Here is a 57671-nt window from a genome sequence, read left to right as displayed (position 1 = left end):
ATTTACACAACTTACAAATTGCTTTGCCGACATGCCCGATAAAATAGCTAAGCCAAGTTTTGGCCCTACGCCATTTGCTTTTAATAGCTCTCTAAACAAGGCACGTTCAACTTTATTATTAAAACCAAATAACAGTTGAGCATCTTCACGCACTACAAAGTGAGTGTAAACAATCGCGTTTTCACCAATCTTTGGTAAATCGTAAAAACAGGTCATTGGCATTTGTACTTCGTAACCGACACCACTTACTTCGAGTAATATCTCTGGTGGCTGTTTTTCGACTAAAATACCATTTAAGCGGCCTATCATAGTTATTTCCTTAGACGTCCTCTAACGGTTTTGCTTGCGCTACCCGCTAGTTTAATTAAATTTTGTTCTGAGTGAGCGTGGCAAATCGCAATAGCGAGTGCATCAGCTGCATCGGCTTGTGGCGTGCCAGGCAACTTTAAAATATTTTTTACCATGTGTTGCACTTGTGTTTTATCAGCGCCGCCGTTACCTACTACTGCTTGCTTAATTTGTCTAGCTGAGTATTCAAATACGGGTAAGTCGGCCATTGCTGCACCTACAATCGCAGCGCCTCTAGCTTGGCCTAGTTTTAGAGCTGAATCGGGGTTATGCGCCATAAATACTTTTTCAATGGCAAAGGTTTCTGGCGAAAATTGCTCAATAAGTTGTGTAATGCCTTGGTAGATCATTTTAAGTCTAACCGGAAAAGGATGATCGGCTAACTTAATACAGCCACTGCCTAAGTATGTAAATTTAGAACCTTGGTGGGCAACAACGCCATACCCGGTCAAACGTGAACCAGGATCAATCCCTAAAATAATGGCCAAACTGCATTCTCATTATTGTTATTTTTAAATTACGCTAATAATGCCAGAGCACTGTATAAATTACCAGTACAAAGAAAACAAAAATGCCCACGTGTTAGGTGGGCATTTAATACTTAATCCAATACGTGTTAAGTTAGTTTAAGCTTACCCTAGGGCGCGCACTAACCCTTGGGTGTTTTGTTTTAGTGTTCGGGCAATCATTAAATAACCTAAACCCGCTACAAATACACCGCCAGCTACCGGCCCAATAATCCATATGTGCGGGTGTAGCTTACCGGCTAAATCAAACATTTGTTGTTGCACAATTAAAAGCGCTATATCACTAAAAAATGCAGCAACTAAACCAGCTAAACCGCCTAGTAATAAAAACTCATAAAGGGTCGCGTTTTTGATTAATCGGCTTTTAGCCCCTAGCGTTCTGAGTATTACAATTTCTTGCATACGCTCACCTAAACTAGCTTGCACTTGCGATATAAGTACAAGTGCGCCACACAACACAACAATTGCAAGTACAAAGCCGATGGCGAGTGATACTTGCGAAATAGTTGTTTGTATTTGCTTAACAAAGTTATCAATGTCAATTGCTGTAATAGTAGGGTAAGTACGCAATAACTGGCTAAAATCACGCTTTTGCTCTGGGTTTATACGAACCGACGAAATATACGTTGCAGGAAAATCTGCAAGTACATCTGGGCTTAAAATAATAAAAAAGTTAGGTTTAAGCGTGGCCCAATTAACTTTGCGCACACTGGTGATTTTAGCGTCAAACGACTGCGAACCAATTAAGAATGTAAGCGTATCGCCTATCTCAACATCTAAACGCTCAAGCATCGACTCCTCTACTGAGGCTTCAGCCATCGCATTTTCACCAAACCACGTGCCTTGTGTTACTTCATTTTGGTCAGGCACATCTTTAAGCCATGTAAGGTTTAGCTCACGGCCAATACCTGCACGGGCTTCTTCGTCTTTTTTCTCATTGTCTTGCAGCGATACAGAACGTGCTACCAACTCGCCGTTTACCGCATTTACGCGCCCACGAATAGTTGGATAAAACTCTGATACCTGAATATCTTTTTGAGCTAAATATTCATTAATTGGCTCAAGTTCATTTTGCGTAATATTCACTAAAAACGCATTAGGTGCGTCGCTTGGTAACTGCGATTGCCAATCAGATATCATGTCGTTTTTAAGTACCACTAAAAACAGCAGTAATTTAATCGCTAACGAAAAACTAATTAACTGTACCGCGTTCACATTTGCACGCTTTTGAATAGACGCAATTGCAAGCGACCAACTGTTACCTGGCTTTAACCCTAGTTTTCGACCACCACCAAATATTAATTTAGATACTAAAAACAGCACACCAATTAGCGCGAGTGTTGAGATAAACAAAATAAGCGTTATTTTTATGTTGTTACTAAATAACCACATTAATAAAAACACGGTTAGCGCACTCATACCTAAATGCACACGGCTCACTGCCAATTTGTCACCTAAGTTACGGCGCAGTACTCTAAGTGGTGGAATATCAAATAAATCAAACAACGGCTTAATAGAAAACATAACGGCACAAATTACGCCAGTGCTAATAGCCACCAGCCAAGGTTTAAAACCACCTAAAGGTAGCTCTGTGCCCATACTTTTTGATAAGTAACTTGTTGCTATTTCTTGCAAGCCGTAACCAATTAACAATCCAATACTTACCGCCATTGCACACACAAGCAATAAATGAAGCATGTATATTTTTCGGATCATCGAACGACTACCGCCTAACGTTTTCATCATCGCTACTGGGTCGTATTGGCGTTCACAATAACGTTTTGCTGAAACAGCTATAGCCACTGCGGCTAAAATAATACCTAATAGACCGGCTAGTAATAAAAAGCTCTCTGCGCGGTTTAAACTATTTGAAATAGGTGATTGGCGGTCTTTAACGCCGTACCATTGTTGGTTTTCTTTCATTTGTGGTTTAAGCCACTCATAAAAGCTATTTATATCGGCCTCACTACCGGCATAAAGTTGGCGGTAATAAACACGACTACCCGGCTGCACAACTTCGGTTTTTGCTACATCGTCAATATTAATAAGCACACGACGGCTGCTTGAAAACACATTAAATGGCGCATCGGGCTCTTCTACAATAACTTTTGAAACATTAAATAATGCAGCGCCAAGCTCTACTTGCGCGCCTATATCAATATTTAAACTGTAAAATACAGATTCACTTAGCCACACATTACCAGGCGTTGGTCCGCTATTAGCAACCTTAGTTTCACCTGTAAGGGTATCTTTAACTTTTAACTGCCCTTTTAGCGGGTACGCATTAGATGCCGCTTTTACTGAGCTAAACTGCATTTCATCATTAGCAAACAACATAGTGTCGAAGTACACCATCTGCGCCGTTTTTAAATTTTGGCTCTGTGCTTGAGTAATAAAAGCGGTGTCGAGAACATGATCGCTTGCAAGTACACGGTCTGCTGCAATAAAAGCACTGCTTTTTTGCGCAATACTTTGCCCTATTCGCTCAGTAACCATAGACAGTGTAAGCACGGTTAAAACTGCAAGCGCGATAGCCGCACTTATAACAGTTAGCTCACCACGACGAAATTCTCGCGAAAATAACTTAAGCGCTAACTTAACCCACATCAGCAACGTCCTCTACTTGGCTTTTTACCAGTAAACCCGCTTCTATTTGAATAATGTGCTCACATTTTTGTGCAAGCCCTTCATCGTGAGTAACCAAAATAAGCGTAGTACCGTGCTGAGTATTTAAATCAAATAATAACGACTCAATCATTTTACCATTTTTACTATCTAAGTTAGCCGAAGGCTCATCAGCAAACAGTATTTTAGGTGTACCAATAAATGCTCGCGCAATAGCAACACGCTGTTGCTCACCGCCAGAAAGTTGCGACGGGTAATGATCAATTCGATGGCTCAAACCTACTTTTTCAAGCAAAGCAATTGCTTGCTCTTTCGCATCACTCTCGCCAGCAAGCTCTGCTGGTAGCATAACGTTTTCAAGTGCCGTTAAGCTTTGTACTAACATGAACGATTGAAACACAAACCCAATTTTAGCGGCGCGCAGTGCAGCGCGCTCTTCTTCGTCTAAATTGTGTAATGGTTCACCATCTAAAAATATTTCACCGCTGCTGGCGGTGTCCAGCCCTGCCAATAAACTGAGTAACGTAGATTTACCAGATCCCGATGTGCCAACAATAGCAACAGACTCGCCATGCTTGACATTAAAGCTGATGTCGCTGAGGATGGGCAGCTCACCTTCAAAGGTAGAGACTACTTTAGACAAACCATTAACCTGAATTATATTTAATTGAGAAAGCGCTGACATATGACTCATTCAATCCTTCGTTTAGTATTCATTTTATTTTTAGTTATCAAACCGCTGAGCGCAGCAGCCGACAACACGATTTTAATACTCGGTGACAGTTTAAGCGCAGCCTACGGACTTCAACAAGAAGAAGGCTGGGTAAAATTGTTACAAGATAAATACGATGACGAACAAGCCGACATTGAACTTATCAACGCCAGTATTAGTGGCGAAACATCTGGTGGAGCCCTACGCCGTTTAGATGCATTGCTTGAGCAATACGAACCCACTCATGTACTTATTGAGCTAGGTGCTAATGACGGTTTACGTGGTTTTCCAGTCAAAAAAATGCAAACTAACTTAACGTCTCTTATTCAAAAAAGCCAAGCAGCTAATGCGATGACCGCCTTAATGGAGATTTACATTCCCCCTAATTACGGTCCGCGTTACAGTAAAATGTTTACAGACACTTTTACACATGTTAGCGAAGAAACAAACGCGCATTTAATGAACTTTTTTATGCTAGATATTGCCAGCCAACCTGAGCTGATGCAAAACGATAGTTTACACCCTAACAAAAAAGCTCAGCCATTAATACGAGATGAGATGTATGACTCGATCAAAAAGTGGTTAAATAAAGACTAGCCAATTAATACACCGCAAGAGTGCCTTTTTAGGTCTCTTGCGTAATAAACACCCAAACAAACAATCGCTTATTGATTTTTAAAAAAATACACGTACTATTGCATACAAAGTCGGTATGTGGCGCAGCTTGGTAGCGCACTGTCATGGGGTGGCAGGGGTCGAGAGTTCGAATCTCTCCATACCGACCATTTAAATTCTATTTGTTTCAACTTGTTATAAATTAAACTCTCTTCTTTATCGCACTATTAACTTAGCATTTTTAAATATATGTCGCACATTTATCGCACGATACTTCCCTTAAATTATTTTATACTTTTAAGGTATAAAAGGGGGGGATATATAGGAAGACAGCTAATGGCACTCTACTGAACAAGTTTTTATTCTTCTTTTGAATTGTATTTTAAAGCTCAAAGTACAATAGAAAACAATTATGCAAACCAACGAAAAACAAAACCGCTTCACACTTACTCTTTGACGAAATTATTTGTGCAATTGTATTTGGCTCAATTCCCTGCCTTTTAGTCTTACTCTTTTCAGGCGTAGAAGGCCCGGTTAGCTTTTTCTAAGGGATTACGCCACCAGACCATCTGATATACTATTTTAATTTACTAACTCTTTTGCATAGTGTTGTTTGGGCTATTTCTAAATACAGTTTGTCTTTACCCGATTCTAGTAGAACATTTAAATACAGATTACATACACCTTCATACCAAATTGGTTTTAACCTAGTAGGTCTGTATCGAGCTGTAGCAGGTTCACTCCCTTTCATTGCAATACCTCTATTAATTTATGATTCGACTAGAGGTAGCATCCTTAAAGCTATATTTATGCTTTTACTTTCAATTGCTAGTTTACTAGCCGCCTACTGGCTAACATATTGGCAGCAAAAGACCGTACCAAGAATTAAAGAGTTTTGATTTATACTTCAGCCAACGAAAAGTTTGAAACTTAAGGCAACAACTAACTTGAAAAACGCCGGACACCTGTGAATTGGAAATTAAAAGAAAATAGGCAGCTTTGAGCGATCAACGGACATTCGACCTACCTCAGTCGAACGACTGCTTAGCCCAAAAATGCGAACATAGCTATTTATTGTGTATTGGTTACTTTATCTAATATCAATTAGCGAACCATGTACAATTATGAAACCTTAGGCAAACGTAAACTACAAGACTTGTAGATATAAGTATCACTCTTCAAGCAACTGCAATACCCCACATTCTTTAACTTTTCTATCATCTGTGCATGCCGAGGCCATCTCAGATAGGGTAGCCTTTAGCTCCTCAAGCTCTGCAATGCGATGCGTGACGTCAACCATATGTTGATGGATCAAATTGTTCACACTAGAACAACTTTTATCGGGATTATTTTTTGTATCCAACAGCTGTTTAATTTCTATTATGGTCAAATCTAATGAGCGACATTGTTTAATGAATCGCAGTGCTCTCAACGATGATGCGTCGTAAATTCTGTAGTTGCCTTCACTGCGATTGCAAGCCTCAAACAAATCCTGTTTTTCATAAAAACGGATCGTCTGAATAGAACACCCACTTTTTTTTGATAGCTCACCTATTTTCATAAACGTGCCTTTGTGTTGTTGACTCTATACTAGGTATAGACTTTACACTGTACCTATAGTTTTGGGAATAAGAGTTGAACAATGAGTGGTTGCGGCTGTGAAGTGGAAATCAAAGATGCCTCACAAAAACGGGTTCTGTATTGGCTGCTCGGCATCAATGCGACGATGTTTTTCGTTGAGATGACCGTGGGTATTTTGGCTGACTCTACTGCTTTAATAGCAGACTCTATGGACATGCTAGCGGATGCAGTTGTATACGGCATAGGTATTTATGCTGTGGGCAAATCTATACTTCACAAAGCCAAAGCTGCGAAAATCAGTGGTTACTTTCAGCTATTGCTGGGCGTAATTATTCTTATTGATATTACCAGAAGGTTATTCTTGGGCAGTGAGCCTATCTCATCACTAATGATAGGAATGGGGTTCATTGCACTAATTGCAAACGTCGTTTGCTTGGTGATCATTCGTAATCATAAAAACGACGAAGTACATATGCGAGCCAGCTGGATTTTTTCGGCCAACGATGTCATCGCCAACATGGGTGTCATTATCGCCGGAGTTTTAGTGGTATGGCTTGATAGCAGAGTACCGGATTTGGTTATCGGCTGTATTGTGTCGATTGTCGTGCTGCGCGGAGCGTGGATGATCCTCAAAGGTGCCAAGCAGGAAGTACTTAATAGCGAAGTACAGAAAGGTAAAGCGGGTGATCCACTATGACATACAACAAAGCGGTTAAGCCACATATCGATTCCAAATTAACAGATTACTCAGATGCAATGTCTAACAATAATGAGAGGCAGGCATTTGCAGCGCTGGAGGATGCGCATGTAATTGGTCAGCACTCTACTTATTATCATTGTTTAATTCATTGTAAAATGCTGCGACACGGTCTTCTAAACAAAGATTGGAGAGCCGTTTTTGGACAAGTAATAAGAATAGTTGGTGCTGCAACCAAAACAGCTATCGGCCTTGTACCTAAAGGGAATACAGGTGGCACTGACATCAGCCCCTTTAAGCGACTGCCAATCAGTGCTGAAAATCAAGCGATATTGGACAAAATCAACCATGCATAATCATAACCACAGTCACAGTGATAACAGCGCATCAAAACGTATTGGCTGGGCATTTTTCTTGAATGTCGTGTTCACTATCATTGAATTTATCGGCGGGTGGCTGACAAACAGCACGGCTATTATGGCCGACGCAGTGCATGATTTGGGCGATAGTTTATCCATTGGCACCGCTTGGGGCTTAAATAAACTCAGTGATAAACAAGCAACCAATACATTTTCCTATGGCTATAAACGCTTTTCACTTCTTGGTGCATTGATTAACGGGTTAGTGTTAACGACTGGCTCAATATGGATCTTATTCGAAGCTATCCCAAGGCTTTCTGCACCCGAAATGCCGCAAGTCGAAGGCATGATACTCCTGTCAATTTTTGGCATCGCCGTTAATGGATTTGCTGCGTATAAACTTAGCGAAGGGAATTCCTTAAACGAACGTATCTTAAACTGGCATTTACTTGAAGATGTATTGGGTTGGGTGGCAGTGCTGATCGTATCGATTGTGCTGATGTTTAAGCCATGGCCAATTTTAGATCCTATCTTATCCATTGGCTTCACGTTATTCATTTTATTCAATGTAGTTAGAAATCTAAAAGAAACCTTATTGTTATTCCTGCAAGCCACGCCCGATGCTAAGCAGATGGAGGAAGTGCGTAAAGTACTCATGTCATTTGATGATGTGGCGGATATACATCATTTTCATATCTGGTCTTTGGACGGTGAACATAGCGTCATGACGGCACATGTGGAGTTGAAACAAGATGTTTCGGTTTCTCAATTGAGAACACTTAAAGACGAACTTCGCCAAGGTCTTGATGAGTTTGATTTTGTGCACACTACCATTGAAATTGAATTTGCCAATGAAGATTGTCGTGATGAGTAATGTAATGATTGAAATACTTTGTTTCGGTTGGTCGATTGGTCTTAGTTCGATTACCTGTTAATATGAAAAAGATGAGAGTAGATAGATATGTTTAGTGTAAGGGTGACAAGTTACCTGCTGATTTCGCTGATTTTGTTTCAGTCGTTTTCTGCTGTCGCCAAGTCCTTGGATTTTCATGCTATCGACTCGCAACATCTAAGCGAAATACATGAACATCAGGCGGGAGATAACACCGCTTCTGTGAAGACGCATGCTCAACTGCAATCTAACGAACAACTTGATACTGATAACGCCCCCGTAGATATTTCTCACAATCCTGCTGATTGCCACCATTGTGGTCACTGTCATGGAACCCATGCCCAATGGCTTGGAAATAACACCGCAATTGAACTGGCTTCGGTTGCCACCCATCACGGTTTCTATTACTTATCAAAAGTAATAGATGCACCTGTCACGCAATTACTACGCCCACCTAAAGCATAACCCTGAACTAATCAAACACCGTTCGCCAACTGCTTGGCGATATATATTTTTGATAATTTAGGAATAAAACAATGATGCATATTTCATTGAGTCGCCCTATGCGTTTGCACGCTTGGGTGGTTTCCACGATGCTTGTTCTTTTGACAACACACACCGTGGTAGTAGCACAAACAAACAGTATCACCAATCGCGAAATGACCTTGCAAAGCGCCATACAGCGAACATTAGCGAATTCGCCCGAATTGCATGAGTTCACATACAAGCAACAAGCAATTGAGGGAGAAATTAAAACTGCTTCTCTCAAACCAGCCCTCAACGTAGGCATTGAAGTGGAAAACTTCTTAGGAACAGGCGAGGTATCGGGCATTAAGGACACCGAGCTGACTCTCACATTGTCGTCGGTCATTGAATTGGGCAATAAACTCAATTCACGTAAGGCGTTTGCTAAGGCGCAATCCACCTTAGTCGAAGCGCAAAAACAAGTGCACACCTTGGATGTACTGGCTGAAGTGACACGTCGTTACATCGATGTATTGGCGCAACAAGCGTTAATTGACGCGCAAAAAGATGCAGAAACACTTGCTCGATATACCTATCAAGCAGTCACAAAACGGGTGGATGCAGGTGCTTCCCCTGCATTTGAACAGAAACGCGCTGAAGCGGCTTTAGCAAGAGCTAGACTGGATGTGGTGACGGCACAGCAAACTAAGCAAGCCATGATAAATAGTCTGGCTATTCTGTGGGGGGAAAAAGATCCCTCTTTTACTGATGTGGAGGGTGACTTATTTGCGCTGCAATCGTCTCCTTCGTTAACCGCGCTTTTCACCACTCTATTGGACAGTCCCAATCTTGAGGTCTATACGCAAGGTTCGAGATTGCAGGCTTCCCAAGTCCGCCTTACTCAAGCAGCTAATCAATCGGATTTAAGCTGGACGGCCGGTATCAGGCGCATGAATGGCATAGATGAAACAGCCTTTGTAGCAGGCGTGAGTATGCCTCTGTTTGCCGGTGACCGAAATCTTGGCGAGTACGAAAAACAGCGAGCAATTCAGGCACAGCTGGAACAACAAAAAGAGTCAGCGACGCAAAGCCTATACCATCAGCTAAATATGGCCTTGATGGTCAGAAACAATGCGCTGCTCAATGTACAGACACTGCAAAACTCTATTATCCCACCCTTAGTTCAAGCGCTGGAATTAGTAGAACAAGCCTATATCAACGGTCGATTCAGCTACCTTGAATGGGTGAGTACACGTCAAGAACTACTCAATGCCAAACAAGCCTTAATTCAATCAGCGAAGCAAGCTCATCAGCGTGGTGCCGATATCGAATCACTGACTGCACAGCCTCTTGTGGATACGATCAACACCTCTTTTTCGAGAAAAACAAAATGAACAAAAATATATTAATTAAGAAGCAAAACACGCTGTTAGTTTTCATTGTTTGCAGTGCGTTGGGATTTTTTTCAAGCACCACAATACAAGCATCAGAAGGCGAGCATGGTAAAGAGGAAGCCCATAAGGATGAACGCGTATTCATGGCAGATAGCATGGCGCAAAAAATGGGCGTAATGACGCAAAGTGTGCAAACGGGTAGTCTCAATATTACCACCACTGTTTACGGAAATATAGTGACCGACCCTGCTTCACTGAGTCATGTGCGTGCACGATTCGACGGTATGGTGACTAAGGTCAATGCAAACTTAGGTAACAAGGTAAAAAAAGGCGAGACACTGGCGGTAGTTGAATCCAACGAAAGCCTGAAAAGTTATCCCGTTGCCGCGCCGTTTTCAGGCACCGTGATTGCCAGACATGCCAATGAAGGCGAGTTATCTAATGGCCAAGTGTTATTTTCAATCGCAAACTATGATGACGTGTGGGCACAGCTTAAAGTCTTCCCACAACAGCTCTCTGATATTGCAGAGCAGCAAAGTGTTCAACTTAGTGTGGCAGGCTCATCGTTAGAAACCACTATCCAGCATATCTTACCCTCGCCAGATGAAAAACCGTATGTATTGGCGTATGCCAAAATAGCTAATACCTCAGGTCAGTGGCCGGTTGGCGCGGCTATCAAAGGGCTTGTCACAATCAACAAACTTGATGTCGCCATGATGGTTCCTAAAGCTTCGATTCAAGAGTTTGAAGGGGCTTCTGTCGTGTTTGTCAAAGAAGGTGATGAATACCGTCCCGTGCCCGTTACCTTAGGTCAACAAGATAACTACAATATTGAAGCGTTATCAGGTCTGCACATTGCAGATGTGATTGTCAGCCAGAACAGCTACCTGTTTAAAGCCGATTTAGAAAAGTCGGAGGCCGGTCATGACCACTAATAACTCAATGCTATTTACTTGGTCATGCGTCTCAGTTATTGGGGGACGAACATATGATTGAATCCATATTACGTTTATCCATAGAGCGACGAGGGATAATGCTGATGTTGATCTTCCTTGTGCTGGGCATGGGGATATTCAGTTATCAAAAATTACCTATCGATGCGGTACCCGATATCACTAACGTGCAAGTGCAAATCAATACACAAGCACCGGGCTATTCGCCTTTGGAAACCGAGCAGCGGATCACATTCGTAGTAGAAACAGCACTGGCGGGATTACCTGACCTGTCCTACACCCGCTCTTTATCACGCTACGGCCTGTCTCAGGTAACAGCGGTATTTGATGAAGGCACTGATCTGTATTTTGCGCGTAATCTCATCAATACGCGATTAGGCGCAATCAAAAGTCAGCTACCAGAAGGGTTAGAGCCTGAAATGGGACCTATCGCTACTGGGTTGGGCGAAATCTACATGTATACCTTGCGAGCCAAGCAAAATGCGATGCAAAAAAATGGTGAGCCTTACAATGCAATGGCGCTTCGCGAGATACACGACTGGATTGTAAAACCGCAGCTCGCACTGGTTAAGGGGATCACTGAAGTCAACGCCATTGGAGGCTATGTTAAGCAATACCATGTGAATCCTGAACCACAGCTTATGCTGAATTTTGACATTAGTCTAAGCGATATCCATCGTGCTCTGGAGCGAAACAACACCAATCAGGGGGCGGGGTTTGTTGAGCGAAATGGGCAACAAATACTGGTGCGCTCACAAGGTCAACTTCAAACACTTAGCGATATCGAAAATGTGGTAATAAAACGCATTAATACTGTCCCCGTTGCGGTGAAAGACATTGGCAGTGTGGCTATTGGTAAGGAGCTGAGAACTGGTGCGGCAACGCAGGAGGGTGAAGAGACCGTTTTAGGTACGGCAATGATGCTAGTCGGCGAAAACTCACGAGCCGTTGCTCAATCCGTTGCCAAAAAGGTGAAGGACATTCAATCCAGCTTACCTGATGGTATTGTCATTGAGCCAGTCTATGACCGTACCCTATTGGTCGATAAAGCTATCGAAACGGTTCAGAAGAATTTAGTAGAAGGTGCGTTATTAGTCATAGTGATCTTGTTCATATTGCTTGGCAATATTCGCGCCGCGCTCATCACTGCGGCAGTTATACCGCTGGCGATGTTGGCGACCATTACAGGGATGGTTAATACAGGTGTGTCTGCCAACCTAATGAGCCTTGGCGCATTGGACTTTGGATTAATTGTCGATGGTGCGGTGATCATCGTAGAGAACTGTATCAGGCGGTTATCCGAGTCTCAGAAACGCACAGGCACAGTCTTGCCACTTAAAGAGCGGCTAGAACTGGTTTTTCAAGCGACCAACGAAGTCATTCGTCCTAGCTTATTCGGTGTATTGATTATTACTGTCGTGTATATCCCGCTGTTCTCATTGACAGGCGTTGAGGGCAAGATGTTCCAACCAATGGCGGCAACGGTCATCATGGCGCTGATAGCAGCGATGCTGTTCTCCATTACCATTGTACCGGCGGCAGTCGCGATGTTTATGGCAGGTAAAGTCAGTGAGAAAGAAAGCTTCATTATTGTTGCAGCTAAATCCGCCTATCGTCCTATCATTAATCTTGCACTGAAATTACGCTGGATAGTGCTTTTCGGCTCAGTCGTGCTGGTAGTGGGCAGCTTATGGTTGGCAACGCGATTAGGCTCTGAGTTTGTTCCCCAGCTTGACGAAGGAGACATCGCACTGCACGCCATGCGAATACCGGGCACAGGTATTGAACAAGCCGTCGCAATGCAAAAAACACTTGAATCTACCTTGATGGAATACGAACAGGTACTCACAGTGTTTGCGAAAACCGGTACCGCAGAAGTAGCTACCGATGCGATGCCGCCCAACGTAACCGATACCTTTGTGATGCTAAAACCACGAGCGCAGTGGCCTGATCCTAACCTATCAAAAGCTGATTTCGTGGAAACCCTTGAGCGAGATTTACAAGCGGTGACAGGCAATAACTATGAGTTTACCCAACCTATCCAAATGCGTTTTAACGAGTTGATAAGTGGGGTAAGGGCTGACCTTGGTATAAAAGTCTTCGGAGATGATTTAACCACGCTGGTTGCTTCTGCAAACGACATCTTAACGGTTTTACAATCAATTGACGGCGTGGCGGATGCACGACTTGAACAGGTCGATGATATCCCTATCTTCACTATCAACCCTAAGCTAGTCGAGTTGGCACGTTATGGATTGGACGTGGCCGATTTGCAGGAGTGGTTGGCGTCAGCTATCGGTGGTAATACTGCTGGCTTAATTTTTGAGGGAGATAGACGCTTTGAGTTGCTTGTGCGATTTGGTGAAGGTATCCGCACAGATTTAGATGCCATTGGCAGCACTCCTATCATTACATCGGATGGGGAATTTGTGCCGTTATCAGAAGTCGCTACGCTGGGGTACTCGTCTGTTCCCAATCAAATCAGTCGAGAAAACGGTAAGCGCAGAGTCGTGGTTACCGCCAATGTCAGAGAGCGCGACTTGGGGAGTTTTGTTGACGAAGCCAAAATCAAAATAACCGAACAGGTAGCTCTACCAGCAGGCTACTGGCTGGATTATGGCGGCACGTTTGAACAGCTTGAAAGTGCCAGTCAGCGACTGTCTATCGTGGTGCCGGCCACGCTTTTCCTGATACTTGTGTTACTAGTGGTGGTGTTTGGCTCATTTCGTGATGCCTTGATCATCTTCACTGGTGTGCCTTTAGCCTTAACAGGAGGTGTTTTCGCACTCTGGATGCGTGACATGCCACTGTCTATATCTGCCGGAGTCGGGTTTATTGCGCTCTCTGGTATTGCGGTACTAAACGGCTTAGTGATGTTGTCATTTATTAAACAGCGAGTACTAGAAACAGGTGACTTGATTAACTCAATCGTTGATGGAGCTATCACAAGATTGCGTCCGGTTCTGATGACGGCACTGGTAGCAAGTTTAGGTTTCATCCCCATGGCACTGAATGTCGGGACTGGCGCTGAAGTGCAAAGACCGCTTGCAACGGTAGTGATTGGCGGGATCATCTCGTCCACCATCCTAACATTGGTCGTTTTGCCTATTTTATATCGGATGATGCACTCGAAATTAACTAAGGAGTGAATGTTGGGCACCGTATTGCAGAAAATACGGTGCTCTTCGTCTGGAAATTTAAAACAACTGAAAATGATTACTGAACTGTATATTCACCAATAAGAAGCTGATTGTCCGGAATACTACAATTACCACCAATTCAATCAAGGTCGAATGATGATCTGCAAATGACACAAATTTAACAGTCAGGTCTAACGTTCGACTGTCCGCTTTTAGGCTCAAAGCAGACCGTTAGAGAATTTCTGCTCAACAACTGCAATTGGCACTAAGCGGTCGGGGCAACTAGTCCAGAAAGTTCTAAGCTGTATTGCCACTGTTGCATATTTTGCTGTTTAATTTCAATCTAAGTGCCCTGTCACATTATGTTATCCAATATCTTTTAACTGTTCTTAAACTAAGATTAGTAAAAAGTGCAACAGCCTGTTGAGTTGGTTTGTTGCCCGTTTCTTTGGTTATTTTTTTAACAGTTTTTTTAACAAGCTGCTGCGAATTACTTCGCTTTTTAATCGCAGTGTCTGTAGCTGCTTTTTTCTGCCTCTCCTTAATTTCATCGCTTGATAACTTCACTTTTGACTTAACATTTAAGTATTCAGGGCAAAAGCCGAACAAGTCTTCCAGGTAATCAGCTAGAGTCTCTTTTCTGTACTTATAGTGTGTTGTTTTTGCTGTTCTAGTTAAACTAACAAGCTCTTCTAATGATAAACCAATTAGTTCATCATTTATTTTTGTTAGCTTTTCAAATGCGGTGTTTTTATTCAGATGTTGAAACGCAACAAACAGGATAAACGCTGTTTTATCTCGCTTACCCTTTGGCACCCCACCCTGCTTATAAAAGTGGTTTTGAATACTGTTAATACATTTTAGCCACCATTCTTTAATGCTATGACCGTAGCGTTGGTGACCTGGTTGCTTTGGTTGCTTTGGTTGCTTTGGTTGCTTTGCTATCTTATCTCTGGGGCTTGAAGCTAAACTAGTTTTGAATTCTAGTTGTGATTTCTCTATATCCTTCCGTAAATGACATAGATCTAAACACATCAACAGTTCATCAAATGTATATTTAGTACCAGAGCCAAAATACCTGGCATGCAATCCTGTTCTGCTGTGAACAGACCCTGGGACGCGCAAAAAGCCGCTAATTCTTTTTGTAGCCATAAGATCTATATGCCAAAAACTCTCTGACGTTCCAAAACTCTCAATTAGACTTTTAGCGATTTGTTGCCATATCAACTTGTTAATTGCGACTGCATCTACAGGATTGTAAATCCAATAAAGATGTATTCCACCTGAGCCAGAAAGGACATAGCCTGTTGGCGGCGGTAGCTTACTCAGTTTTAACCTATTGAATACTTCAGGAACAATTTTAGCCTCTGTCCTTCTAACATCAAATGGATCACATTTATGATTAAGATCAATTTCAATCCAATTCGCTGACAGTAGAGCAAGGTTGCTTTCCCTAGGCCAACTAAAAAATTCGTTTGGAGTGTAATAGCAGTCTACTGATTCACTTGTACTATACAATACTCCTCGAACAAACTTACTAGTGTCCCGTCTAAAAGCTCGAAAATCGGTTAAGCTTTTTGATTTACTGTTCCCAAGTAAATGAATAAATTTTTTAGACTTATGGCATTTACTTAGTAACCCTCGAACATATTTAGGTGTCTTAAATTCAATTAGAGAATAAAACTGACTCGGATAGGCAATAGTATATTCTGGCCACTCGAATTGTGGCCTTATTTTAAAGGCAAGCATATAATATGAAAATGCAAAGTGCGTTTGGGGTGTCGCCGGTCAAGCAGCCCCTTTCGCCTTCCTTACACCTCCACTCCTTCAAAGCGAGCAAGCCATTGCTCAACTGTTTCGCGTTTAAACAGGCGAACTCGTCCCAATTTAATAGAAGGTGGAGCTAAACGTTGAACTTGATAAAGGTTGGCATCTTTTCCAGACTCAATAGCCTTGCGCTGGGCGCTCAGACGATTATTAATTGTGCCTGTAGATAGGTGTAAAAGCTCTGACAGCTCTTTTACTGATAAGATCTCTGATGACTGCATATTCGCTCTCCAATACGTAAATTAGAGCAAAGAGATGCCACATTGCTCTGTGAGCCGTGGACTTGCTAGTACATATAATTAATATATGCGTACCCTAGTAACCTCTTTTCTACGTATTGAAAGCAGCCCCGAACATTGGGCGCCTGTTTTTTATTAACTTTACTATGTTCTGTGGTAAATCTTTTTATCTCTTTGCATTATAAGTAAGCATAATGACTATGCTTAAGATGAATTTAAATGAGATATAATGATAAATCAAGTGAACTTGAGGAATTAAATTGCTCTAAGGCTCTGCTAATGAATTACCGAGCGCTGGATTTTTAAACTATCACTGCAATCATCACAAAGCATAAGCATCCACTTAAACACTGATTGAACATGTGCCTCAGGGTAGTAATTATCAAACTTCTTCACTTTTTCTGATCGATTATAAAACGATGAAAAAGACTCTAGTTGTATATCCCAAACCTCTGATTGCTCGTTACTATAATCGTAAAACATGAAGTCTAAGGTAAGTAACTCACTAAGTACTTGTGCTTCATTAAGCTTACTTAGGTTATTTCTAATCGATAATAACTTATCACGGCTATTATCCTGACCTTGCAGTCTGATAAATAAAAAATCAATCGCGGGTAAAAATGAATAAACGTTAAAATTAATCATAAAAAACTACGCAGCTTTTCAACTGCGTAGCCTGTATTTTGTGTAAAAACCCACTTAACAATTGCACTTAACAAAGCAACTGTCAAAACTATTTGTAGAACTCACCACGACTATGAACGTCACGCGCTTCTTGCTCTGTGTAGCTATCACCACAATGATCGACATTTCCTGTTCCATCATTGTATTCATCAATGAACTTATCTTGCTCAGACTTATCATCAACATCCAGCAAAATATCAACCGTCACGGCTCCTATAAACTTAACTGCTTTCCACAACATTTGCTTCACCCGCCTCTATCTAAGTATTCCTTAGTATCGTGAATGCATTAAAGCTAAGAAACTCTTAGTTTTCAAGTTAAGAATTAAATATAATGAAAACGAATGATGGTTCACCGTTTCCAAAACGGCTAAAAGAGGCAAGACTAGCAAAAGGACTTTCGCAAAAAAAACTAGGAATACTGGCGGGAATGGATCAGTTTGCGGCTTCGCCTAGAATGAATCAGTACGAAAAAGGCGTTCACTCACCCGACTTTCAAACAGTGCGGGCACTAGCTAAAGTATTAGAAGTGCCAACAGCATTTTTTTACTGCGAAGAAGATAATTTAGCCGCTATAATTCTTAATCATAAATCTTATAACGTTAATTGATAACATAAGGCTCTAGGTGTAGAATTAAATGTAGATGATTTATTCGAGGTGGTAATAATGAGTAAAGATAAGAAAAAAATCACAAAAAGTATGATTTTGAGATCTGTTGCTAGTTCAACTGCCATTGAAACTGGCGCAACAGTAAAAACAATAGAAAAAAGGTTAAAAGCAAATAAACTTAAATATGAGTCTCTTTCACTCGCTATTTAATTATACCTCTCACGAGCTTTTCAATGTGTTGGTAATCTCTGTTTACACCCGCTTGAATTGACTTAATGTAAAAATCCTTATACTCATCCCATAAGCTATAATCAAGCGTTCCTTTTCCAGCTTTGCTACACAAAAAATCCATTAACAGACGGCTTACCCTGCCGTTACCCTCACGAAATGGATGAATTAGAATAAACTCAACATGGCTCTGAGCTAAAAATGACACAAGCTCTTCATCGGTCATTTCTGGTAAGTTATTAAATCGAGATAAATACTCATCTTCAAATACGCTAATATGCCTTTCAATTTGCAGAGGTGACATAAACTGAAATCCACCTTTGCCCATATCAACGCTTCTTATTTTACCTGCCCACTCGTATACATTACCTAGCCATTGTCTGTGCCAATTAGCAACATTTTGAAAAGAAAAAACGTCATCTTCTGGCTCTGGCGTTGTAAATATTTTTTCATATAGTTTAACTAAAAGAATAGCCTCAACATCATCCACCTCTGCTGCATCAACAATCGCTAACTTGTTCGCTAAAACTAGTTTTTCAGATCCTAGTTGATATTGCGCTTCAATAGAATCAGTTTCGTATTTAGTCATTTAATTACGCCAGTAAAATGATTAGTGTAAAAGTGCTTAACAACCAATGCAAGTAACCTTGGTGTAATAAACTTGTCAATTTATGCTGTTGTTGAGTAATTAATTTAAAACCAATTTTAATAGAGGCATCATGAGCAATAGCCTCTCTTTAAACATTGGGGCTTCGCCCCTGTCCCCCGCTATGTCGAAGCCGAAAATCGGCTTACACATAGCGGGGGACAACACATTCATACTCTTATACGCAGGTTTTATTTGCAGATTGAAAAATATTTCTAAAGTGGTAATCTTATTGTTACTGAAGCTCTAACGAGCCAGAAAAAAACAGGCGCTATTCTGCTGCCTTCAACACGTAGTAACGAGGTAAATACTATCTTTTCAAAGGTAGTAACCAACCAAAAACGGCGCACTCCAGCTGCTGACAACACGTAGAAATGAGGTTAATTATCAGGCGAGATCAGTCCGAGCCTTTCGCATATGCGAAAAACAGGGGCGAATAGGCTTAAGTGCCGCTGAGCTTTATTGCCAGTCAATCTTACAACCTTAATACGACTGGAGTCATACCATGAAATTCGATGCCCTAATCGAAGTCCAAAAACTAAAATTTGAAAGTAAGTTAATCGCAGGAAGCCGTAAAAAAACATCTAAGCTTGATAAACATAAATTCGAGCTAATAGAAATTTACAAGCAAGGGTCAAACATTGTCGAGCTTCAGCGCTGGCTAAAGCGTAAAGGTATCAATGCTCATTGGTCAACAATTCAAAGATGGATTAAAAAACATGGCTAAATTTGCGAAACCAAAAACTCAAGCACACAATGTCATAAAAGGGCTTACAAAAAGTAAGCTTATAAAGTCTCTTGGAACTGCCAGAAACTACGAGCAATCACTTAACACCGTTGCCTCTTGGGCTAAAGATATTGGCATAAACGGTATTCAGGCAATGACCATCGATCAAGCACTCAATTATTTAGATTACCGTAAAGAAATAGTGGGTCAAAAGTCACTGGATATGGAGCGCCAAGCTATACAAGCAATGATGAGGCTAAACGGCAAACTTAAAGATAAGCAAACCCTCCCCGTTATTAAATCAATTAATCAGCAAATTCTTAAATCACGCGCCTACACCACAGAGCAAGCACAAATAATAAGTAAGCACCAAACATCTAAATATTCATTATCAACACAAATAGCACTCTCTTCGGGGCTTCGTGCGCATGAATTATTGACCATAGCCAAAGTTGAAGAGCGCAAAGCAGATAAACGGCCAGCTTTTGATTCAAAGTGGTCTGGTAGAAACGGTGTGCTATATACCGTGACAGGCAAAGGAGGCTTAACACGCGAAGTACTAATACCTCACGATTTATCAGCTAAATTAGAACTTCGTAAATTTAAACAACCGGTCACCGTTGTTGACAGAAAAATAAACTACTTACAGCGCTACGATATAGGAGGCGGTAAAAAGTGGTCTGATTCATTTAATAAAGCATCAAACCGTACTCTTTCATTTTCCAATGGCGCTCACGGCCTAAGGCATAGCTACGCACAAGAAAGGCTATTAGAGCTGATACTCAACCAATATCCATATCAAATAGCATTAGAAACCGTTTCGCAAGAAATGGGACATTTTAGGCCAGAAATCACTGAGGTATATTTACGTTAGATTAAAGCTACCGTGAAGATAGCTTTAATTTCAAGTCTTATCTATTTCTTTGAAGATTTACTAGGTTTTAATCCTGGGGTGTTCCCCGGAGTATTTTTGTTATCACGTCTACGTTTATCAGGTTTGCCAGTTGAATCAGCAATTGGTTTTGGTCCAGGTTTAAGAGCCATAATCGTTATCCTTTCAATTAAGAGGAAGTCCCTCAATTATGAGTATAGCTTTAAACAAAAATTTGGAGGTTGTTATTGATAAATAATTAATTTTTCATTAAATCGAAAAGGTACAATTTTGAATGAAACCTAAAAGTAACGTGTTAGGGGTGCGTTGACTTAAAAAATTTCAAAACTTAATTTGGCGCACTGAGATTAGGAAATTTCAATTAAAGTATCAATTGTACATCTTAAACGCCCTACTCTTTTCAACAGGCGCACACGAAAAGTAGGTACGGCTATGCTCAAGAAAAATTATTTAGCTTAATGCGTTAGGTCTTAAATATGAAAGGGCTTTAGAAAAGGTTTACCTTCTTATAGCTCGGGCTATTGGACTATATTCTAACCAAACATCACATTAGACTAAGTTAGGCCAAAAAAAATTGCTTTATATAAAAAAAGAATTAACCCCGTCATTGCTAAACACTTTAAGTCATAATTATAGGAAGAATAAAACCTTTTCAAAGGGGCTTTATTAATAAGCTCAAAATACTTACTTTCTAACTCCACCGTTTGAGTGTGAATGATTTCAATTATGCGAGGAATTTCAAGCTTTAGTTCCTCGTAAGTATTAGCTTCCAAATCGCGAATTTTTGATAATTCGCGCATGTCAATTATAGAGATATTCATATATTTGTTCAGCATCATGCACGATAGCTCAGCAATAGTAACTTTAGTCGCTAACTCATCTTCAAAGTATTCAAACTCATAATCTTTATCAATTTCTTTTAGCCACTTGTAGACCTTTTCTAACTCTTTAGCAGCCTTGTCTTTAAGCCTATTTGATTCCGTTTTTTTCAAGGTTCTAATATGAACGATTATAACAATCAACCAGCTAACGAAGCTGGCTATTATTGTCCAATTATTAACTAATCCGTTCATTTTCAGCCGCTTCAAGTCTTTCTTTAATCAGTTCCTCAACACTCTTAAGTAAATCATGCTTATAAGTAAGCTTTTCATTTAATTCAGTTAAGGTAAAGTTTTCAGAACGAATTAGACCTCCAAAGGTTTCGTCTATAAACGACCGACCGTATCGATTATATCCAGTAAGGTCTACCATTACCTTTTCATTTTCTAATAAGGCAGGTACTAATATATCTTCTCTATAAGCTTCGCCACACCACTCATAACGATCTCGTGACCTAAATTTTGGTTTAGCGTGCCATTTAACTACACTAAGAGTTATCATGTTTTGATTTGTCATCAATTTTTATATTCCATTGAATCAAAGTTCCAGGAAAAAAACGTGGTAATTTTTTTATATCAGGCTCAATTTCTCCTGATTTATTGTCAGCTGTTTTAAGCTGCATGAGTCTGTACACTGCATTATTACTTACAATCCATAGACGTCCATTGCTATTTTCTTTGACTAAAGATTTAATACTTTTTGAACCCTGTCCACGACCTTGTGCCATAGTACCAGAGACATCACCAGACATTGCTAAGTTTAACAAGTGGATATCATTAAGACTAACGCTAGCCAGCCGGAGTATAGTACTAATAATACTTTCACCACCTTTTTGTTTGGCTACAATATTACTATATATGTCCGGATATGCACTTTTTAAAGCTTTAGGTAACCATTTATGACCTAAAATAGATTTCGGCATACCAATACCTTTATCATAAATAGTCAAAAATAATTGCCCTGCAATTACCTCTGTAAACATCCACCAAGTCCGATTTTCATTTGCTTCATCAGGGTATGCATGATTGCCAACATTTTCTACAGCTTCTATTATTGCGCTGCCGAGAACTTGCTCCTGCTCAGGTTCCATTTTATTTTTATAAATCTTAAATTTAATAAAATCTATAACCTCTTCAGTATACTCCTCATTAACTCCTTTAAGCACAGGTAGGCGATGATAATTTACTATATCCGCTGCGTTATTGTGACTCTCATTCCCTATTTTTCTTATTCCAGTGGCATTGATTAGTCTATTTACACTTTTTTCCTTACTCAAACGGATTTTGCAAGTTAGGTTTTTTTCGCTTATTAGGTCATCAACAGCCGCAAAAAGAAAAACCATCGCAGCAACTTTGGTATCCTTTGTATTGTAGAAGTCCAAAGTGAAGTCTGACTTAATATTCTTTTTCAAACGTTCTACAAATTTTACTGTCTCAATAAAATTATGTTCATCATCGTAACCATAAACATTTAAGACACTTGGTACTGAAATAATAACTCTCCCACTCCCTGGACTTTTTGTACCTTTTGGTCGATTGTAAACCTTGCCTTGCCTAGCTAGTTGCTTTTCAAATCTTTTTTTACCAACTTGAGTTTGGCTTCTATATCTCTCAATAGTTTTCTGCAATTAGATCTTTCCTTAAATGCCTTTTGCATTTTTTTAACAGCATTTTCTGAAGTAGTTATCTCTTAATTGATAAAAACAAATCCCAACTTTATCAAACAACTAAGGTATATTCTAAGTATATAATTCATGAGGTAGTTTGAATAGTTTTTCAGCCCATTTACATAAAACTTCTCTGCGCTTGTCCATATACTCTTGCATATTATAAACGCCCTGCACTCCTTGTAATTGGTGATTCAGTATTTTTTCAATCACTATTGGATCTGTTCCAATATCAGTATCACCTAAGCGAGTAGCGACTGTTCTTCTTAAATCGTGAGGTACAAATTTTGGGACTCCCAACTGCTCTTGTTTACGACTTATGGAGCGTGATAGTGAGTGCCTGTCAATCGGTTGCTCACCTGGGCCTGATTTGTTAGTTGTTGTACTAGGAAATACATATTTAGAATTGAGATAGCCAAATGCTGCACGTAACTCATCAAGCAAAATAACCATATTTTGAGTAATCGGGACTTTATGGGTTCTTTCGCCATCTTTGTTTTGCTTTACTCGCTCGGCTGGGATTGTCCATATCATTTTGTCAAAATCAAATTCTTGCCATTGTGCGCCTGTGACCTCTATTGGCCTACAACCGGTTAAAGTAATACATTTCAATGCGTAAATAACTTGCTGGCTGATACCTAGCTTTGGTAAGCGTTCGAAAACTTGAATCACTTCGTCAAACTCCAGTGCTCTGGTTCGAGACTTTTCAAGGCCGCCTACGCTTTTCTTTTTAACTGTGCTTATCGGGTTACCTTGAATTAAATCTCGCTCAACACCAAAGTTAAACATTTGCTTAAGGATTGATAGCGTTTTATTCGCCTGCGTTTTAGCACCTCTGTCAGTTATTGGATCAAGCACTTTTTTAAAAATTTCACGGCGGGTTATCTCTTTAAGTTTATAATTACCAATAAATGGCAGAATGTCTTTTTCGAACATTCTAATAACTGGATGTACATCTTTCCGGTTAGCTTTAATATCTCTTTCAATAAACTCATTCGCAAGTACTGCGATTGTCGGTGAGGTGATTTCTTGCTTTTCAATCAGTGCTGCTTTCTTTTTTTGTAAAAAAACATCAATACCGCGCGACACATCACCAATATATTGCTTAGCAAGCTGCCTAGCCTCACTAACTGTTATTACCGATGAGTTGCCTAAGGCTAACCTTCTTTCTTTCGAACCTCGGCCTCCTAGGCGGTAATACAAATAATATACCTGTGAGCGTTTACCCTCTTTATTTGGTTTTCCAAGATTTAAATAAAAACCAGAGATCTCAGTGTCATTGATTTTGGTAATTTCCAAAGGGGTATTTTTGAGTATAGATTCAGTTAATTTTACTTTGATTGACGCCATTTTTCGCACACCTAGAGTTAAATCAAAAATTTTGTCGCACACTTATCGCACGAGCTGATTTGAGTTCACTAAACTTCACGTTTGTTCACTAGGTATAATTTAAAAGCTTAATCCTTTCAATAGCAATAACTTACAATTACTTTGAATACTTCACTGTAGAACACTTTTAGCCACTTTTGTACACGATAAAGCACAGGTAATTTTTATGGGGTGGCAGGGGTCGAGAGTTCGAATCTCTCCATACCGACCATTTAATTACCCCTGTATTAATAAGTTAAACTTCTCTACAAAATGTAGCCAAAATTTACCTGTATTAATTCTACAATTTATCTGTAGCACTACCTTATTTATCAAAGCACACTTAATAAAACAGAATTTACCTAGTAAGTCTTGTAGTTTTTGAGTGGGTTGTATTTAAATGTTATTACCTTGAAGTGGCCTTTGTGGAATCTATATAAAGCCATTTGATTTCAATTTTATTGAAATTAAAATAAAAAAGCGCTCTAAGCGCTTTTTTTATTAAAGTACTAGTGCTTGCGCCCTACACCATTTCGTACCATGTCTTGCCCTGTTTGGAATACGTCTTCTGTAATCATGCGTGCTAAAAGTAGCTTTTGATTATCGTCAAACACAGCAACAAAACGGCTGCCATCTTTGTTATTAGTAGCCATGCCAACACCAGCAACACCTTTAAGTCCAAAGCCACCGTTTTCGACATCTATTAAAAAGCTTTCTAGTGCGGCTAAAGTATCAATTACGTCATTTTCATTATTCATTTTAAAACTCTTTTAGTAAGGCTTTTAAATCATTATGGTGGCTATTTTATAGAGAAGAGCCAAAAACTTAAACCCTTGGCTCAGGTTAGTCACTAAATCGACTTTATAACTAACTCTAAATTGCTTAGCGCACAACCAAACTCTTTGGCATTTACGCGATGATACTGTGTGTCACTCGTTGCTGTAAGGCTAATTATAAACTCGTCTTGTTGAGCGACCGCACTTTGCTCTTGGCTTAGGCACATAGCTTGAGTAAGTGAGCGAAGCTTTGAATTTGTTAAAATTGAGCTAAAACGCTGCACAGGCAGTGGAGGTATTTTTATAGCCGGTAACGCTTGCTCTATGGTGCGCTCGCTTAGAGTAAACGTGTTATTGGTAATATCAATTACGCTACTAGCAGGCCAGTACGAATAACGATAGTTATTACTATCAGCTAGAGGCTTACCTTGCTCAGTTAAGTGCACAACACCACTTTTACCTATTACGGTCATTAAACTACCTTCTGGCGATTTAATAACAACCAAAGCTGTATTTTCATCAATACCAAAACCATGTTTAATCTCTGTTTTAGTATTTTTCACTTCGTTTTTATTTAGCGTTGCTGCAAGCCTAAATGTACGGTTTTGTTCGCTAAATTGAGTATCTATAACACCAAAATTAAAGCTAGCAAGTCCACCAGCGTTAGCATTAGCGTTAGTTTCACTTTTACGAAGAGCCTCAAGGCTTGTCGTATTTGTAAGCATGCCCGTCACTTTACTCTGGATTGCAGCGCCCGCTCCTTCACCTACAATTACTGGGCGAGTTTGCAATGCTTGCGTCCACGGGTATGGGTTATTGTTTTGATCAAATAATACTTTGTGAGTTAATGCTGCATTACCGCTATTAAACATCACACCGGTACTATTTTTAATAAGTGATACAAGTGTATTAGTGCCACTTTTACATAAAGCGTATTCGGCCTTTGTGTACTCTGGATAAATTGCTTCCCGGTTATACACATTCATTAATGTATTTCTGAGAGCGGGTAATTCATCGCACGAGTTACTCGTAATCGCTTTAGCAAGCGCTGGGGTTAGTGCTAACCATTGAGTGCTTATATTTGATTGTGCTAAAAGACTCTGCGCTACATCTGCCGACTCATAAGGGTCGCGGCTCGATGCCGTAATAGCAAGCATGGTGGGTTTTGCGTTATTAACTTTTAAACTGCCCGACACAAATTGTAAAATATTATTAGTCGCGACCTCAATATTAAAATCGGTATTTACTTGCTCTTTTAATCGCTCACCGTTTTTATTAAGTAGCGGCACTTCTAGCATATCTAATACAAAATTGTATTCTTGCTGAGTCAGGCTTTCTAATTGCTGGTTATTTATATCGCGCCATAGCCAGAGTAAATCAGTTTTTGAGACGCTATTAGACGATTTACTTTGTATGGCTTTAAGTGTTTTTAATACAGCCGTTTTTGCCTCAATGTTATTATTAGGCCAGTGCTGCGTGATATTTTTTATTTGAGAGTCGTTAACCGTATATAAATTATGTGACTTACCATCTATAGCTGCCTCTTTTTGGCAATTATTAAGCTTTGCGCTTGTACAGGTAGTTAGCTCTGAGCCCACTAAAATTAAAGTTTGGCTTTGCTCTTGGGCCACTGAATTTATTGAAAAAGCAGCACTAAATAATGTAACTACCATACTCAACAATTTTGGTTTTTGATTGCGTAAAAATGCACACATCGTAGTGTAAACTCTAATAAATTTATAAAAATAATGTGTTGTAGTTTAACAGCTAGCCACTTGAGCCTAAATATATTTTTATAAGTGTTAAATAATTCAAGCCTCTGAAAAGCGATAGCGTTAATAATTTATCAAAATAAGTTGTTTAGTTTGCATGCTTGCCTTTATAAATATTTACTAAACAAATTTAAACAGAGCATTTATTGATCAAACTCATTGTTTAAATTAGGGTGGTGCATTGTTTTATGTAACTAGGGTGAAATATGGACTTTTCTAATGAAGAGGTAAATTTTTTAGCTGAGTTATTCAAACCAAATACAAAGCAAAGCTCTCCTCGCGATCATATACTGACAATGAAAAGCTCAGTTCCTGCTAGCATAGCGCGCCTTCTCACTCATGCTAATTTAACTTTGCTTGCTGAAGTTGCTAATTACCAACTTTGGTTTCCCTTGCAATTAAAAATTGATGAGTTAGGTGTAATTAACCCCACTTTAAGCGCACCAGAAGTAATTGATACAAAGGGCACTCAACGTAGTTGGCGCTGGAGTGAGCTAAATATTAAAAGCCAAGGTTTTAATATTGAATCGATTTCCAGTACGGGCATATTTTTAAAACCATTAAAAAGTGGAGAGAGCTTAAAAAAATTACAGCACATGAGCTTTACCTTACCCAACAAAGAAAGCATATCGATAGATGTAGAACCCGTTAGGCAAAGTAGCCTAGGGATTGCAGCAAAAATAACTCAGATTCATAGCGGGCAAGAGCAATTACGCGCCTATCTGTTTGAAGAACATAAACGTCAATATGCTAAGCTGTACGAAGATGGACAACTAATAGAGCAGTTAATTTAGTCTCTTTTAAACACTCACATGCACTTCACTTAGCTTTATTTAACCCCCTCTCAATGTTAATCTGTACCGCTATTAATAAATCATAAGGATATGACAATGCCAGGTGCTTTTGCGCACATCACTGCCGTTAATATTGCAACGCAAACCAAATCACTCGCTAAAATGGATATGCCTAAAAAGGCAAAACTTATTTTAAGCCAACGTCAAGCATATCTCGAACTAGGTTGTGTAGCCCCCGATTATCCTTACTTAGCTGTAGCGCAGCCTAGCCAAAATGCATGGGCCGACCTAATGCATTATGAGCACACAGGCGATTTACTTAAAGCAATGATTGAATACTGCAAAACACTTGAAGGTGAAGCATTTGAAAAGTGTTTTGCTTGGTTATGCGGTTATATGGCCCATGTTGCTGCGGATATAACAGTGCATCCGGTTGTTGAATTAAAAGTAGGCCCGTATGAGCAAAACCAAACGGCGCACCGTGCCTGCGAAATGAACCAAGATGCATTTATTTGGCAGCGTTTAAATTTAGGTGAGTTAGGTTATGCTGACCGCGTGCAACAAAATATTGGATCTTGTACTAACATAGACGATAATTTTGATACCGATATTGCAAAAATTTGGCAACATGCTTTATTAACTGTTTACCCAAGCTACGCTGCACAACACGCTCCTAACTTTAATTCATGGCATAACGGTTTTCAGCTTGTGGTAAATAATGTTGAAGAAAGCTATCGATTATTTGCCTGTGCACGCCATGTTGCTGCTGATTTAGGTTTGTTTTATCCTCGCCCAAACGAAGTAGACTCCACTTTTATTGAACAACTAAAAACGCCGCACGAGCCTATGCATTACAACGATATTTTTGACTTTGCCGTTAGCAATATTCAGCACTACATAACCATTATTGCCAATGCCGTATTTTTAGATACTGATTGCAGTGCAATTAAAAATTGGAACCTAGATACAGGCTACGATGAACACGAAACGATGACGGTATGGAGCAAATAAAATGAAACACTTACTTTGTATAAGCCTCATAGTATTACTTAGCGGTTGTTACACTTCAGAAAATAACAATCCAGAAGTGATGGCCGACTTAGCCTCGCAATTAAAAGACATTGCTACAGCCGTCGATGGCACATTAAAATTTAGCGAAACCCCCTATTCAACAACTGATGAGTTATTAAAAGCTGCTATTAATAACGATTTAAGCAAACTTGCACCCTTTGAGGAATACACGCTTATCGTGAACGTACAAGATGATAACGCAGTGCTACTCTTATGTGATGCCAATACTGCTTTAATTGAAGATGCAGGCTGTACTGCTCAATCAGATATACAGCATTGGGGAGATGAGGCTATTCATCAGTGTGAAATAACCATAAACGCCCAACAGCTCTGTAATTAGGTAATAAAACCCAGCTAGTTTTATAGAACATACATACCTTAGGTGTGTTTGTTCTATATAGTGCCCACTAAATACATTTAAAGTTGAGCCGTCATCTCTTTAGCGTTAAACACTAAGCCATGGCGACTAACATGTTCTGCAAAATTTTCGGCTGGCATTGGTTTAGCAAAGTAAAAGCCCTGAAACTCTTTACACCCCATTTGCGTCATTATTGCTACTTGCTCTTGGGTTTCTACTCCTTCGGCTACACACTTAATATCAAGCTCTTCACACATAACGTGCACCGCTTTAACTAAACTTTTTTGACGCGTAGAGCTCGTTACTTGGCTTATTAATGAGCGATCTAACTTGAGCTTGTTAATAGGGTAATCGGCAAGGCGTGCAATATTAGAATAACCCACCCCAAAATCATCGACCGAAATAGTAAAACCCCACGATTGCAGCGTTTGCATAAGCTTTAGCGAATGCGCTTGGTTTGCCTCAAGAGAAGTTTCAGTCAGTTCTAACTCTATTTGAGGTGGCTTTACGTTAAAGTCGGCAAGGTATTTAACCAGTTTTGACATAAAATCGGTTTGGCTAAAATCAATTAGAGATATATTTATTGCCACCGGCACACTAGGTAAACCCGTCTTGGTCCAATCGGCAATTTGAGCGCACACTTTTTGAATAATCAGGTCGGTTAGCCGACTAACCATTCTGTATTCTTCGGCAATAGGAATAAATACCACTGGCGACACATTACCCAGTATTGGACTGTTCCAACGCGCTAAGGCTTCAAGCCCTATACATTGACCCGTTGCATCTACTTTAGGTTGATAGTGCACCGACAAATCGCCCTGCAGAAGCGCTTCATCTAATAACATTGAAATTTCGTATTTTTCGATAAAAGCTTGTGATTGCTTTTCGTTATAACCACTAAGGGGCATATTACAATTTGCTAGTTTAAGTGCTTCGCATGCATTGCTAAGTACTGTTGTGCTGTTTTTTCCATGATCAGGATACTTTGCAAAACCAAATAAAAATGATTGCTGACACTTAGTGCCAAATACATTATATGTTTTATCTAATGTATTTTTTATTTGCATTAATAGCTTATCTTCTAGCTCGTTTTGCGAGTTTGCGCCAATTATAAAAGCAAGCTTTCCTACTCCTATATGAGCACACAAAAGAGGCCCATCTGGCATCGCTTTTAAACGCTTGTACGCGTTAATAAGTAATGCTTGAGAGTCGGCTTTAGTGAGCTTCAAATTTAAGTATTCACTATTTGCACTTTGCGCAACAACGATATAAAAACCTTTTTGGTATTTGCTTGTTAATCTGTCGCATTGCAGCTCAAACCATTCTCTATTAGGTAGTTTTGTTTGCGAGTCTCTAAAGCGTAAACGTTTATTTTCTTGTTCCATCATCGATAAATTTTGTTTAATGAGCTGCTCTTGCGTGCAATCGTAAAAGTCGTATACACGGTAGTTTGTACTCATTGTTATTTGCTGATAACTGGCTTTAAAATAACTTTTTTTGTACTTCACAATTTTATTTTGAGCATTAGAGTCGTCAAAAACTAAGGCCGGAAATAAATGAGAAAGATTAACGCTTCCTTCTTTTAATTCTTTTTTTATACCAAACATATCAATAGCATGTTGATTAAAATCAGTAATGACAAGATTTTCGTCAACAATAATTTTGGCTTTATTTGATTCGGTGAACAGGCTTCGATAAAGCTCATTTTTATCTTTAAGGTGTGTATTAGCGCTTATCATTGTTTTGTTTAAACGCTTAGCAGCCACAATAGTGCGCGCCACAGCAAGGGGAATACAAATGTTAAAAAATAAAAATATAAGCCCTGTAATGTATAAGTCAGCGTCGGGAAGTTGTTGCGCTATGCCGGTTAAACCCGATACATCAACGTTATTGATGATCATATAAAACGGCGCAATATTTAATACGCCATAAGCAAGGGCTGTTCTATAACCAAGTAGCATAAGTGCTATTATCGGGCAGGAATACATATACATAGAACCCACTTTAGCAAGCTCTAGGTCTGTTAAAAATAAGTTCATTGACACGCTAGCAGCTACAATAGCTATTAAAAGTGCATGAGCGCTAAAGTGATAAAAACGCTTACTTGCTATAAGTAAACCACATGCAGTAGCAAGAAAACTGCTTGTTAATACAACAATATAAATTAAGTTAAATTCAATAGCGCTTGTGTACGTGTGGCACGCCACAGCAAAACATAACACCATTACTAAAGATAGAATAATGCGCAGCGCACTTATTCGCCAATTAGCAACCTGACCAGGGGCTGAATAATGGTCATTTAATAAAAAGAATCTATTGAAAAAATGCATAATAAACAACAGTTAAAGCTCATTCTTCTATTAGACATTGATAGCTTGTTAAAATCAATCAAATGAATATAATTTCTATTTACATTGTTCTATAAAACAGACAGGTGTAAACCTACTTGTAAGCCGTTAAGCATTTATTTTCCGAGTGTTTTTACAGTTATCTTCTTTAAGAGCGAAACCACTGCATCCTAAAAATTCACCGTGCTTAGATTTGCGTTTACGCATTTCGCGACCACACTTTTCACAAATTGGGTGCTGCGTTTTGCACTGTGCATTCACACATTGTGAGTGCGTGCTTTTATCAACCGATGGGCCACTACAGCTTTTACACACTCGTAATTTAGTTTCGCAAATTTGCGTATTAGTACAACTATAATAATCACCATATTGACCCGTTTTTGGCACAATTAAACCGTCGCTGCACGTACTACACTCTCTTTGCTTTAGTTGCGACTTATTAAATAACGTTGAAGCGATTTGAATGGGATAATTGTCATTTACTAATTCTTTTACAAACGCTGAGCATGCATAAGGGTCTGCAATTAAATACGCTTTATGTTTAGCGCGTGTAATACCTACATAAAGCAATCGCCTTTCCTCTGAGTGAGTGAATTCATCTTGCTCTGGTAATAGCGCCTCCACCAGCACATTATTTTGGTTATCGCTAGGAAACCCTAATTTACCTTGTTCAAAACCAATAATAATACAGTAATCGGCTTCAAGCCCTTTGGCACTGTGCAATGTCCAAAAATAAAGAGTGTTTGTATGCTTTTTATCTTTTAAATGCTGCTGCACGCTATTTAACATGTATCTATATCGACTAAGTATGGCAATGCTCGCTGACGCATCATTTTTTTGAATCGTGCTTATAGTCTGCTGTACTTTTATTTCTATCGATTTAGTGCCTTGGTATAAATCGTCTAATAAAATAACTTGTGGTGTGGTTACTTGTGTATGTGTGCTGATCTGCTTTTTATATTGCTCAGGGTTTTGCATTACAAAGCGCCCAGCTACATCGCTAATGCTATTATTATATCTGAATGTTTTTTGCAGCATAGTGAGTGAGTGGCTACCCACTAACTCATTAAAGCGCGTAGTAAGCGCTAAATTACCACCCGAGAACCGATAAATTGCTTGCCAGTCGTCACCAACAGCAGTAAAGCGTATTCCGTTACCATGTTTTAATATGGCACTTAAAAAAGCCATACGCGCGCTTGATATATCTTGAAACTCATCAACTAAAATGTGGCTCCATGGAATATTAAAATCTCCGTTTACTATCGCCTTTGTTGCTTGAATAATCATATCGTCAAAATCAATGGCACTTTGCGCGTTTAATTCATTTATATAAGCATCATGAATTTGCACTAACAAGTTTGCATATTGCTGGTAATTTTTAATACCACTTTGCTTAATGCGCTGTTCTATTTGCTTATTACTTAGTTGCTCGACTCGAATAGCTTGTAAACATTTTATGTATTTATCAATGCCTTGCTGTAACTGCCCTGAGTTATTTAAAGTATGAAAAATTTCGTCGTTACTTAAAGGTGTTAATTCAACATTATGCTGCTTTAATTGCTTTGCGAGGGTTAGCTCTAGCTTTCCTTCTACCCAGTTGTAATGAAAGGTCTCGAGTAAGGTGGTGCCATTTTGTTTATGCAGTTTGCGCTTAAATGCAACTTGCTCGTTATAGTGTTTTTTATTTATATCGGCACGCGTATTCCCTTGCCTATCAATGCCAAAGTGCTCTAGGTAAATATCATATTGAGGTATATAAAAGTCTGGTTGGTATTGCCCACTTAGCTCTGCGCCTTGGCTAAAGTGATAATTCACCTCATAACTGTGCTGTACGCAATTCAAATGCAGCCAGTTTGAAATAAGCACTTCCTGATAACTTTTTACTTTATGACCCGCAAGGCTACGGTATTCGTTATCGCGTACGTACCGCTCGTACTGTGCATTATCTTTAAAGCTAAATATATCAATCGGCTCATGGAGTAAATCTAAAAATGCTTTTAAAAACTGTGGTTCGGTTTGTATTTTTTTACTTACCCACCCAGTTAACCAACTATTTAATTGAACTGGGTCAGTTGCAAATTTTGATAATTCGATTGGCTTTTTAGCACTTTGTAGTAATTTAAGCCCAAGCGCATGAAACGTTAAAATAGTGGGTGCTTTGGTATGCAATTTTGCATGCGTGGCGCGTTTAATAAAGCGCTCTTTAAGCTCATTTGCTGCTGTTTTATTATAGGCCAGCACCAAAATTTGCTCAGGCTTGGCAATATTGCATGCTATTAAATTTAAAGACTTTGCTACCATCACAGATGTTTTACCTGTGCCTGCTGCCGCTAATACTAAATTTTTATCGTTATCGCGTATTACCGCTAAGCGCTGCTCGGTTGTTAATGGATTTGACTCTACTTGATTAAAAAAGTCATTTTTAAGAGTTAGTTGTTTTTTTTCATATTTATGGCGCAACTGTGCAATTGCATCGTGAGTATTGGGTGTGGTGCTTAGTATATTTAAAAATTTAATACTACCTGGCGATAAGTGTTGTTGCCACACACTTGTACTTTTAGCGTACTGCTTGGTAAGCAAAAACACATCATTCTTAAGTGTTTTTATGGAACTATCACGTAAAAACTCATCTAAAGCATAGCGCTTGAGCGAAATCTTTGCGTTATTTACCTTTTGCTCAAGCAGGGCTGAAAACCGCGTGTTAAGGGCTGTGTTTAAAGTGTTCGCTTGTGCTTTGTTTAAAAAACTAATTGATGTATTGCTACTGTCGCACAAATTAATTTTGGCGCTAAATAAACGGTTTTTAAGTATTGAGTAATTATAAAAGTCCTTAATTAAAAATGTCCGCGCGGGAGCACTTCTAAAATGAACAACAAGATGCTCTTGCTCAATAGTTACGTGTTTAATACGGGTAAAAAAACGGCCTAGCCAACTTGGGGTAGCAATATACTGCGCCATAATACTCAATATGAAGATATGCTTTACCTGATTGTAACATACTCTTTTATAATACATTTAGCGCTAATTCGATGCTTACTTAGCAAACAATTTAATTAGTAAGTTAGTTTTTAAAACTTAGCGCTTAATAATTTATTTACAACCGTTAACAAATTTAAACATTCATAGATAGCTTGTTGTGTAACAATGCACACATACAAACTTATACTTCATATAATTGTTAGGTATATCCCCTATTAAACAATTATTTACAGCCTAATTTAGTGGTTTAAAGGAGCTAACATGCTTAAAAAATGCATTACCACAACGGCTTTAATTTTAGCTCTATGCGCTTGCACGTCAAAAACAGAGTCGGATTTAGTAAAAACAAAAGGTATTTGGGCAGGTTTTGAACTGGTTTCTGACGGTAACCGCACGCGTATTAACGCAGAACTAAATGCAGGCGACGCTAATGGCTCTAACATTGTTTTAAGCGATAGCGACTCACTACAAGCTGTTGTTAATAGCACCGCTATTGTACTTACAAAAGATACCGACTTTTTAGACGTTGATTACCAAGCATATATAAATGCCACTGACGACAACCAACAGTTTGATATAAAATTTAAACGGGACGATGGCATAAATGCTAATTCGAGCGTTGAGTTGCCTTTAAATTTTATTATTTTAACCCCAAGTAACGATCAAAATTTTGATATTCATAGCCCCCTTACAGTCCAGTTAGATGGCACTGATCCTAATAGTACTAGCCAAGTAGAACTGAGCAGTAGCTGTACTAACAATAATAATGAAACACTTTTACAATCAACACTTTTTGCGCTTAACACTTCTTACCTTGAAATAGATTTGCAAAGTTTAGATATGTTTAGCAGCTCGCAAGTAGATCAAAGTAAAACGTGTGATTTAACGATTAGTGTAAAACGCGATCGATTCGGTAGTATTTCGGGTGAATACGCAAACCAAAGTTATATTAAATCCCAGCAATCGCGCGCTATAAAAAATATGACATTAACGTTTTAATTTGCACGCTAATTTACTCAGCGTTAAGCTACACCTTTATTAAGTAACTCTACCAATTGTAATTGCCCTCCTTATTTATAGGGGAGTTAATAAAAATTGATATAAAGGTTTATTATGACTAACAGCACATACCCTATTGGCACACCTGGCAAAAAATGGAATAACAACGATAAAGCCCAGTGGTTAGCACGCCAAAACATTAAACGCAGTTACCAAAACGAAGTCGTAACGCTAATTAATGACCTTAAAAACACCTTAGATATAGAGCAATACGGCGAGCTTAATTACGCCGCTGGCACTTACCCATTATATATATTAAAAACGCCTAACTTTAATACTAATAAACCAACTGTTTTAATCACCGGTGGTGTGCATGGCTACGAGACCAGTGGCGTACATGGCGCACTTAGGTTTGCTAAAACATCAGCTATGCAATATTGCGAACAGTTTAATATTATAATTGCGCCCTGCATTAGCCCTTGGGGATATGAAACTATAAACCGCTGGAACCCAGATGCTATTGATCCTAACCGCTCATTTTACGAGGGCAGCCCAGCTCAAGAATCAGCAGCTATTATGGCGTTTGTAAAATCATTAGGTACTGACTTAGTCGCTCATATTGATTTACATGAAACAACGAATAGCGATAACAGTGAATTTAGACCCGCACTCGCTGCGCGTGAAGGCACTACAAATACTAACTGGAACATACCTGACGGGTTTTATTTAGTTGCAGATACCAAAAAGCCTGATCCGGAGTTTCAAAAGACCATTATAGAAAGCGTTGCAAAGGTAACCCATATTGCACCGAGCGATGAAAATAACCAACTAATCGGCGTACCTCAAGAGCAATTTGGTGTAATTAACTATGCAGCTCGAGAGCTAGGTTTATGTATGGGCTTTGCTGATGCACCCTATGTAACCACTACCGAAGTGTACCCAGATAGCCCAACTGCCACCGATGAAGAATGTATTTTGGCACAAGTCGCGGTTATAACTAGCGCGCTAAATTACATTACAACCTCTACAAAAGATTAACCACTATTAAAGAGCGGGTACTCATTAAATTAAGTACCCGCCCAACCAAGAAACAATCTGATAACAAAAAACAACCCAAAAGAACTGGTTTTATTGAATTTAAAGGTATAAGGTTAGCCTTCCCTCAAATTCAAGGAGTATACATTGGGGTTTAAGAACAAATATGGACAGGTAAGCCTTTCCACTGAAAATAACGTTGTTATCGCTCACTTTGCGGGATACATCACCTCAGGGCTTCTTCGTGCGTTTAAAATTGAACTATGCGAAAAAATAAAATCACTCAACAATCAGCCTTGGGCCTATATTAGTGATTCTTTTGATGTTTTAGCTGCAACGCCTGAGGCAGAAAAAGAGATGATAGATATTAGCCATTTAATGAAAGCAAATAACTGCCTGAGTAGTGCGTTTGTACTCACTTCAGCTATCGCTATAAATCAAATGAAACGCATTTTAGAGTGCGCAAAAAGAAACGTTAATTTTAGTGAGTGCCTATTTACCGATTTAGATAGCGCTAAACAGTTTATTTCTCACAACTTAAAAAGTAAGCAAGGCCAACTGATATAAAAATTGTTGATCTTGCTTTATCAATCTTAGTTTTTGTAAAACTGACTGTCTTTGGTTATCGTAATGCTGGCGTTTTCTTGCGCTGTTACAACAAATTGTAACTTACTCACTTTACGTTCAATATCGTAACCATCGGCTGTTACAGTAACGGGGACTCTTTTCATCGCACCCGGTTGTACAAGCGTAGATTTCGGACTTGAGAGCGTTGCCCCAGGCAAACCCTCTATGGCAATACTGTAATGCAGTGCTTGCTGCGTTTTATTAATAATAGTAAGTGTGTAAGGGTTTTCTACTAGGCCCTCGTAGTTCACTCTATAAAGCGCATTCCTATCGCGTAGTACTGAGGCTTCTATTGGTGTACGTTGCAGCATCCATGCAAACATAGATATTATTAACAAAGCCGTTAATGCGCCATATCCTACTAGCTTTAACCTAAATGGATTGGTTTTTTTACCTTCCATTTGTTTCTCACTGGCGTATTTAATTAAGCCTTTCTCGTAACCAAATTTCTCCATGGTATCGTCGCAGGCATCAATACATAAGCCACAGTTTATACATTCATATTGCAATCCATTTCGAATATCTATTCCTGCAGGGCATACCTCTACACACAAGTTACAGTCTACACAGTCACCTAAGTTAAGCTCTTTGGGGTCAGCTTTGCGTTTACGTGGTCCTCGGCTTTCACCTCGCTCGTTATCATATGTAACAAGCAACGTATCTTTATCAAACATAACAGCCTGAAAACGAGAATAAGGGCAAGCAATTGTGCACATTTTTTCGCGTAAAAACCCTGCATTACCATAAGTACAAAAAGCGAATAAAAACACCCAAAAGCTCGTAATACCTGACCATTCAAACGTGATCATCTCCATATACAAACTTTTAGCCGGAATAAAATACGCCATAAACGAGGTGGCAGTTAAAATAGAAATAACAATCCACGCACTGTGCTTAGTTATTTTTTTTCGCCAAGTGCTTAGTGTCCACTGAGATTTATCTAATTTAATTCGCTGATTTCGAGTGCCCTCTATGCGTTGCTCTACCCACGAAAACATGAGCATCCATATTGTTTGCGGGCATGTATAACCACACCAAACCCGACCAAGCCAGTTAGTTACAAAAAACAATGCAAAAGCCCCCACCATAAATAGCAGGGCTAAAATCATAAAATCTTGAGGAAGGAGTGTTAAACCAAAAATAGTAAAGGTTTGCGTTGCCACATCAAGCAGCACAGCTTGTTGACCGTTATATTGAATCCACGGTATTGCAATAAAAGTTAGCATTAACAGCCAACCTAAATTACGGCGTATGCGCTGAAAAAATCCTTTTTGCTCGCGGATATAAATTGGGCCCTCGGTGTTATAGGGCTTAATGATCATGTCTTCTTCTTTAATATCAAACTTCATAGTACTTGCTTCATAATGACGGGTATTAAGCAAGTATTTGCAACTTTCAGACCAAGCTGAAACTTTAATTACTTCATTGATATTAAAGAAATTATTTTAAAAAACAAAAACCGAACTCGCGATATAAAGCGCATATCGCGATATATCACGATTTTTTAGTGATTCCCAGCTTTCGCATTTTTGAGCGTAGTGTACTCTCAGGTAAGCCCAACTTAACTGCCGCCCCTTTATCGCCCGATATTTGCCAGTGCGATAACGCAAGAACAGAGGTTATATGCTGTTTTTGCGCTTCATCAAGCGTAAGTGAAGGATTAATAACGACTTCACCACCCGCTTGCAAAGGCTGGCTTAGCTGAAGCACAGCCTGATTAGATAAAATAGCTTCGCGTTCCAGTACATTTTGCAGCTCTCTAATGTTGCCTGGCCAATCATAGGCTTGCAGTTGTGTAATTGCTTTTTTACTTAGCCCCTTTAAATGTTTACCCAGTCGTTTATTTAGCTGCGCAATTAAATTAGCGCATAAATAAGGAATATCCTCTTTTCGATCTTTAAGGGCGGGTACTTTTATAGGAAATACATTGAGCCGATAAAACAAATCAATTCTAAACGTGCCTTTTTGTACCATTTCCCACAGGTCGCGATTAGTCGCTGCAATTACTCTAATATTTACTTTTAGCGTATTGCTGTCACCTACACGTTCAAACTCTTGTTCTTGCAGGACTCTAAGTAGTTTACTTTGCGCCTCAAGTGGAAGCTCTGCTATTTCATCTAAAAACAAGGTGCCTTTATCAGCAAGTTCAAAACGCCCTTTACGGCGTTCATTGGCACCTGTAAATGCGCCTTTTTCATGGCCAAAAAGTTCCGATTCTAGCAAACTTGGGGTAAATGCGGCGCAATTTACTTTTATAAAGGCTTGTTCGCTACGCTTGCTTAGTCGATACAAATTACGGGCTACTAATTCTTTACCCGTGCCATTTTCGCCAAGTATAAGAACTGTGCTGTCGGTTTCACTTACCAATTTTATTTGATCTAACATGGTTTGAAATATATGACTTTGTCCAACTAGCCCTGAGTCTTGCCAATCTTCGTTAAGTTCTGCAATTAAGTAGTTGTTTTCATCTTTTAGCTGCTCACTTAAATGCTTTACTTGCTCAAGTGCCTCTTGCAGTGCATTTTGTGTTTGCTGTTGCAGTGATATATCGCGAAATACCGCTACAGCACCAATTAACTCATCATTTTGATAAACCGGTGTTGAGGTGTATTCCACTGCAAATGAGCTACCGTCTTTACGCCAAAAAACTTCATTTTTAACTTCACGACGTTTGCCGTCAAACATGGTGCAATATATTTGGCATTCATCAGCGGGATAAGGTGTGCCATCAGCATGAGTATGGTGATGATATTGGTGTATTTTTTTACCTAATAACTCGTCTGCTCGCCAACCTGTCATGCGCTCAGCGGCAGGATTAACAAACACCGCATTACCCGACAGGTCAAAACCGTATATGCCCTCACCTACTGCGTTTAGTAATAATTTAGGATCGTTTAAAAATTGTTTTATCATAAATGCGCCTCGCGAAATATCGCGAGCATTATGACAATTTTACACACTAAGTGCACTCATTACTTAAAATGCACTCACGTGCCCATTAAAACGCTATAAATAGTGCTGAAATAGCGTTTTCACATCTATTTTTGCACCTAGCCTTGCGGCTATTAAATAAAGCCCTGCAAGTTTTCGGTGAATAAATAGGGCATCAACGGGCGGTGTGTGCCATTGCTGAGATTGCGAACTAAGGGCAAGCCCTGCATTTTTAATTTTGAGCGCCAGTTCGCTGTTTTTAAAATCAAATTTTCCTTCTGCTCTTAGTGGCTCGCACGCCATTAAGAATAAATCAATGACGTTGTTTTTATACTCATCAACTAAGTCATTTTTAAAATAACCAATATGTGAAGCTGCTTTAAGTACACCTTCTCTGTTGTTTTCACTACCCGCTTTAAATAAAGCTAAATACGCTAAACTAAGCTCTGTTGATATTTCTCGGGTTGCACCAAAATCAAATAAAACAATTTTTTGTGTATCAAGCTGATAATGAAAGTTGGCAAAGTTAGGGTCGGTTTGAATTAATTTAAATTCAAACATTTCTTTAAAAAACAAATCAATAAGTTGCTCTGCAACAAAGCTTTTTTGACTATCAGGTAGCTCTGTAATGCTCTCAATGGGCTCTGCTTTTATATATTCCATAGTAAGTACTTGTTGTGTGCTGTGCTCTGGATATACGTTAGGCACTTTAAAGTGGGGATTAGTTGCTAGTGCATTTTTATAACGTATTAAGTACTGAGCCTCGCGCTTATAATCAGCCTCGGCTAATAACTGCGCTTTAGCCTCACTAATAAGTGGTTTAATATTAAGATCTTTTGGCAATAATCGAGAAATCGTTAATAAAGAAATAACGTTATCTACATCACTTACTACACTTTTTGCAATACCAGGATATTGAATTTTAACAGCCAGTTGCTCACCATTCTCCTTATAAGCTAAATGAACTTGCCCTATAGAAGCCGCAGCAAAAGGTCTTAATTCAATATGAGAAAAACGCGCTAGCCAGTCATCACCCCATTGCTCTTTTAACACTTCAACAAGCTGCTTATGAGGCATTGGATTCGCGTCTGAGCGCAGTAAAGCAAGTAACTGAGCCAATTCAGGACTAAGTAAATCACCGGCATCCATTGAAAGTAATTGCCCGAGCTTCATTGCAGCGCCACGTAAATGAGATAGCTGTGTGGCTAGCTTTTCAATATTTTTAGGTTGTAGTAGTAAGCTTTTATTGTCCCAACCTTTACCGGTTAGCGCGCTCTTAGCGCCATCAACTAACATGTTGGTAGCAACACCTGTGGCAAGTGAGCCTAATTTTGCAAAGCGAGAAAGCCTAGAAGTGGGAACAGTACGAGGAGCCGCCATAATATTAAAACCTAATTAGCCTGAAAGTCAGGCTAATTAATACGTATATTATAAGTAGGTAGATCTACTTATAGACGAGGTACTAGCTTAATTGCACCTTCAACCACTTTCATATCAAGTGGAAGCTTACTAAGTAGCATCATTTTAGGGTCATCCATATTTAGAGTATAAACAGGGTTAACCGCTAAAAAAGCATTAATAACATCCATTGCTTGGCTATCAAGTGCACCTAAATTACCTTTGAAACCACCGGCATCAACACTCGAATCAAGTAATTTAATATTACGTAAAAACACCGCTTTTTTCTCACTGTCGTAAAATGGGCTACCTTCAATTTGTAGCTTTAAACGCACTGGGTATTTAAGTGCGAATGCATTAATTTCAGCGCTTGAATCGGCACCAAGAACAACAACGTCGCGGTTATCAGGCCCAATATTTACACTTAAGTCGTTTACATCAAACTGAACCGGCAAACCCATTAAGCTTACTTTTTCACTTAACTTTGGTAATTGCTTACCCAGTACAGACTCAACCTCAGAGTTAGTAAATGAATATACTGATATGCCTTGCGTGGTATTACAGGCGGTTAAAAATAACGCTGCAATAATAACTAAAATTCTCATGAGAACCCTTTTGTTTATAAATTAGTGGTACATAAAAAAGCCGCTATTAAAGCGGCTTATTAAAATAGTAACCAGCACATTTATGCTGGTTCTAGGGCGTGTTGACCTTTGTGGATTGAAATTTGTTCAATCTAGGGTCGATTTAATCGCGGCGTGAGGTTTGTAACCTAGCGGGCTAAGTAAAAACCGAGCAACAAAGAGTAAATCGTCCCTAGAAAGAACCCAAAGGGCAGCGCATGTTTGGCATTTATACTGCGTTATCGCCTATTTATGGGAATAACCACACTACATAGACTCTGCCTTGCCTAAATACCAAACAGTCTGCTGCAAATTCAACCACGAAAGGTCAACATGCCCTAGTGTATTAAGCTGCAAGTGTCGCTTTAAGTCGCGTTAGTGTGTCAGGTTCAACTGAACCAGCACTGAGCGCTAATAACTGTTTTAAATAATAGTTTAAATCAGCATGTTCGCCACGATGTTTGTCATCTAACATGGCTACTTGTTCTGCCATTCTAAGTGACTTATCAGTTGAACTTACGTTCGCTAATATTTCCATGCGCGTAATAAGTTGCTCTTTACTTAATATTGTTTTAAGCGGTGCTTGATACTGACTTGGTAACGTTTCGTTGTTTTCAAGTGCTGTAATTAACGCATCTAGATTAGCTTGCTCTGATTTGCTTGTAAGCAATGCAAGTTTATCGTCAATAGCTGCTAGCAACTTAGTAACCTTTGGCGCTAACGATCTAAATTGCGTGTACCCTTTCACTTTTGTTTCTAGGTCGTGCAACTGTGCTCTTTGATTTACGTCACTAAGTGCTGCTTCAAGCTCAGCGAGTTCTGCAACTGCTTGCTTATCTGACTCGTTTTGCTCAAGTTTTTGCTGCTCAAATTCACTACTACGTTTAGTAAATGTTTCATCGTTAAATTGACGAAATTTTTGCCATAACGCATTTTCAGCTTTTAAACCTGCAAAACCAATTGTTTGCCATTGCTGCTGCATTTGCTTCAACTCTTGGCATGCAGCGGCTAAATCATCGCTTTGTGATAATTGCTGCGCTTTTTCTACTAACTCATTTTTAAGTGCAGCATTACTTTTATGAAATGCGTTTAATAAAGCCAGTACTTGTTGTTGCTCGCTTTTATAACGATCGTTTAGTGTACGGTATGTTTTAGGGTCAACTTTACCCACACTGCGCCACGCTTTGTTTAAACGGTTGTATTGGCTTTCATATTGCTTCCAATCAAAGTCATCCTTAGCCGTAGGTTGTAAATGAAGCGCGTGCATGTCGCCAATAATACTTTCGCGTTGTGCTTTTGAGGCCTCGCGTTGTACTTCTTGCTCTGCAAAGTAACTACGACAAGGTGCAAATAAAAGCTCGATTTTTTCATCAAACTGTACGCCTTGTTGCTTTTCTTCATCTGTATCTAAACGACCTAACTCATTCCAACGCTTGCGTAGCACTTTTACTTGCTCTGCGCGTTGTTGTGGGTCAGTACACTCTTCACTTACTAATGCACTTACTTCTTCTAATAAAGCTTCACGCTTTGGTGCTGCTGCGTATTTTTGCCAATCTTTAGCATCTGCAAGTTGCGCTTCAAGCTCCGCTTTTATATTTATAAGCGGCTGTTGATATTGCTCAGTGAGTGTATTAAATAACTCTTCAAACCCTTTAAACACGCCAAAGGCAACATTAAAACGGCCTTCCTCAATCAGGCGTTTAACATCACGAGCTTTGCGTTTTGCTTGGCTTTGGTTTTTTTCAAGTGGCTTAACTAGCTCATTCATTGGTGCTAAAAATTGCTTTTTATGCGCATTTAACTGCGTTCTAAAGGTACTTTGCAGTGCGCCATCTAAAATATTTAAATGACTACGCGCTGCTTTAAAACCATTATTAAATTCAGTTAGAATTGCATCGTATTGTGCTAAATCTTCTGCTGGCTTAATTTCGCATAATGCTGCAAAAGCGAGTTTGTACTCTTTAATAGCAATTGTTAGCTCAGGTAACTTAGCAACTTGAGTAAATAGTTTTTCTAACTTGCTTACAGCCAGTTTAGATTGTGCATTATTAGCTAGTTCTGTTTCGCTAATAGCTTGCTTAGCTTGCGCTACTTTTGCATCAAGCCAATCTTGTTGAATTTGCTCTGGTGTTTCAAGGCCTAGCTGTAAGGCGTTTTCAATTTCTTCAGTTAAAGCTTCAAGCGTTACAAGTGCTAGCAATTGGCGCTGCTGTAGCGCTAATTTCTGCTGCTCTTTATCATGTACCGCTTTTAGCTGTTCAATGTGTGCATCTAACTTAGTTGTGATTGAAATATATTTTTCGTCAAGAAGCTTAACGCGTTCATCACTCAGCCATTTTAGCTCAAGTGCTTGCCACTGGACCATTAATTCGCCGGCTTGTGGATTTACAACACCAAAATCTGTTTTTTCGCGTAAGGCATTTAACTTAGCTAAAATAACACGTGTTGCACTTTCAACCTGCAGTGGCATTTCAATTGCTAAACGCTCATTTTCAATATGCGTTTCAAGTGCTGCTTTTGCACCACCCTTTGCATGCTTTACTAATGGCTTAATTAATTGATGGGTAATAACAAGTTCAACTAATTGAGCTTGTAGCTCTTCGCTACCTTCTTTAAATGCTTTTTCTACTAGTTTTGGATTTGCTAGACGTTTCAATAACTTAACGCGCACTTGCAGTTCTTTCTCTGCAAATGCTAACTTTTCGAGTGTTTTAACGGGTGCAAAACGCTCTATGTATTCACTTTTAATTTGCGGTGTTAGTGCACTTTCGCTATTTAAAACAGCATTAGATATTTGTAGTTCTGCTATATCTTTTAATGCTTGATCTTGTTTATACGCTTTCCACCAAAGTGGTAAATCGTTTACTTTTTGCAACGCTTTACGGCGTATTTCAGCTGAGCTATCTTCAAGTGCTAACGTGTTTAATATGGTTGCATCACGTTCAATATCTAATTTTTCGATAGCATCAAGACGAACTTGTTGCTTAGGGTGTTTCCATTTCGGTGTAAAAAGGTGCTTAAAGATCATGTTCACTAAACCTAGCTATTTCGTTGTCTGATTTAAATTCTTTTTGTAGTTGAGCTTTTGTCTTTTGGATCATTTCACCATTAGCACCAATCGTAAATTGCTCGTTTGATTGAGCCACTTTTGCTTGATACAACATAACCAACTGCACTGTTTGTTGCTTTTGCTCGTCTGATAAAACAGTTCCGTCTGGCCATTTGCCAGTAGACGCACCGTATTGCAAGCGTTCGAATAATTCGGGAGTAATATTTTGTACAAGATTGTCGATATTCATGTCATTTTTTCTTTTTTAGAGTCACTAAAACAATACGGTTAATAAGATACCAAATACACCCTACGCCAATTGCCGCAGTATAAGCATACCACTGAAGCGTTTTTTCTTGCGGTTGTAAAAAGTACAAACAGAAAAAACCACCTAAAAATAAGATAAGCGCTAAAAAGGAGTGATTTATAAACATCTGCTTTTTTTTAATTCGCTGTTCGCGCTGAAGTTGTAAAACTTGCTCGTCGTTTAGCTCTGCAATATTGCTTTCGCAATGCGGACATTGCTTATGTTTATCTGAAATTGATTTTGCACATTTTGGGCAACGAATGATCGCCATACTTCTCTCCATACTACGCATAAAAAAAGCGCCTTTCGGCGCCTTTATTGTACTTGTTTTATTTCTCGTTGTCTTTTTTGAATTCAAACCAATAACTGATTTAGAGACGATAATCTAACAAGTTACTCATTAAGTTTAGTTACTCAGTGTCTTTTGACTGTTTCCCTAAACGTTTTTCCCAGAAAGTGGCATTTTTAATACCTAGTTTGACAGGGTCAAATGTGATTTTTCCACCTTTTTTCTTCTGATCTTCGTAATCGCTCAAACATAGTAAAGCAGGCTTAGCTACAAAGAAAATAGCTAAGATACCCAATATGTTAATCCAGGCCATTAAACCAACGCCAATATCTCCAATAGTCCAGATATAACCTGAATTATTAACCATACCGTATGCAACCATAAACATAATCACGAACTTCACGAGGACAAGTGGGATATTGCCTTTAAAATAACGATTTAAGTAAGCAATATTAGTTTCTGCAATAAAGTAATAAGCAAGTATTGTGGTAAAAGCAAAGAAGAATAATGCAATACCGACAAATGCTTGTCCAAAGCTGCCAAATACACTAAATAAAGCCATTTGAGTAAAGGCTGCTGAACCGACCTCAGTCGCTGCATCAACATTTTGTACAATGAACTGCCCTGCTGGTAACTCACCCACAACATTGTATTGCTGCGTTATTAAAATCATGAGTGCTGTTGCAGTACATACAAAAATGGTATCAACATAAACAGAGAAAGCTTGCACTAAACCCTGTTGAGCAGGGTGATCAACCTCTGCTGCTGCTGCTGCATGAGGCCCACTACCTTGCCCTGCTTCATTAGAATATATACCACGCTTAACGCCCCAACCAATAGCAGCACCAAAACCGGCCTGCGCAGTAAATGCATCACTAATAATTAAATAGAATATATCGCCTACTTTATCTAAATTTAAAAATACCACGATTAATGCCAGTACTATGTAACCAAGCGCCATAAATGGCACTACTATTTGCGTAAAGTTCGCAATACGTTTTATACCGCCAAAAATAATAAACGCTAAAACAATAAGGATTATTGCCAAAGCGACTAACTTAAAGCTACCTACATCACCAAAACTAGTCGAGACCATATTGCCATCGCCAAATACTTGGGTAAACGCATTACCTACCGCATTCGCTTGTACACCAGGCAGAAAAACACCACATGCAATAATTGCCGAAACAGCAAATAAAACAGCCAACCATTTTTGTCCTAAACAACGGTCAAAATAATAGGCTGGGCCACCACGATATTGCCCGTCTTCTTCTTTTTTATAAATTTGGCCTAAAGTAGATTCTGCGTAAGCAGTACTTGCACCTAGAAAAGCAACAACCCACATCCAAAAAATAGCACCTGGCCCACCAAAACCGATAGCTGCTGCCACACCTGCGATATTACCAACGCCTACGCGTCCAGACAACGATACTGCAAGGGCTTGAAAAGATGAAATACCTTTATCAGACGTGTTAGGACTAAATAATAACTTACACATTTCTTTAAAATGTCTAACTTGAGCAAATCTAGTTAGTACTGAATAAAACAAGCCTGCGCCTAGGCATAAATAGATGAGTGCATTACTCCAAACAACATCATTAACAGCGCTTACAAAAGCTTCCATGGATATCCTCTATAGTTATATTTATTATTTTTTAATTACGAGACTCTGTTTTAGCTACTACGCTACATAAGCTTTACGAAATAAGATTTCACCTCTTCCGCCCCGACTCATGATTTAATTAATATTAACTTAAGTACCCCAAGGTTGTTAACACTTAATTTTCAAAATATCTAATTACACATCTGTTGCAAGGCACTATATCTGTAGTATTTAATTGAAAGTAGATTGATTTGTACCGATACGGTGATGATACGCAGCGAAGAAGCGTTGAAAACGTTTTAAGAATAAAGCTGCTATATGATTATTATTTTTTTATACAAAGGGTTTTATTAAAAGCAAAAAGGGTATCAAAACTATTGATACCCTTTTAGATAAGCGTTTTATCTTAAATCATCAACAACATTAACAATAGCCGCTAATGTATCTTGACCAAATTGATAAGAACGACGGTCTGACCAGCCATAGTCTGGATCAGGTAAATCGTTGTTGTCTTTAAATGGCATTTCAATTGTGTACGTTAATGCTTTGAATTCTTCAGCAGTAGCTGATGAACCTACCGTAAGGTTAGCTTGACCTGGCTCATCTTTTGGATAGCCATGCTCATCTTGAAACTCTGGAGTAATAGTCAAAAGCGCAGCTTTAAAGCTATCTTCAAGGCCTTTAAGACGAGCATCGTAACTTGGAATACCTTCACTGCCTGCCACAAAGTTATAAGGTATAGCTTCATCACCGTGTATGTCTAAGTGCATATCTAAGCCAGCTTCGCGCATTTTATTAAGCACTAAGTAAACCTCAGGGCTATTTTCCATACTTGGTGTTTGCCATTCACGGTTTAAGTTAACGCCTTTAGCATTAGTACGAAGGTGTCCGCGTGCGCTGCCATCTGGATTCATATTTGGCACAACGTAAAACACTGCTTTTGATAGAAGCGCAGCTGCATGTGGATCCTCGTCATCAAGAAGTTTGTGCAGTAGACCTTCAACATACCACTCTGCCATTGTTTCACCTGGATGTTGACGTGCTGTGATCCAGATGTTTTTCTTATCTTCACTTGGCTCACCAATTTTAAGCACACTCATATCGCGGCCATCGAGTGTTTCACCAAGCGTTATTAATTGGCAAGCACCTTGGCTTTGTGCCCAAGACAATAAATCTAAATGGCGGTCGTAACTGTATGGTGCAAAGTAAGCAAAATAAACACTGCCGCACTCTGGTTCAATTTCAAAGCTTAATGTGCCATTTTCATAGCTTGATGGTACGCGAAACCATGTTTGACGGTCATATGATGCAACAGCTTGATACCCTTCCCAACCATCTGGGTAAGCTGATTTATCAAGCTCATTAATATTTAACTTATGCAATTGGTAAGGTGTTGTTTCAAGACGAAAGTGAAACCACTGATAAAATTCAGACTGGTGATCTTTATTAATTTCTAATTGAATATTTAAAGGATCGGTGGCTTCAATAACTTTGATATTACCACTGTCGAAATTGCTGCTGATTTTCATGGAAAAACCTTTAGGTTGAATAAGTTTATCTGTTTATTAATTCACAGAACTGACATTATTTTGTAAATAGTAAAATGAATGTGCATTTTCTTAATTAAAGCCTATCACAAGGCATACGCTTTAAAAATAATACACGACCAAAAAAGCCAGCAACATGCTGGCTTTTAAGTCACTGCAAATAAATTAGCGAGGTAAGCTTGGGAATGACACTTCGGCCATATCGCGCATACAACGAACTACTTGGCAGCTGTAACCAAACTCATTGTCGTACCATACATATAAAACGATACGGTTATCTTCAACAATCGTTGCTTGTGAATCAACAACACCTGCGTAACGGCTACCTACTAAATCGGTAGATACAATTTCCGTTGATGCGGTGTAATCAATTTGGTCACGTAAGTCTGAATGAAGTGCAGTATCGCGTAAAAATGCGTTTAGCTCTTCAACTGATGTGCTTGTTGCTAAGTTAAGATTTAAAATAGCTAGCGACACATTAGGTGTAGGTACGCGGATTGCGTTACCTGTTAATTTGCCTTCAAGCTCTGGTAATGCTTTTGAAACCGCTTTTGCAGCCCCTGTTTCAGTAATTACCATGTTAAGTGCTGCGGCACGGCCACGGCGCTCTGCTTTGTGGTAGTTATCAATAAGGTTTTGATCGTTCGTGTACGAGTGTACAGTTTCAACATGACCATTATTAATACCAAACTTATCGTTTAGTGCTTTAAGCGTTGGTGTAATTGCATTAGTTGTACAGCTTGCTGCACAAACGATTTTATCTTCAGGTAAAATATCTTTGTTATTAACACCATATACGATGTTTTTGATATTACCTTTTGCAGGAGCTGTTAATAATACTTTTGCAGCGCCCTTACACTCTAGATGCTGGCCAAGGCCCGCTTCGTCTTTCCAAATACCGGTGTTATCAACAATTAATGCATCGTCGATACCGTATTGAGTGTAATCAATTTCGCTAGGAGAGTTAGCGTAAATAACTTGAATGTAGCTACCGTTAGCTTTAATTGCATTACGCTCTTTATCAATAGTGATTGAACCATTGAAAGGACCGTGAATTGAATCACGACGCAGTAAGCTTGCGCGTTTTTCAAGATCCCCATCTTTACCGCCACGCACAACAATAGCGCGCAAACGTAAATCTGCATATGGACCTGATTTTTCAATTAATAAACGCGCTAGTAAACGACCAATACGACCAAAACCATACAATACAACATCGCGTGGTTCTTTCGCTGGTAAGTCAGCTATTTCTGCAAGTTCATCTTTTACAAATTCTTCTACTGAGCGGCCTTTAGCTGCTTCTGTGAACAAATAGCTATATGCAAGTTTACCAATATCAATACGCGCAGAGTTTAATTCCATTTTGCTGATAGCTTCTAAAAATGGAAAGCTTTCGCGCAAACGTAATTTAGTGCCTTCAAACTGAGCAACGGTTTTATGAGATTTGATAATATCAATAGTACTGGCATTTACGAGAGGACGGCCATATACAGCGATTTCGATACCACGATTACGGTAAAGTTTACCAATGATTGGTTGCATGCTTTCTGCGTAATCTTGGCGCTCTTGCCAACTATTTGTGTATTCTAACTCGTGAGATGAGGTCATTTTATTTACCTAAGTTTATCATTTTGAACGGATAGCCTTTAAAAATGCACTATATTTTGAGAGTAATGCACTTCAGGCAGGGCTATTCTAATTTAATCTGAAGTTATTCTCTACTGTTAGGCGTTAAATGATTGCGTTAGAATAGCAAGGTGGATATTCATTTGGGGTTAAGGGATGCTTAAAAAAGCAAGTGTACTATTGGGTTTGCTAACGTTGACAGGGTGTGAAGAACCGTTGACACTCGCACAAGTGTGCAAAGAAACACCTGGCTTTTGTAGCGACTTAAACAAAGACAGCCACTGCAAGGATGAGCGTTCTGATGTGATTATCAAACGTTACATAGAATACAAAGACCCTACTGATGAAAATAAATACCAATTACTCAAGGACTTTGAATCCTATAACCAATGTATAACTGTGGCCGCTAAAATTGAACATATTAAGTTAAAAGCTAAAAAAACGTCACGTATTGACGGTCAATTAACGAGCATTAAAGAAATGACTCGCTTATATCAAGATACCCAAAATACAAACCATCCAGGTTTGCTCTACTACCAATGGTCACGAAATAATAACCAAAGTGCACTGACTAAATTATTAGCGATAGAAAATGACAAAAGTGTAACGCAAAGTGCCGAAATGCAATTTTTTCTAGCATCGTACTATATTAAATTTGATGATGAAAAAACCATCGATTTGCTTTATAAAACTTTAGAACTCAATAAAAAAGGCAACGTACCGAATCCTGAAGTGTATACATCACTTATTAGTCTTTTTTATAAACATGATAAATTTAAACATGCATATATATTTTCTAAAGTAGCGCAAATGTCGGGGATTGAAAATATTGACGTGTTTGAAATTGAGCAGCAATTAATAACGAATGGTAAAAGCTTAGACAGCCTAGATGTACTTGCAGAGCAAACATTTCAGCAAATAATGGCAGGTGATTTTGTATCTCCTCGAGAGTTTTAAAAAAGTTTTCTAACGGTACAACTAAATAACTCCGCTAGAGCGGAGTTATTTTAGACAATAAAAAAGGCAGCTTACGCTGCCTTTTTTTATTTTGCTTTGCTTGTGCCCACTTCTACGCGGGTTTTAAGCTTTTGACCTGGTCGAAAAGTCACCACGCGACGTGCCGAAATAGGAATATCTTCGCCTGTTTTCGGATTGCGGCCTGGTCTTTCTTTTTTGTCTCGAAGATCAAAGTTACCAAATCCAGAGAGCTTAACCTGCTCGCCTTTTTCTAGCGCTGAGCGGATTTCTTCAAAAAACGCTTCAACTAAATCTTTGGCATCTTTTTTATTGATCCCGAGCTTTTCAAATAGGTGTTCAGCTATGTCGGCTTTAGTAAGCGCCATATCTAGTCCCTCAACGATGCATTAAACTGTTCGGCCAATTCGGCCACCACGTTATCAACTACTAGATTGATATCTTTCTCTTCGAGTGTTCTATCAACCGCTTGCAGTGTTAGAGCAATCGCCAAACTCTTATAATTTGGCTCAATACCTTTGCCCTTATACACATCGAATAAGTTTAGGTCAACCAATTGATTTCCGCCAACTTTTTCGATCACGCTTAAAATGTCGCCAGATTTAACGCTGTCTGCCACTAAAATCGCGATGTCGCGGCGATTTGAAGGGAATTTAGACACCCCTTCTGCTTGCGGTAAATTTCTTTTTTCTATTGCTGACATTTCAATTTCAAAAACAAAAGTTGCGTTGTTGATATCTAACGACTTTTGAGCTTGAGGATGTAAAGCACCAAAAAAACCAACCTTTTTGCCATCAACATATATTACAGCTGATTGACCAGGATGAAGTCCATCTGACTGCTCGGCTTTAATTTCAAAGCGAGTAACGTCATTAGTAATTGCAAGTAAGGCTTCAACATCACCTTTTAAATCGTAAAAATCAACGTTACGTTTTTCTTCAACCCAATGTTCACCATTTACAAGACCCGTGATAACGCCACCAATAACCGGTACTTGGTAAACACCATTTTCTGCACTTTCGTCGCTTATAAATTTAAGACCATGTTCGAATAAACGAATACGAGGCTGTTGGCGATTTTGGTTATACGCTACAGACGCTAATAAACCCGGCATTAAACTTACACGCATCGCTGACATTTCAATTGAAATAGGGTGCGGTAATACCATTGCTTCACACTCTGGGTGTAAAATAGCTTGTGCTTTAGGGTCTACAAAGCTGTATGTAATTGCTTCTTGATAACCACGAGTCACTAACGTATTGCGGAACTTGCTAAGCGCAATAGTTGCTTCGTTATGCGTCGTCATTTTAAGTTTTGCGGTTGGTGCAACATTAGGAATGCTGTTGTAACCGTAAACACGTGCTACTTCTTCAATTAAATCTTCTTCGATGCGAATATCAAAACGGTAGCTTGGTACGTCCGCACTCCAGCTTTCATTTTCTACTTTAACATCAAGACCTAAACGCGTAAGAATATCTGTTACTTTAGCATCTTCAATATGATGACCAATAACACGGTCTAAACGAGCACGACGAAGACGTACTTCAGTCACTTTTGGTAGTTTGTCAGCCGCTACAGCTTCAACAACTGGGCCTGCTTGACCGCCTACGATTTCAAGAAGTAGCGCTGTTGCACGTTCCATTGCATCATGTTGCAGAGCAAAATCAACACCGCGTTCATAACGGTGTGAAGCATCAGTGTGTAAACCGTAGCTACGTGCTTGCCCTGCAATTGCTACAGGATTAAAAAATGCGCTTTCAAGTAATATATCAGATGTTTTATCTGTAACACCTGATTGCTCACCACCAAAAATACCCGCTATTGCAAGTGCTTTGTTATGATCGGCTATCACAAGTGTAGTGTTGTTTAATTTAGCGATGTTACCGTCTAATAAAACAAGTTCTTCACCTGCGTTTGCACTACGTACTTTAATACCACCTTCAATCGCATTTAAATCAAACGCGTGCATTGGGTGACCAAGCTCAAGTAATACATAGTTTGTAACATCAACTACTGGGTCGATTGAACGTACGCCACTGCGGCGTAGCTTTTCAACCATCCAAAGCGGTGTTTTTGCATCAAGGTTAATGCCTTTGATCACACGACCAAGGTAACGAGGACATGCATCTTCGTTCACTAATTCAATCGATATTTTATCGTCAATTGTTGGGATAACCGCTGGAATATCTAATACATTTACGTCAATACTGTTTAAAACGCCTACTTCACGAGCAAGGCCTTTAATGCCTAAACAGTCACCACGGTTTGGTGTTAAATCAACATCTATAATATTATCATCAAGACCTAGGTAGTCACGTAAATCAGTGCCTACTGGTGCATCGCTTGGCAATTCCATAATGCCGTCGCCTTCTTCGCTAATACCTAGCTCAACAAAAGCACATAGCATTCCGTTTGAAGGTTGACCGCGTAGTTTGGCTTTTTTAATTTTAAAGTCACCAGGCAGTACAGCGCCCACAGTCGCAACAGCAACTTTAATACCTAAACGACAATTTGGTGCTCCACACACGATATCAAGTAGCTCATCGCCACCTACGTTAATTTTGGTAACACGCAGTTTATCTGCATCAGGGTGCTGCTCACATTCAACAACTTCACCAACAACTACGCCATTAAATTTGGCAGCAGCAGGCTCAACACCATCAACTTCTAGGCCAGCCATTGAAAGCTGTTCCGAAAGAGCTTGCGTATCAATAGCAGGATTAACCCACTCTCTTAACCACTTTTCACTAAATTTCATTTTATTGTTTCACTCTTAACGGAACTGGTTCAGGAATTTTAAGTCATTTTCGAAAAAGGCACGTAAATCGTTTACGCCATAGCGCAACATGGTTAAACGCTCTACACCCATGCCAAAGGCAAAGCCGGTGTATTTTTCTGGGTCGATACCCACAGACTTAAGTACATTTGGATGTACCATGCCACAGCCTAGTACTTCTAACCACTTGCCGTCTTTACCCATAACATCTACTTCAGCTGAAGGTTCTGTAAATGGGAAGAATGAAGGACGGAAACGAATTTCCATATCTTCTTCAAAAAAGTTACGTAAAAAATCATGCAAAATACCTTTTAGCTCAGTAAAGCTAACATCAGTATCAACCATTAAACCTTCCACCTGATGGAACATAGGTGTATGTGTTTGGTCGTAATCGTTACGGTATACACGTCCAGGTGAAATAATACGCAGTGGTGGCTGCTCAGTTTCCATAGTACGAATTTGCACGCCACTTGTTTGTGTGCGTAGTACTAATTTAGGATTGAAATAAAAGGTATCGTGATCTGCACGTGCTGGGTGGTGCTCTGGAATATTTAGCGCATCAAAGTTATGAAAATCGTCTTCGATTTCTGGACCAGATTTAACTTCAAAACCTAACTCACCGAAAAAGCTTTCTATGCGCTCAATAGTGCGCGTAACTGGGTGTAAACCGCCAGCAGGCATAACACGCCCTGGTAGAGTTACATCTATAGTTTCAGCAGCTAGTTTTTCTTCAAGTGCTTTACTTGCTAGCAATTCACGCTTTTCGTTGATAGCAGCTTGTACATCTTGTTTAGCTTGGTTTATAACTTGGCCTGCTTCTTTACGTTCTTCAGGTGCTATTTTACCTAACGTTTTAAGTAAGCTAGTGATTTCGCCTTTTTTACCAAGGTAATTAACCCTGATATCTTCTAACTGCGCTATTTCACTGGCACTGGCTACCGCCTCAAGTGCTTGCGCTAATATGTTTTCTAAGTTCATTCGATACCTGATCTTTCACAGAAGGTGATTGCTTAAGAGCGTGTTGGCCTTTCAAGATTGCTTTACAACAGTGTGATTGGTTATTAAATAAGGTTAAGCATTGGGCTGTAGTTCCCTACATAAATCATGCAATAACGCTAAATAAAGACCAAACACATGCAGTTTGAAGTGTTTATCTCGGAGGCTACTCTCTTTGTTGTTCGGGTTTCGCATATAAATACTATGCTAAAGTCCTCACGACGCGATTAAAGCACTCTTAAGTTAAACAAATTCCAATCAGGAAAGGTAAACACGCTCTGATAATAGCTTATGATAACTGAAAGAAGGGTCTAGATTCTAGACCTACTACAGCTTTAACGTTGATTTTATAAAAGGAATAGTTAATTTTCGCTGTGCTGCCATAGATGCATGATCTAATTTGTCGAGTACATCTAATAAAGCACGCATATCACGGCTTAAACGGGTTAGTAAAAAGCGTGCACACTCATCACTTAATTCAAGACCGCGCATATGAGCGCGCTTAACAAGTGCTTGTGCTTTATCGTCATCACTCATAGAACGAATTTGAAAGGTTGTCCCCCACGTTAAACGAGACTCTAAGTCAGGCAGCGAGATATTGAGCATGCTAGGAAGTAAATCGGCAGTTACTACTAACATTTTTCCGGGTTCGTTAAACCGGTTAAAAAAGTTAAATAGTGCTTTTTCCCATGCATCATTCCCTGCAACTAAATGCACGTCATCAATACATAGAACATCAAGCGCTTCTAAACCGTCTAATACCATAGGTCCAAAGTCAACTACTTCGCGCATAGACAGCAGCATATTAGATAAACCACGCTCTTGTGCTTTAATGCAGGTTGCATACAAAAGGTGAGACTTACCCGAATCACCTAACCCACATAAATAAGTATACTGAAACTTTTTAGCTAACTTCGAAAAGCTACCTTTTAAATGGTTAACCTCTAACGAATCTTCCCCACCAAAGTACGATGCAAATGTTTCGTCATCCGGCAAGGTAACCGGTAATGCCATTTGCATCGGCTCAGAAGTTAGCATTATGGCGTTATCCATTGATACTCTAAGCTATTTTTATCAACAACATGATAAAAAGCGCGTGGATCCTCATAATCTTTAAATGAGGAGTCTAACCCTAGCCCTTTTTTAAGATCACTTAGATTACCAGTGTGGTTTAGTTTAAATTCTACAAATTCTGGAGTTTTACGAACAATTTTAACTTGCGTAACAACGCTTAAGTTCAATAATCTTTGTTTTGCTAATTCAACATCAACAAAACTTTGAGTGTCTTTTAATGTTAGCGTGGCTGCGGCTTGTTCATAATAAGCATTTGGATCAATAGCGTACTCGCTTGCAAGGCCTCGAGCTAAGGTATCAATCATTTGACTCACTATTTGCTGCTTATCGCCCGTTAATCTATTTGAATCAAATTGATCATCATTAGTAAAACGCCAATCTAAAATCCAATTTTCGCTATCTGCTTCTTTATACATTCTTGCTGTAATACTTCGCTCAGCACTGTAGCGCCTAGAGGCCTCTTCTACTGGTTCCGAAAAGTTACCCCATACCTCAGGAATACCTACTAAACGTCTATCTTGTAAGTCAAGTAATGGCACAACGACAGGTAGACCACGGCGTCCTGCTTTGTCATAAATTAACTGCTCTAATTGCGGGTAACTTTCTTGTGTTACTAATTCTCTGCGCCAATTGTCCTCAATACCTAACCATATTGCGACTAACGGGCGTTGCACTCCCCATAAAGGTAAGTTTAACTCTTTGATTAACGCATTGATCTTTCGAGCTTCAAATTTAACAACGAGTTTCAGTTGTCCATTTGCTCTCTCGTCATATTCAAACTTAAGCATATAATCAGAAATATCTTTAGTGCGTTGCTGTGCTAATTTATTTTGATCCGCAGTTTCATCACCGCTTACTTTCACTAAAACATTGAGCAAAGCTTTACGACTCGCAGCTAATCGAGTGTCTCGTGTTTTGTCATCCACTTTTAAAATATCTTGATATAGATCAGTTACTTCAACTGCCGACGCAGAAAAACAAAATAAAATGGATATGGCGCTAATTAATAATCTATACACAGGCTGTTAGTTCTTGGTTTTAAACTGATTTGATCCTAAATCAAAGACAGTAACAAAGCAAAATTAAATTTGTTATCTAAGGAAATGAAAGTAATTAGCTTTTATAGAAAGTAAAAAAGATTAAATATGAATAAGATAGTTGAGTGAGTTGTACGCTATTCACCTACATTTAACTTTACTACACTTTTAAAACGCGTACCTTTCGGGTTTAGTTAGATCATGAAGGTATTCAATGTAAGTAGTTGATGATGTTATGGTTTAGTTTTTTCGTTATTCGCTCGCATTTAACCTTTCTTCTGACGCAAAAAAGCCCAAATTGTTAGATACAGACTTTCTACAATGTGAAGTCGGTGCGCTACGCAATAGAAGCTATTATACACAACGGTAAAGGACAACAGTGAAATGCTACATACTTATCGGCGTGCAGAGATATTGAGTGATTTTGGTGTGATTAAACATAACTTTAGCGCCAGGAGTCACTACGCTCGCCCGCCCTACGTAATGAGTGTTGGTATAAGAGTCTATTAATTGAGCGTATTTTGCTTTTCCGCAGACGTAAAAAAGCCCGAATCGTTAGATTCGGGCTTTCTACAATTTGAAGCCTGGTAATGTCCTACTTTCACATA

Annotated in this window: 52 protein-coding genes and 1 tRNA gene (1 of these 53 running past the window's edge); 20 read left to right on the top strand and 33 right to left on the bottom strand. The window is 39.2% G+C overall.

Going from position 1 to position 57671, the window contains the following annotated elements; translation table 11 throughout:
• From ruvA to WNY79_RS17755, 4 genes are all read right to left on the bottom strand, one after another.
• Positions 1-309: the start of a Holliday junction branch migration protein RuvA gene (gene ruvA, locus WNY79_RS17770; protein ID WP_002960647.1), read on the bottom strand. The gene continues 309 nt to the left of window position 1, outside the view; 309 of the gene's 618 nt are visible here — the first part of the coding sequence; the start codon lies at positions 307-309; its stop codon lies off the left edge, out of view.
• A gap of 2 nt (positions 310-311) precedes the next feature.
• Positions 312-836, bottom strand: a complete 525-nt coding sequence (gene ruvC, locus WNY79_RS17765) for a crossover junction endodeoxyribonuclease RuvC (RefSeq protein WP_002960649.1) — start codon at positions 834-836, stop codon at positions 312-314.
• Between the two features lie 144 nt (positions 837-980).
• Positions 981-3482: an FtsX-like permease family protein gene (locus tag WNY79_RS17760; RefSeq protein ID WP_294114670.1), complete on the bottom strand. Its 2502-nt coding sequence runs from the start codon at positions 3480-3482 to the stop codon at positions 981-983.
• Positions 3472-4185 (bottom strand): ABC transporter ATP-binding protein, encoded by a 714-nt coding sequence (locus WNY79_RS17755; protein WP_024596837.1) that lies wholly within the window; start codon positions 4183-4185, stop codon positions 3472-3474. The genes WNY79_RS17760 and WNY79_RS17755 overlap by 11 nt, the downstream gene beginning before the upstream one ends.
• Here WNY79_RS17755 and WNY79_RS17750 point away from each other — a divergent pair, their 5' ends adjacent.
• Positions 4186-4809, top strand: coding sequence for an arylesterase (locus WNY79_RS17750; RefSeq protein WP_342876517.1), 624 nt, complete (start codon positions 4186-4188; stop codon positions 4807-4809). It begins immediately after the preceding gene.
• Positions 4810-4920: 111 nt separating this feature from the next.
• Positions 4921-4997 (top strand) — tRNA-Pro (locus tag WNY79_RS17745).
• Between the two features lie 1001 nt (positions 4998-5998).
• On the opposite strand, the gene cadR is transcribed toward WNY79_RS17745, so the two are convergent.
• The gene (gene cadR, locus WNY79_RS17740) at positions 5999-6388 is read right to left on the bottom strand and encodes a Cd(II)/Pb(II)-responsive transcriptional regulator (protein ID WP_058549647.1); all 390 of its coding nucleotides are present in this window, start codon (positions 6386-6388) and stop codon (positions 5999-6001) included.
• Positions 6389-6469: 81 nt separating this feature from the next.
• Here cadR and WNY79_RS17735 point away from each other — a divergent pair, with 81 nt between their 5' ends.
• The 7 genes from WNY79_RS17735 to WNY79_RS17705 all read left to right on the top strand — a co-directional run bounded on the left by WNY79_RS17735 (position 6470) and on the right by WNY79_RS17705 (position 14317).
• A complete protein-coding gene (locus WNY79_RS17735) occupies positions 6470-7105 on the top strand; it encodes a cation transporter (protein ID WP_058549646.1) in 636 nt (211 codons plus the stop codon).
• Positions 7102-7461 (top strand): DUF3703 domain-containing protein, encoded by a 360-nt coding sequence (locus WNY79_RS17730; protein WP_058549645.1) that lies wholly within the window; start codon positions 7102-7104, stop codon positions 7459-7461. Before WNY79_RS17735 ends, WNY79_RS17730 begins: the two co-directional genes overlap by 4 nt.
• Entirely contained in the window at positions 7454-8338 is an 885-nt protein-coding gene (locus tag WNY79_RS17725) for a cation diffusion facilitator family transporter (protein WP_058549644.1), read from the top strand. Before WNY79_RS17730 ends, WNY79_RS17725 begins: the two co-directional genes overlap by 8 nt.
• 87 nt (positions 8339-8425) lie before the next feature.
• Positions 8426-8821, top strand: coding sequence for a hypothetical protein (locus WNY79_RS17720; protein ID WP_058549643.1), 396 nt, complete (start codon positions 8426-8428; stop codon positions 8819-8821).
• A 71-nt stretch (positions 8822-8892) separates the two neighbouring features.
• Positions 8893-10215, top strand: a complete 1323-nt coding sequence (locus WNY79_RS17715) for a TolC family protein (protein ID WP_180270423.1) — start codon at positions 8893-8895, stop codon at positions 10213-10215.
• Positions 10212-11150, top strand: coding sequence for an efflux RND transporter periplasmic adaptor subunit (locus WNY79_RS17710; protein ID WP_342876516.1), 939 nt, complete (start codon positions 10212-10214; stop codon positions 11148-11150). The genes WNY79_RS17715 and WNY79_RS17710 overlap by 4 nt, the downstream gene beginning before the upstream one ends.
• 53 nt (positions 11151-11203) lie before the next feature.
• On the top strand, positions 11204-14317 hold the full coding sequence (locus WNY79_RS17705) for a CusA/CzcA family heavy metal efflux RND transporter (RefSeq protein WP_058549641.1): 3114 nt from the start codon (positions 11204-11206) through the stop codon (positions 14315-14317).
• 351 nt (positions 14318-14668) lie between these two features.
• Here WNY79_RS17705 and WNY79_RS17700 read toward each other — a convergent pair whose 3' ends face one another.
• From WNY79_RS17700 to WNY79_RS17685, 4 genes are all read right to left on the bottom strand, one after another.
• Positions 14669-16057, bottom strand: coding sequence for a hypothetical protein (locus WNY79_RS17700; RefSeq protein WP_058549640.1), 1389 nt, complete (start codon positions 16055-16057; stop codon positions 14669-14671).
• A gap of 62 nt (positions 16058-16119) precedes the next feature.
• Positions 16120-16356, bottom strand: a complete 237-nt coding sequence (locus tag WNY79_RS17695) for a helix-turn-helix domain-containing protein (protein ID WP_058549639.1) — start codon at positions 16354-16356, stop codon at positions 16120-16122.
• Positions 16357-16650: 294 nt separating this feature from the next.
• A complete protein-coding gene (locus tag WNY79_RS17690) occupies positions 16651-17019 on the bottom strand; it encodes a hypothetical protein (RefSeq protein ID WP_058549638.1) in 369 nt (122 codons plus the stop codon).
• Between the two features lie 88 nt (positions 17020-17107).
• Positions 17108-17299 (bottom strand): hypothetical protein, encoded by a 192-nt coding sequence (locus WNY79_RS17685; protein ID WP_058549637.1) that lies wholly within the window; start codon positions 17297-17299, stop codon positions 17108-17110.
• A 92-nt stretch (positions 17300-17391) separates the two neighbouring features.
• Here WNY79_RS17685 and WNY79_RS17680 point away from each other — a divergent pair, with 92 nt between their 5' ends.
• Positions 17392-17667 (top strand): helix-turn-helix transcriptional regulator, encoded by a 276-nt coding sequence (locus WNY79_RS17680; protein WP_096793372.1) that lies wholly within the window; start codon positions 17392-17394, stop codon positions 17665-17667.
• Positions 17668-17724: 57 nt separating this feature from the next.
• The gene (locus WNY79_RS17675; RefSeq protein WP_165722308.1) at positions 17725-17877 is read left to right on the top strand and encodes a hypothetical protein; all 153 of its coding nucleotides are present in this window, start codon (positions 17725-17727) and stop codon (positions 17875-17877) included.
• On the opposite strand, the gene WNY79_RS17670 is transcribed toward WNY79_RS17675, so the two are convergent.
• A complete protein-coding gene (locus WNY79_RS17670; RefSeq protein ID WP_342876515.1) occupies positions 17870-18484 on the bottom strand; it encodes a Fic family protein in 615 nt (204 codons plus the stop codon). The two genes, WNY79_RS17675 and WNY79_RS17670, sit on opposite strands and share 8 nt — an antisense overlap.
• Before the next feature lie 562 nt (positions 18485-19046).
• Here WNY79_RS17670 and WNY79_RS17665 point away from each other — a divergent pair.
• Both WNY79_RS17665 and WNY79_RS17660 read left to right on the top strand, forming a co-directional pair.
• Entirely contained in the window at positions 19047-19268 is a 222-nt protein-coding gene (locus tag WNY79_RS17665) for a hypothetical protein (protein ID WP_008136222.1), read from the top strand.
• The gene (locus tag WNY79_RS17660; protein ID WP_342876514.1) at positions 19261-20142 is read left to right on the top strand and encodes a site-specific integrase; all 882 of its coding nucleotides are present in this window, start codon (positions 19261-19263) and stop codon (positions 20140-20142) included. The genes WNY79_RS17665 and WNY79_RS17660 overlap by 8 nt, the downstream gene beginning before the upstream one ends.
• Positions 20143-20714: 572 nt before the next feature.
• Here the strand turns inward: WNY79_RS17660 and WNY79_RS17655 are convergent.
• The 6 genes from WNY79_RS17655 to WNY79_RS17630 form a co-directional block, all read right to left on the bottom strand.
• Complete coding sequence (locus WNY79_RS17655; protein WP_342876513.1) at positions 20715-21233, bottom strand: hypothetical protein; 519 nt, start codon at positions 21231-21233, stop codon at positions 20715-20717.
• On the bottom strand, positions 21217-21555 hold the full coding sequence (locus tag WNY79_RS17650; protein ID WP_342876512.1) for an STAS-like domain-containing protein: 339 nt from the start codon (positions 21553-21555) through the stop codon (positions 21217-21219). The genes WNY79_RS17655 and WNY79_RS17650 overlap by 17 nt, the downstream gene beginning before the upstream one ends.
• Positions 21527-22666: a hypothetical protein gene (locus tag WNY79_RS17645; RefSeq protein ID WP_342876511.1), complete on the bottom strand. Its 1140-nt coding sequence runs from the start codon at positions 22664-22666 to the stop codon at positions 21527-21529. Before WNY79_RS17645 ends, WNY79_RS17650 begins: the two co-directional genes overlap by 29 nt.
• 111 nt (positions 22667-22777) lie before the next feature.
• Entirely contained in the window at positions 22778-24055 is a 1278-nt protein-coding gene (locus WNY79_RS17640) for a site-specific integrase (RefSeq protein WP_342876510.1), read from the bottom strand.
• Positions 24056-24582: 527 nt separating this feature from the next.
• Positions 24583-24831, bottom strand: a complete 249-nt coding sequence (locus WNY79_RS17635) for a hypothetical protein (protein ID WP_024600470.1) — start codon at positions 24829-24831, stop codon at positions 24583-24585.
• 92 nt (positions 24832-24923) lie between these two features.
• Entirely contained in the window at positions 24924-26522 is a 1599-nt protein-coding gene (locus WNY79_RS17630) for a cyanophycinase (RefSeq protein ID WP_342876509.1), read from the bottom strand.
• 305 nt (positions 26523-26827) lie between these two features.
• On the opposite strand from WNY79_RS17630, the gene WNY79_RS17625 reads away from it, so the two are divergent.
• The 3 genes from WNY79_RS17625 to WNY79_RS17615 all read left to right on the top strand — a co-directional run bounded on the left by WNY79_RS17625 (position 26828) and on the right by WNY79_RS17615 (position 28826).
• Entirely contained in the window at positions 26828-27415 is a 588-nt protein-coding gene (locus WNY79_RS17625) for a hypothetical protein (RefSeq protein WP_024600468.1), read from the top strand.
• 96 nt (positions 27416-27511) lie between these two features.
• Positions 27512-28426, top strand: a complete 915-nt coding sequence (locus tag WNY79_RS17620) for a zinc dependent phospholipase C family protein (RefSeq protein WP_342876508.1) — start codon at positions 27512-27514, stop codon at positions 28424-28426.
• Between the two features lies 1 nt (position 28427).
• Entirely contained in the window at positions 28428-28826 is a 399-nt protein-coding gene (locus WNY79_RS17615; protein ID WP_342876507.1) for a hypothetical protein, read from the top strand.
• A gap of 77 nt (positions 28827-28903) precedes the next feature.
• Here WNY79_RS17615 and WNY79_RS17610 read toward each other — a convergent pair whose 3' ends face one another.
• Both WNY79_RS17610 and WNY79_RS17605 read right to left on the bottom strand, forming a co-directional pair.
• Complete coding sequence (locus tag WNY79_RS17610) at positions 28904-31174, bottom strand: EAL domain-containing protein (protein ID WP_342876506.1); 2271 nt, start codon at positions 31172-31174, stop codon at positions 28904-28906.
• A 126-nt stretch (positions 31175-31300) separates the two neighbouring features.
• Positions 31301-34150 carry a UvrD-helicase domain-containing protein gene (locus WNY79_RS17605; RefSeq protein WP_342876505.1) on the bottom strand — a complete coding sequence of 950 codons (2850 nt, stop codon included), beginning with the start codon at positions 34148-34150 and terminating at the stop codon, positions 31301-31303.
• A gap of 282 nt (positions 34151-34432) precedes the next feature.
• Between WNY79_RS17605 and WNY79_RS17600 the strand changes: the two genes are divergently transcribed.
• The 3 genes from WNY79_RS17600 to WNY79_RS17590 all read left to right on the top strand — a co-directional run bounded on the left by WNY79_RS17600 (position 34433) and on the right by WNY79_RS17590 (position 36772).
• A complete protein-coding gene (locus WNY79_RS17600) occupies positions 34433-35170 on the top strand; it encodes a hypothetical protein (RefSeq protein WP_342876504.1) in 738 nt (245 codons plus the stop codon).
• A gap of 114 nt (positions 35171-35284) precedes the next feature.
• On the top strand, positions 35285-36208 hold the full coding sequence (locus WNY79_RS17595) for a M14 family metallocarboxypeptidase (RefSeq protein WP_342876503.1): 924 nt from the start codon (positions 35285-35287) through the stop codon (positions 36206-36208).
• A gap of 144 nt (positions 36209-36352) precedes the next feature.
• Positions 36353-36772 (top strand): hypothetical protein, encoded by a 420-nt coding sequence (locus WNY79_RS17590; RefSeq protein WP_342876502.1) that lies wholly within the window; start codon positions 36353-36355, stop codon positions 36770-36772.
• 26 nt (positions 36773-36798) lie between these two features.
• Here the strand turns inward: WNY79_RS17590 and ccoG are convergent, their stop codons facing one another.
• The 10 genes from ccoG to WNY79_RS17540 form a co-directional block, all read right to left on the bottom strand.
• A complete protein-coding gene (ccoG, locus tag WNY79_RS17585) occupies positions 36799-38181 on the bottom strand; it encodes a cytochrome c oxidase accessory protein CcoG (RefSeq protein WP_024600460.1) in 1383 nt (460 codons plus the stop codon).
• Positions 38182-38326: 145 nt separating this feature from the next.
• Entirely contained in the window at positions 38327-39745 is a 1419-nt protein-coding gene (locus tag WNY79_RS17580; RefSeq protein ID WP_342876501.1) for a sigma 54-interacting transcriptional regulator, read from the bottom strand.
• Between the two features lie 93 nt (positions 39746-39838).
• Positions 39839-41143, bottom strand: a complete 1305-nt coding sequence (locus WNY79_RS17575) for an AarF/ABC1/UbiB kinase family protein (protein WP_342876500.1) — start codon at positions 41141-41143, stop codon at positions 39839-39841.
• Between the two features lie 68 nt (positions 41144-41211).
• Complete coding sequence (locus tag WNY79_RS17570) at positions 41212-41766, bottom strand: DUF1439 domain-containing protein (protein WP_002960677.1); 555 nt, start codon at positions 41764-41766, stop codon at positions 41212-41214.
• Between the two features lie 364 nt (positions 41767-42130).
• Positions 42131-44812, bottom strand: coding sequence for a DUF349 domain-containing protein (locus WNY79_RS17565; protein WP_342876499.1), 2682 nt, complete (start codon positions 44810-44812; stop codon positions 42131-42133).
• Entirely contained in the window at positions 44802-45083 is a 282-nt protein-coding gene (locus tag WNY79_RS17560) for a DUF1315 family protein (RefSeq protein WP_007378333.1), read from the bottom strand. The genes WNY79_RS17565 and WNY79_RS17560 overlap by 11 nt, the downstream gene beginning before the upstream one ends.
• Before the next feature lies 1 nt (position 45084).
• Entirely contained in the window at positions 45085-45411 is a 327-nt protein-coding gene (locus WNY79_RS17555; protein ID WP_007580349.1) for a hypothetical protein, read from the bottom strand.
• 139 nt (positions 45412-45550) lie between these two features.
• A complete protein-coding gene (locus WNY79_RS17550) occupies positions 45551-47053 on the bottom strand; it encodes an alanine/glycine:cation symporter family protein (RefSeq protein WP_342876498.1) in 1503 nt (500 codons plus the stop codon).
• 380 nt (positions 47054-47433) lie between these two features.
• Positions 47434-48561: a M14-type cytosolic carboxypeptidase gene (locus WNY79_RS17545; RefSeq protein WP_024600456.1), complete on the bottom strand. Its 1128-nt coding sequence runs from the start codon at positions 48559-48561 to the stop codon at positions 47434-47436.
• 183 nt (positions 48562-48744) lie between these two features.
• Complete coding sequence (locus WNY79_RS17540; RefSeq protein WP_024600455.1) at positions 48745-50187, bottom strand: glyceraldehyde-3-phosphate dehydrogenase; 1443 nt, start codon at positions 50185-50187, stop codon at positions 48745-48747.
• A 174-nt stretch (positions 50188-50361) separates the two neighbouring features.
• Between WNY79_RS17540 and WNY79_RS17535 the strand changes: the two genes are divergently transcribed.
• On the top strand, positions 50362-51162 hold the full coding sequence (locus WNY79_RS17535; RefSeq protein WP_024600454.1) for a DUF2989 domain-containing protein: 801 nt from the start codon (positions 50362-50364) through the stop codon (positions 51160-51162).
• A gap of 86 nt (positions 51163-51248) precedes the next feature.
• Here the strand turns inward: WNY79_RS17535 and ihfA are convergent, their stop codons facing one another.
• From ihfA to WNY79_RS17510, 5 genes are all read right to left on the bottom strand, one after another.
• Positions 51249-51548 (bottom strand): integration host factor subunit alpha, encoded by a 300-nt coding sequence (ihfA, locus tag WNY79_RS17530; RefSeq protein WP_002960690.1) that lies wholly within the window; start codon positions 51546-51548, stop codon positions 51249-51251.
• 2 nt (positions 51549-51550) lie between these two features.
• Positions 51551-53938 carry a phenylalanine--tRNA ligase subunit beta gene (pheT, locus tag WNY79_RS17525; RefSeq protein WP_342876497.1) on the bottom strand — a complete coding sequence of 796 codons (2388 nt, stop codon included), beginning with the start codon at positions 53936-53938 and terminating at the stop codon, positions 51551-51553.
• A 15-nt stretch (positions 53939-53953) separates the two neighbouring features.
• Positions 53954-54934 (bottom strand): phenylalanine--tRNA ligase subunit alpha, encoded by a 981-nt coding sequence (pheS, locus tag WNY79_RS17520; protein ID WP_008171526.1) that lies wholly within the window; start codon positions 54932-54934, stop codon positions 53954-53956.
• 345 nt (positions 54935-55279) lie between these two features.
• Positions 55280-55990: a DnaA regulatory inactivator Hda gene (gene hda, locus WNY79_RS17515; protein ID WP_342876518.1), complete on the bottom strand. Its 711-nt coding sequence runs from the start codon at positions 55988-55990 to the stop codon at positions 55280-55282.
• A complete protein-coding gene (locus WNY79_RS17510) occupies positions 55990-57045 on the bottom strand; it encodes a DUF2066 domain-containing protein (RefSeq protein WP_342876496.1) in 1056 nt (351 codons plus the stop codon). The genes hda and WNY79_RS17510 overlap by 1 nt, the downstream gene beginning before the upstream one ends.
• Between the last annotated feature and the right edge of the window lie 626 nt (positions 57046-57671).

It is taken from the genome of Pseudoalteromonas sp. AS84 (genome assembly GCF_038900255.1).
In the GTDB taxonomy this organism is placed as follows: domain Bacteria; phylum Pseudomonadota; class Gammaproteobacteria; order Enterobacterales; family Alteromonadaceae; genus Pseudoalteromonas.
Note: the sequence above shows the minus strand (reverse complement) of the source record. Positions and strands in the feature narration are given on the sequence as shown.

Excerpts from the sequence above, each read along its gene's own strand:
- cadR (WP_058549647.1), bottom strand. The coding sequence starts at position 6,388 with ATGAAAATAGGTGAGCTATCAAAAAAAAGTGGGTGTTCTATTCAGACG.
- WNY79_RS17710 (WP_342876516.1), top strand. The coding sequence starts at position 10,212 with ATGAACAAAAATATATTAATTAAGAAGCAAAACACGCTGTTAGTTTTC.
- WNY79_RS17700 (WP_058549640.1), bottom strand. The coding sequence starts at position 16,057 with ATGCTTGCCTTTAAAATAAGGCCACAATTCGAGTGGCCAGAATATACT.
- WNY79_RS17655 (WP_342876513.1), bottom strand. The coding sequence starts at position 21,233 with ATGAACGGATTAGTTAATAATTGGACAATAATAGCCAGCTTCGTTAGC.
- WNY79_RS17540 (WP_024600455.1), bottom strand. The coding sequence starts at position 50,187 with ATGACCTCATCTCACGAGTTAGAATACACAAATAGTTGGCAAGAGCGC.
- WNY79_RS17620 (WP_342876508.1), top strand. The coding sequence starts at position 27,512 with ATGCCAGGTGCTTTTGCGCACATCACTGCCGTTAATATTGCAACGCAA.
- WNY79_RS17755 (WP_024596837.1), bottom strand. The coding sequence starts at position 4,185 with ATGTCAGCGCTTTCTCAATTAAATATAATTCAGGTTAATGGTTTGTCT.
- WNY79_RS17720 (WP_058549643.1), top strand. The coding sequence starts at position 8,426 with ATGTTTAGTGTAAGGGTGACAAGTTACCTGCTGATTTCGCTGATTTTG.
- WNY79_RS17690 (WP_058549638.1), bottom strand. The coding sequence starts at position 17,019 with ATGATTAATTTTAACGTTTATTCATTTTTACCCGCGATTGATTTTTTA.
- WNY79_RS17665 (WP_008136222.1), top strand. The coding sequence starts at position 19,047 with ATGAAATTCGATGCCCTAATCGAAGTCCAAAAACTAAAATTTGAAAGT.
- WNY79_RS17595 (WP_342876503.1), top strand. The coding sequence starts at position 35,285 with ATGACTAACAGCACATACCCTATTGGCACACCTGGCAAAAAATGGAAT.
- WNY79_RS17580 (WP_342876501.1), bottom strand. The coding sequence starts at position 39,745 with ATGATAAAACAATTTTTAAACGATCCTAAATTATTACTAAACGCAGTA.
- WNY79_RS17555 (WP_007580349.1), bottom strand. The coding sequence starts at position 45,411 with ATGGCGATCATTCGTTGCCCAAAATGTGCAAAATCAATTTCAGATAAA.
- WNY79_RS17730 (WP_058549645.1), top strand. The coding sequence starts at position 7,102 with ATGACATACAACAAAGCGGTTAAGCCACATATCGATTCCAAATTAACA.
- WNY79_RS17545 (WP_024600456.1), bottom strand. The coding sequence starts at position 48,561 with ATGAAAATCAGCAGCAATTTCGACAGTGGTAATATCAAAGTTATTGAA.
- WNY79_RS17680 (WP_096793372.1), top strand. The coding sequence starts at position 17,392 with ATGAAAACGAATGATGGTTCACCGTTTCCAAAACGGCTAAAAGAGGCA.
- WNY79_RS17575 (WP_342876500.1), bottom strand. The coding sequence starts at position 41,143 with ATGGCGGCTCCTCGTACTGTTCCCACTTCTAGGCTTTCTCGCTTTGCA.
- WNY79_RS17640 (WP_342876510.1), bottom strand. The coding sequence starts at position 24,055 with ATGGCGTCAATCAAAGTAAAATTAACTGAATCTATACTCAAAAATACC.
- WNY79_RS17660 (WP_342876514.1), top strand. The coding sequence starts at position 19,261 with ATGGCTAAATTTGCGAAACCAAAAACTCAAGCACACAATGTCATAAAA.
- hda (WP_342876518.1), bottom strand. The coding sequence starts at position 55,990 with ATGCTAACTTCTGAGCCGATGCAAATGGCATTACCGGTTACCTTGCCG.
- WNY79_RS17705 (WP_058549641.1), top strand. The coding sequence starts at position 11,204 with ATGATTGAATCCATATTACGTTTATCCATAGAGCGACGAGGGATAATG.
- WNY79_RS17695 (WP_058549639.1), bottom strand. The coding sequence starts at position 16,356 with ATGCAGTCATCAGAGATCTTATCAGTAAAAGAGCTGTCAGAGCTTTTA.
- pheT (WP_342876497.1), bottom strand. The coding sequence starts at position 53,938 with ATGAAATTTAGTGAAAAGTGGTTAAGAGAGTGGGTTAATCCTGCTATT.
- WNY79_RS17610 (WP_342876506.1), bottom strand. The coding sequence starts at position 31,174 with ATGCATTTTTTCAATAGATTCTTTTTATTAAATGACCATTATTCAGCC.
- WNY79_RS17605 (WP_342876505.1), bottom strand. The coding sequence starts at position 34,150 with ATGGCGCAGTATATTGCTACCCCAAGTTGGCTAGGCCGTTTTTTTACC.
- WNY79_RS17675 (WP_165722308.1), top strand. The coding sequence starts at position 17,725 with ATGAGTAAAGATAAGAAAAAAATCACAAAAAGTATGATTTTGAGATCT.
- WNY79_RS17630 (WP_342876509.1), bottom strand. The coding sequence starts at position 26,522 with ATGGTAGTTACATTATTTAGTGCTGCTTTTTCAATAAATTCAGTGGCC.
- WNY79_RS17670 (WP_342876515.1), bottom strand. The coding sequence starts at position 18,484 with ATGACTAAATACGAAACTGATTCTATTGAAGCGCAATATCAACTAGGA.
- WNY79_RS17750 (WP_342876517.1), top strand. The coding sequence starts at position 4,186 with ATGACTCATTCAATCCTTCGTTTAGTATTCATTTTATTTTTAGTTATC.
- WNY79_RS17635 (WP_024600470.1), bottom strand. The coding sequence starts at position 24,831 with ATGAATAATGAAAATGACGTAATTGATACTTTAGCCGCACTAGAAAGC.
- WNY79_RS17565 (WP_342876499.1), bottom strand. The coding sequence starts at position 44,812 with ATGATCTTTAAGCACCTTTTTACACCGAAATGGAAACACCCTAAGCAA.
- WNY79_RS17715 (WP_180270423.1), top strand. The coding sequence starts at position 8,893 with ATGATGCATATTTCATTGAGTCGCCCTATGCGTTTGCACGCTTGGGTG.
- WNY79_RS17535 (WP_024600454.1), top strand. The coding sequence starts at position 50,362 with ATGCTTAAAAAAGCAAGTGTACTATTGGGTTTGCTAACGTTGACAGGG.
- ccoG (WP_024600460.1), bottom strand. The coding sequence starts at position 38,181 with ATGAAGTTTGATATTAAAGAAGAAGACATGATCATTAAGCCCTATAAC.
- WNY79_RS17735 (WP_058549646.1), top strand. The coding sequence starts at position 6,470 with ATGAGTGGTTGCGGCTGTGAAGTGGAAATCAAAGATGCCTCACAAAAA.
- WNY79_RS17570 (WP_002960677.1), bottom strand. The coding sequence starts at position 41,766 with ATGAGAATTTTAGTTATTATTGCAGCGTTATTTTTAACCGCCTGTAAT.
- WNY79_RS17725 (WP_058549644.1), top strand. The coding sequence starts at position 7,454 with ATGCATAATCATAACCACAGTCACAGTGATAACAGCGCATCAAAACGT.
- WNY79_RS17550 (WP_342876498.1), bottom strand. The coding sequence starts at position 47,053 with ATGGAAGCTTTTGTAAGCGCTGTTAATGATGTTGTTTGGAGTAATGCA.
- WNY79_RS17615 (WP_342876507.1), top strand. The coding sequence starts at position 28,428 with ATGAAACACTTACTTTGTATAAGCCTCATAGTATTACTTAGCGGTTGT.
- WNY79_RS17600 (WP_342876504.1), top strand. The coding sequence starts at position 34,433 with ATGCTTAAAAAATGCATTACCACAACGGCTTTAATTTTAGCTCTATGC.
- WNY79_RS17685 (WP_058549637.1), bottom strand. The coding sequence starts at position 17,299 with ATGTTGTGGAAAGCAGTTAAGTTTATAGGAGCCGTGACGGTTGATATT.
- pheS (WP_008171526.1), bottom strand. The coding sequence starts at position 54,934 with ATGAACTTAGAAAACATATTAGCGCAAGCACTTGAGGCGGTAGCCAGT.
- ihfA (WP_002960690.1), bottom strand. The coding sequence starts at position 51,548 with ATGGCGCTTACTAAAGCCGACATAGCTGAACACCTATTTGAAAAGCTC.
- WNY79_RS17650 (WP_342876512.1), bottom strand. The coding sequence starts at position 21,555 with ATGACAAATCAAAACATGATAACTCTTAGTGTAGTTAAATGGCACGCT.
- WNY79_RS17760 (WP_294114670.1), bottom strand. The coding sequence starts at position 3,482 with ATGTGGGTTAAGTTAGCGCTTAAGTTATTTTCGCGAGAATTTCGTCGT.
- WNY79_RS17625 (WP_024600468.1), top strand. The coding sequence starts at position 26,828 with ATGGACTTTTCTAATGAAGAGGTAAATTTTTTAGCTGAGTTATTCAAA.
- WNY79_RS17560 (WP_007378333.1), bottom strand. The coding sequence starts at position 45,083 with ATGAATATCGACAATCTTGTACAAAATATTACTCCCGAATTATTCGAA.